The sequence below is a fragment of the Stenotrophomonas sp. CASM114 genome (assembly GCF_049384325.1).
In the GTDB taxonomy this organism is placed as follows: domain Bacteria; phylum Pseudomonadota; class Gammaproteobacteria; order Xanthomonadales; family Xanthomonadaceae; genus Stenotrophomonas; species Stenotrophomonas muris.
Map to the genome: position 1 here is coordinate 1 of NZ_JBMRGJ010000022.1, position 57671 is coordinate 57671.

Sequence of the window (57671 nt, forward strand, 5' to 3'; positions counted from 1 at the left end):
CGGCGCGCCGTTCACCACGGCAACGGCACTGCTTCGCCGTTGGCGCGCTCGCCGTAGTACAGCGAAGGCAGCAGCCGCGACAGGAAACTGAACTCCGTATAGCAGTGCCTGAGCAGGCCCAGGCCGAGCACGAAGCGGCTGCGCAGCACGCAGCCAAACGGCGTATCGCGCGCCACATGCAGCATCTGCCCATCGCAGGGATCGCCCTGTACATCCAGACGCACGTGATCACCGAAGCCGATGCGCGCGGCGATCACCGCCGATACATGGCCTGCATCCTGTGCCGCCTGCAGGCGTTCGGGCACCAGCAAGGTGCGCGGGTCATGGAACTTCAGGCGCGCCGCCACCGGCGGAATGTCAGCGAGCGATTCCACCGCATGGATGCTGGCGCCGTGGTAGCTGCGCCCGCGCTGCCAGGCCGCGTCCCAGCCGCGATGCTCGACATGATCGACCGGATGCCACCAGCGGATGTGCTGGGTGGTCTCGAAGAAGGTGAACCACCAGTCCAGCATGCGGCCCTTGCAGCCGTGCAGATCGGTGCGCACCGCCACCAGCAGCGTGCCGTCTTCGCGGCGCTGGATGCCGGTTTCCAGATGCATCGGCGCCGGGTCCAGCAGATCGTGGTGGTCCAGCCAGGGGCGAGCGTTCACAGCGGTATCCATGGGGGTCTTCTACAGGTTGGGAGACCCGACAATACGGAAACGCATACCGTTTCGCAATTAACCGGATGCGGTAAGATGGGCGCAATGAACAGCACCACCCTGCCCGCGACCACATCACCGACCCGCCGCCGTGGCCGCCCTGCGCGACCGGAAGCCGAAGTCCGCCACGCGGTGCTGCAGGCGACGCTGGAGCTGCTGCTGGCACAGGGTTACGAGGCCACCACCATCGAAGCGGTGGCGGCGCATGCCGGGGTAGCGAAGAAAACCGTGTACCGCCATGCCAGCAACCGCGAGGAACTGGTCGGGTTGGCGGTGCGCGAGTGGACCGACGGCTTCGCGCCACAGCTGCAGCGTGATGCGCGCAATGCCCAAGAGGTCGTGCCGTTGCTGCAGGACATCCTGCACGCGGTGTGCACGCAGGCGCTATCGGCGCAGGCGGTGCAGGTGTTTCGCCTGCTGGCCACCGATTTCCCCGGCAAGGACGCGCTGCTGCAGGCCTACCTCGACAACGGCATCGAACGCGGCCGTGCGCTGCTGGCCGACTGGCTGGCACGTCAGCAGCAGCGTGGACTGCTGCGCGAGGGAGATTCCGCATGCATGGCGCGGCTGATCCTGGCGATGGCCGTGGCCGAGCCGCTGCGTGAACGCGTGATCGGCGTGGTGGCCGAGGATGCGCCGGTGGAGATGCATCTGCGTGAGTGCGTGGCGTTGTTGGCGCCGGTGTTGCAAGGGCCGTAGCGTGGTGCCATCCACGCATGGCCTGGATCTACCGGCCGATGTCGATTCGTTGATCGGCAACGCCCTGCCCCGGCAGGTGCCGACCGTTGGTTGGCAATGGCCTGCCCCGGTGGGTGCCGACCGTTGGTCGGCACCACGTCATCCATCGCAACTCACTCGCGCAACATATCCACGAACGCACGCAACGCGCCCGGCATCTGCCGCTGCTTCGGGTAGTACAGCGCGAAGCCGGCAAACGGCTCGCTCCAGTCTTCCAGCACCGCCACCATCTGCCCCGATTCGATGTACGGCCTTGCCGTGTCTTCCAGCACGTACGCCAGGCCGATGCCATCCAGAACGGCGCGCACGATCGTGCCCTGCTCGCACAGGGTCAACCGCCCGGGCACGTCGATCTCCAGCGCCTGCCCATCGCGCTCGAACTGCCACTTGTACAGGTGCCCACTGGCGAAGCGGAAGCGGATGCATTCGTGCGCGGCCAGGTCGCGCGGATGCTGCGGTGCCGGCCGACGCCGCAGGTAGTCCGGCGAGCCGACGATCAGCCCGCGCAGCGGCGGCCCCATCGGCACCGCCACCATGTCCTCCGGCACGAACTCATGCAGGCGCACGCCGGCGTCATAGCCCTCGGCGACGATGTCGACCAGGCCGTCATTTTCGGTCAGCTCCACCCGCACGTCGGGATGGGCGTGCAGGAAGCGCGCCAGCCGCGGCCCCAGCTGGGTCGGTACCGCCGCGCGGGTGGCGTTGATCCGCAGCAGGCCGGCCGGAGCGGCGCGGAAGTGGTTCATTTCTTCCAGTGCGTCGTGCACCTGCCCCAACGCCGGCTGCAGGCGCTCCAGCAGGCGCTGCCCGGCCTCGGTCAGGGCCACGCTGCGGGTGGTGCGATGGAACAGGCCCACGCCCAGCCGCTCTTCCAGCGCGCGGATCGCATAGCTTACCGCCGAGGTCGACAATGCCAGTTCGGCACCGGCGCGGCGGAAGCTGCGATGGCGGGCGACTGCGGCAAACGCGGCCAGATGGGTCAGGTTGTCAGTGGCCATTGTGCAGTTTCACTTGATGAATCATGCCGATATCCGCGCTTCTTGCCGCTGGTTGCGGGGCGTATTGTAAAACGCCTTTCGATAAACCCTGCCAAGGATTCCCCCATGTCCCTCGCCCGTGGTTACGCCGCCCATTCCCATACCGACCCGCTGGTCCCGTACGAGTTCGAACGCCGCGCGGTCGGCCCGGACGACGTGCGCATCGAGATCCTCTACAGCGGCATCTGCCATTCCGACCTGCACCAGGCCCGCGATGACTGGGGTGGCTCGATCTACCCGATGGTGCCGGGCCACGAGATCATCGGCCGGGTGACCGAAGTCGGCAGCAACGTCACCCGCTTCAAGGTCGGCGACCACGCCGGCGTCGGCTGCATGGTCGACTCGTGCCGCCACTGCGACGCCTGTGAGCACGATCTGGAGCAATATTGCGCCGAAGGCGCGACCTGGACCTACAACGGCCGTGAACGCGAAACCGGCGCGCCGACCTACGGCGGCTATTCCGACCACGTGGTGGTCGAGCAGCGCTTCGTGGTGAAGGTGTCCGACACCCTCGACCTGAAGGCGGCCGCCCCGCTGTTGTGCGCCGGCATCACCACCTGGTCGCCGCTACGCCACTGGAAGGTCGGCCCGGGGCAGAAGGTGGGCGTGATCGGTCTCGGTGGCCTTGGCCACATGGGCGTGAAGTTCGCCAAGGCACTGGGCGCGCACGTCGTGATGATCACCACCACGCCGGAAAAGGGTGCCGATGCCAAGCGCCTGGGCGCCGATGAGGTACTGGTCTCGCGCGATGCCGCGCAGATGAAGGCGCACGCCGGCAGCTTCGACTTCCTGCTCAACACCATCCCGGTCGGCCATGACACCAACCCGTACATGGGCCTGCTCAAGCGCGAGGCCACCATGTGCCTGGTCGGCGTGCTGACCGAACTGGACCCGCCGCTGACCGGCGGCAGCGTGATCTTCGGCCGCAAGCACCTGACCGGCTCGGCAATCGGCGGCATGGCCGAAACCCAGGAAATGATGGACTTCTGTGCCGAGCACGGCATCGTCAGCGACGTCGAGATCATCGACATCAAGAACGTCAACGAAGCCTGGGAACGCATGGCGAAGAACGATGTGCGCTACCGCTTCGTGATCGACATGGCGACGATGCAGAACGCCGCCTGATCCAGGGCAGATGCGAAAAAGAAAAACCCCGGCAATGCCGGGGTTTTTCTTCTGGTAGTGCCGGCCGCTGGCCGGCAACCCCAAAACATCTGCCGGCCAGCGGCCGACACTACCGCAATCCACTCAGTACGCGAACTCGCGGAACACCGGATCGACGTCGCCGTGCCAGCGGCCATGGAACAGCGCCAGCTTGCGCTCGGCCGGGGTCAGGCCGGATTCGACGATCTCCTGCAGCACGTCCAGGAACTTGCTCTCGTCCTGGCCGTCGGCATTGCGCGCCGCACGGCGCCTGAGGCCTTCGACGGAAATCTTCACCGCTTCGCGGGCCAGGTCGCGCACCGTGCCATTGCGGAACGGCAGGTTCATCGCATGCTTCGGCACGCCGTCGCGCAGTGCATGGCGCTCGGCCAGGGTGAAATCGCGTACCAGGTCCCAGGCGGCATCCAGTGCGGTGTCGTCATACAACAGGCCCACCCAGAATGCCGGCAGCGCACACAGGCGGCTCCACGGGCCACCATCGGCACCACGCATTTCCAGGTACTTCTTCAGGCGCACTTCCGGGAACGCGGTGGTCATGTGGTCCGACCAGTCGCGCAGCGTCGGCAGCGCACCCGGCAGCACCGGCAGCCTGGCCTGCATGAAATCGCGGAAGCTCTGCCCGCTGGCGTCGTGGTAGATGCCATCGCGGTAGGAGAAATACATCGGCACGTCGAGCAGGTAGTCGACATAGCGCTCGTAACCGAAGCCCTCCTCGAACACGAAATCGAGCATGCCGGTGCGGTCGGCGTCGGTGTCGGTCCAGATGTGCGAGCGGTAGCTCAGGTAGCCGTTCGGCTTGCCCTCGGTGAACGGCGAATCGGCGAACAGCGCGGTGGCGATCGGCTGCAGCGCCAGCGACACGCGGAACTTCTTCACCATGTCCGCTTCGGTGGCGTAGTCCAGGTTCACCTGCACCGTGCAGGTGCGGGTCATCATGTCCAGGCCCAGCGAACCGACCTTGGGCATGTACGAGCGCATGATCTTGTAGCGCCCCTTCGGCATCCAGGGCATTTCATCGCGCTTCCACTTCGGCTGGAAGCCCATGCCGAGGAAACCCAGCTGCAGTTCGCCGGCCACCTGCGCCACTTCATTGAGGTGGGTGCCGGTCTCCACGCAGGTCTGGTGGATGGTCTCCAGCGCCGCGCCGGACAGCTCCAGCTGACCGGCGGGTTCCAGCGTCACCGAGGCACCATCGCGCAGCAGCGCGATCGTGTTGCCGTTCTCCTGCACCGGCTCCCAGCCGAAGCGGACCAGGCCGTTGAGCAGCGCTTCGATGCCGCGCTCGCCCTCGAAGGTCGGCGGGTGCAGGTCGTCCAGGCGGAACCCGAACTTCTCGTGCTCGGTGCCGATGCGCCACTGCGCGCGGGGCTTCTCGCCGGAGGCGATCACCTCCACCAGCTGCGAGCGGTCGGTAATGGGGGTATCGGCGACGTGGCTGGGGCTCGACAAGGGGAAGGCTCGCTGGACGGTGGCGGGGGATGTGGGGCTCGCGGCCTTCCATCGCAAGGGCGCACTATAGCGTGGCACCCCGTTGCGTCATGCGACGGTGACGGGTTTCAGCATCCTACCGACGCCCTCTTGACCCTCGTACACTCGGCGTCATGAACCGTCATTCGCGACACCCCGAACTGCACCGCTCCGAGCGCGTCGGCTGGTTGCGTGCCGCCGTGCTGGGGGCCAACGATGGCATCGTCTCGGTGGCCGGCCTGGTGGTCGGCGTGGCTGCCAGCGGCGCCTCCGCCACCACTATCCTTGCCACCGGCGTGGCCGGCACCGTGGCCGGCGCGATGTCGATGGCCGCCGGCGAGTATGTGTCGGTGCAGACCCAGGCCGACACCGAAGCGGCCGACCTGGCAATGGAAAAGCGCGAGCTGCGCGAAGACCCGCACAGCGAGCTGGAGGAGCTGGCCGCGATCTACCGCCACCGCGGCCTGGAGCCTGCATTGGCCCGGCAGGTGGCCGAACAGCTTACCGCCCACGATGCACTGGGTGCCCACGCCCGCGATGAGCTGGGCATCACTGACACCCTGCGCGCGCGCCCGCTGCAGGCGGCGCTGGCCTCGGCCGGTGCGTTCACCTGCGGTGCGGCGCTGCCGGTGCTGACCGCCCTGCTCGCGCCGACCGACAAGGTTGCGTTGATGACCACGGCCAGCACCCTGCTCGGCCTGTGCCTGACCGGCGCGGTGGCGGCCCAGGCCGGGGGCGCACCGCCTGTACGCGGCGCGGTCCGGGTGATGTTCTGGGGCGCGCTGGCGATGGCTGCGGCGGCCGGCGTCGGTCGCCTGTTCGGTGCCCAGGTGTCATGACCGGCATGCTGCCAGCGGCCACTGCGTTACTGGCCGAGATGGCCAGCCTGGCCGGCTGCGGGCGCGCCGAGGGCTATGCCTGCATCACCGCACGCCGCGAGCATGGCGCCAGCTCGGTGGAGGTTCCGCAACCGCAGTTCGCGATCCTGCTGGAAGGCCGCAAGCAGGTACGTACCGCACACCAGTCGCTGACGTTCGTTCCCGGCGACATCCTGCTGCTGACCCAGCGGTGCCGCATCGACGTGGTCAACACCCCCGATCCCTGCAGCGGCCGCTACCTCAGTGCCATCGTGCCGCTCTGCACCGAAGTGCTGGCGGCGGCGCGTACGCTCTGGAATGAAGAGCTTCCCGCCCCCGGCCAGGCGATGGCGCGACTGCCGTTGATCGACCATGGCGCGGTGCTGCGCCAGTGGCGGCAATCGCTGCAGGACGGCCGTTACAGCGACGCGCGGCTGGCCCTGGCCTCGCTGGTGCTGACCCTGTGCCGACAGGGCCACGGCAACCTGCTGCTGCCGCAGGCTCCAAGCCTGGGCGAACAGATCCGCGACCGCATCGCCGCCGAACCAGCACGCGACTGGCAATCACGCGATGTGGAAGAACAGTTCGCGCTGAGCGGCGCGACCCTGCGCCGTCGCCTGGCGGCCGAGGACACCAGCCTGCGCCAGCTGCTCACCGAGGCCCGGCTGGCGCATGGCATGCAGCTGCTCTACACCACCGACCTGCCGTTGAAGACCGTGGCCGCACGCGCGGGCTACCGGTCTGCGGCCAGTTTCAGCAAGCGCTTCGCCGAGCAGTACGGGCTGGCTCCCACAGATATTTGAGGGGGTTCGGCAGGGCTTGCAGCCCTGCACCTGCAGAGGCAACGGCAACGGCAACGGCCGAAGCAACAGCAACAGCGGCTATCCGTGGGAGGGCGGGGCGGTGTGGGTGGGCAGGACACGCCGTAAACCCCCCTCCGGGGTCCGGCCCAGCCGCCATCCCAGGGATAGCCCGCTGTCGCTGTTGCTGTTGCTTCGGCCATTGCCGTTGCCTCTGCGGGTGCAGGGCGCAGCCCTGCAGCCCCCCCTTCCCTGAGCATTCCGCGCAGTGGTTTGAGCGCCGTGCACACGCCGGCCACGGCACGCTGGGCACAACGGAACCGCCCGTCATCCACCGAGAACCGCCATGATCCTGCGTCCCCTGCCGCTGCGCGGCGCCCTGCTGCTGGCCCTGTCGTCCCTGCCGCTGGCTGCACTGGCCGAAGCCACCTCGCCCGCTCCCACCCAGCAGGTGCCCGGCGTCTACCACCAGCGCGTTGGTGCGCTGCAGGTCACCGCCCTGTTCGACGGCGTGGTCGCGCTGGGCCGGCAGGAAGTGGTCGACGTGCCGCCGACACTGGTCAGCCGCCTGTTGGAAGGCCGCTACGTACCGGAAGACAAGAAGGGCCTGCAGACCGCGATCAACGCCTTCCTGGTGCGCCAGGGCAACCACCTGACCCTGGTCGATACCGGCACCGCGCAGTGCTTCGGCCCCGGCCTGGGCCAGGTGCTGGGCAACCTGCGCGCCTCCGGCGTGGACCCGGCCGAGGTGGACGAGGTGCTGCTGACCCACGCCCACCCGGACCATCTGTGCGGCGTGCTCGACGCGCAGGGCAAGCCGGCCTACCCGAATGCCACGGTGTGGTTGTCCAAGGCCGATGCCGATTACTGGCTCAGCCCGGCCAGCGAGGCCACGGCGCCGAAGGGCGTGCGCTTCGCCTTCCCGCTGACACGCAACGCGGTCGCGCCCTACCAGGCCAGCGGCCACCTGCGCACGTTCAGCCCCGGCGATGCCCTGCCCGGTGGCGCGGTGGCGATGGACACCCACGGCCATACCCCCGGCCATGTCTCCTACCGGTTCGACAGCCAGGGCCAGTCACTGCTGGTGTGGGGTGATGTGCTGCACTTCCATGCGGTGCAGTTCGCGCACCCGGAAGCGGCATTCGAGGCCGATTCGGACCGCAAGGCGGCCATCGCCAGCCGTCGCGGGCTGCTGCAGCAGGCCACCGCCAACGGTTGGTGGGTGGCCGGTGCGCACCTGCCGTTCCCGGGCCTGGGCCATGTGCGTGGCGAGGGCCAGGCCTATGCGTGGGTGCCGGCGGAGTATTCGCCGTTGTGAGGGTGTGCCGACCAAGGTCGGCACCCACCCGATCGGGTAGCGGCCGGCTGCCCGGTAGCGCCCGGCTGCCAGCCGGGCGACCGTAAATGCCTTATTCCAGCCCCAGCCAGCCGCCGATCACGCCGCGGGCTTCGTCCACGCCGGTGCGGTCCTCGCCGGAGAACACCTGCACGCTGACGCTGTCGCCATAGGCCGATTGCAGCTCCTTGCGAACCTTCTGGAGGGACTGCATCTGCTGGCTGCGGCTGAGCTTGTCGGCCTTGGTCAGCAGCGCGTGCGCCGGCAGGCCACGCTGCACGGCATAGGACAGCATCTGCCGGTCGTAGTCCTTCAACGGATGGCGGATGTCCATCACCACCACCAGCCCCTTCAGGGCTTCGCGGGTGCGGAAATACTTGTCGATGAAGGCCTGCCAGTGCGCCTGCAGGTCCAGCGGCACCTTGGCGTAGCCGTAACCGGGCAGGTCGACCAGATGCGCTTCCGGGGTGACCTGGAAGAACACCAGCTGCTGGGTGCGGCCGGGGGTCTTGGAGACACGGGCCAGGGCGTTCTGGCGGGTCAGCGCGTTGAGCGCACTGGACTTGCCGGCGTTGGAGCGGCCGGCGAAGGCCACTTCAGCCCCTTCGTCGGGCGGTAGCTGCCGCACGTTGTGGGCCGAAAGGTGGTAACGGGCGCGTTCGATGAGCAATGACATGTGCCTAGGATCGCATGTTGCGGCGCCGCGCGCCCGTGCCGGCGGCCTCTGCGGGCATTTTGCTGCACTGCTGCGTTGACCGTGCGCGGAAACGCCGTTGATAATCCGGGCGATGCCGGCGGCCACCGTCCGGCCCGGTCCATACGGAGCTTCAGCATGCGCCACGCTCGCGTTCTTGCCGTATCCGCCCTTGCCACTGCTGTAGTCGTTGCCGCTGCTGCGTTCGCGCAGACCACGCTGACCCCGCTGCCCGACAACGGGCCGATCAATACCGCCTCGCTGGAGGTGGACTTCAGCAAGACCCACTGGGGCGATGCCAAGGCCGGCCAGACCAAGGCGACGGCCTGCGCGGCCTGCCATGGTGCCGACGGCAACTCCACGGTGGAGATGTACCCGTCCATTGCCGGCCAGAGCGAGCGCTACGTGGCCCAGCAGATGGCCCTGATCGCCAATGGCCAGCGCAGTTCCGGCGCCGCGGTGGCGATGGTGCCGTTCGTGCAGAACCTCACCCCGCAGGACATGCGCGATATCGGCGCCTACTTCGCCACGCAGAAGGCCAACGCGGGCATCGCCGATGACACGGCGGTCACCGACGGCCCCTACAAGGGCATGAAGTTCTACGAGATCGGCCAGCAGCTCTACCGCGGCGGCGATGCCAAGCGCGGCCTGCCGGCCTGCATGGCCTGCCACGGCCCCAGCGGTGCCGGCAATCCCGGCCCGGCCTATCCGCACCTCGGTGGGCAGCACGCCAGCTATGTCGCGCGCCGCCTGCAGGAGTACCAGGCCGGCCAGACCAACGAGACCGACAAGGCGCACTTCCAGATCATGGCCACGGTCGCGCAGAAGCTCAGCGAGCAGGAGGTGCAGGCGCTGTCGAGCTACCTGCAGGGCCTGCACAACAAGGCCGACGATGTGGCCGCTGCGGCCACGCCGACGCAACCGGCTGCCGCCCCCTGACCACCACTGGTCGGCCCGGGCCGCGACGCCGGCCCACGGCTGCGGTATGTTTCCTTCACGCCGGCGACCGCGCCGGCGTTGCTTTTTTCAACGGAGATGCGTGTCGATGAGGTTGATTTCCCGCCTGCTGTTGTCCGTGCTGGTGCTGCTGCCGTTGGCAGCCTGCGCCGCCACCCCCGCCAATGCCCCGCTGGTCGAGGGCAAAGACTACGAGCGCATCGCCCAGCCAGGCCCGTTCCAGCCGCTGGCCGGCAAGATCGAAGTGGTCGAGGTCTTCGGCTATACCTGCCCGCACTGCGCCCATTTCGAACCGCAGCTGGAAGCCTGGGCGGCCAAGCTGCCGGCCGACGTGCGTTTCACCCCGGTGCCGGCGGCCTTCGGTGGCGCCTGGGATGCCTGGGCACTGGCCTACTACGCCGCCGACGAAGTCGGCGTGGCCAAGCGCAGCCACGCTGCCGTGTTCAAGGCCCTGCACGAGCAGGGATCGCTGCCGATGCAGAACGTCTCGGCCGATGAGCTCGCCACGTTCTACAAGGCCTACGGCGTGACCCCGGACCGCTACCTCCAGGCGCTGCGCGGCGATGCCGTGCAGAAGAAGGTCGAGGCCGCGCGCGCGTTCGCCCAGCGCACCAAGATCCCGGGCACCCCGGCCATCATCATCAACGGCCAGTACCTGGTGCGGGGCAACAGCTTCGACGACCAGCTGCGCATCGCCTCGGCGCTGATCGCGCAGGCCCGCGCCGCCCGCGGCCGCTGAACCAACGCCCACCCTCGACACGGCGCTGTCGCCGCCGCATGTCATCATTTCCCCCTGGCTGGCGCCTGGCGCCGGCCCCCACCTTTCCAGATGCTGGAGACGTTTCCATGAAGATCCGTTACGCCCTCGCCCTCGCAGCGCTGCTGCCGATCCTGGCCGCCTGCAAGGCCGACGACGGCAGCACCAACACCACCGCAGCCCCGGCCGAACCGGCAGCAACCCCGGCAGCCACCACCGAACCGGCTGCTGCGCCGGCGGCGGGCAGCGAAGGCGCCGCGCCAGCTGCCGCTGAAGGCGAGAAGGCCCCGGCCGAAGCGGCTCCGGCCGCCGCGGCGGCCCCGACCACCGCCGCGCTGACTGGCCCGGCCCCGGTGGAAGGCGCCGACTACCAGGTGATCCCGAACGGCCAGCCGTTCCAGCCGGCCGCCGGCAAGATCGAAGTGACCGAGATCTTCGGCTACGTCTGCCCGGCCTGCGCCGCGTTCCAGCCGCTGGTCGGCCCGTGGAAGGCCGGCCTGCCTAGCGACGTGAACTTCGTCTACGTGCCGGCCATGTTCGGCGGCACCTGGGATGACTACGCCCGTGCCTTCTACGCCGCGCAGACCCTGGGCGTGCAGGAAAAGACCCACGAAGCGCTGTACGCCGCCATCCACTCGCAGAAGACCCTGAAGGGCGAGCGCGGCCGTGACTCGGTGGAAGACATCGCCAAGTTCTACGCCGCCTATGGCGTGGATCCGAAGCAGTTCGCCGCCACCATGGGCAGCTTCGCGGTGAACGCCAAGACCAACTCGGCCAAGCAGTTCGCCCAGCGCAGCCAGATCAGCGGCACCCCGTCGATCATCGTCAACGGCAAGTACCTGGTGAAGGGCAAGAGCTTCCCGGACATGCTGCGCATCGCCGACCACCTGATCGCCCGCGAACGCGGTGCGGCCCAGGCTCACTGATCCAAGAGAAGCATTTCCCGGCCGTGAATTCCCCCCGTACACGGACCCTGCGCTTGCTGACGGCCAACATCCAGGCCGGCTCAAGTACCCGCCGCTACAGCGACTATGTGACCCGCAGCTGGTCACATGCGCTGCCGGCGGGGCGCAAGCGCAGCAGCCTGGACGCGATCGCCACCCTGGCGCGCGACCATGACATCGTCGGCCTGCAGGAGGCCGACCCGGGCAGCCTGCGCTCGGGCTTCACCAACCAGACCCACTACCTGGCCCAGCGCGCCGGCTTCAACTACTGGAGCCACCAGCCGAACCGGCGCATGGGCGGCGTGGCGTCCAGTGCCAATGGCCTGCTGAGCAAGCTGGAACCGGTGGAAGTGCAGGACCATGCCCTGCCCGGCCGCATCGGCGGGCGCGGCGTGCTGCTGGCCAAGTTCGGCGACGGTACCGATGGCCTGGCGGTGGCGGTGGCGCATCTGTCATTGGGCGCGGGCTCGCGGATGTCGCAGCTGGGCTTCATCGCCGAGCTGCTGTCCGACCACCCCAACGCGGTGCTGATGGGCGACTTCAACTGCCTGGCCGAACGCCCGGAAATGCAGGTGCTGTACCAGAAGACCCGGCTGCAGCCCCCGGGCTGCATCGTGCCGACCTTCCCCAGCTGGCGCCCCGACCGCGCCATCGACCACATCCTGGTCAGCAGTGGCCTGCAGACTCGTACCGTGGAAGCCGTGCCAGCCGCGTTCTCCGATCACCTCGCCCTGGCGATGCAGATCGACGTCCCGGCCGACGCCCTGCGCTGACTCGCCCTTACGGTAGGTGCGGACCGTTGGTCCGCACGCTCTGCGCCGGCCGCCGCCCGGCGCCCCCCTAAATCGGGGCATAAACGACTTAATCCCCTCCGTCCCCTTTTTTTCAGGCGGTGACGGGTGCCTTCAGGCGCCGCGCGGTCATCGTGCTGCCCACCGAGGCCAGCACCGTGCAGCCGATCGCCAGCCACTGCAGCCCATGCAGGTGCTCGTGCAGCAGCAGCATCGCCCACAGCGCGGCCACCGCCGGTTCCATGCTGATCAGGATGCCGAAGGTCTCCTTCGGCAGCCGCTTGAGCGCCATCATCTCCAGTGACATCGGGATCGCGCTGGACACCAGCGCCACCAGCAGCCCGGCGGCCAGGATCTTCGGGTCGAGCAGCGCGGCACCGGCATGCACCACGCCCACCGGCACCACCACCAGGGATGCCGCCAGCAGCCCCAGCGACACCGAATGCCCGGCATGCAGGTGGCCGGCACGCTTGCCGAACACGATGTACAGGCCCCAGCACGCCGCAGCCCCCATCGCATACAGCACGCCGGCCGGATCCAGCGCCGGGCCGCCGCCGATCGGCAGCAGCAACAGCAGCCCCACCGCCGCACAGCCCACCCAGAGTAAATCGATCGGCCGTCGCGACGACAGCATGGCCACCGTCAGCGGCCCGGTGAATTCGATGGCCACCGCGATGCCGAAGGGAATGGTGCGCAGGGCCATGTAGAACAGCAGGTTCATCAGGCCCAGGGTGAGGCCGTAGCGCAGGATGGTGATCGCATCCGGGCGGCTGGTCTTCCAGCGCCACGGCCGCCAGAACAGCAGCAACAACAGCGCCGAGAAGCCCACGCGCAGCGCGCTGGTGCCCTGCGCGCCGATCAGCGGGAACAGGTGTTTTGCGTAGGAGGTGCCGATGGCCAGCGAGGTGACCGAGCCGAGCACCGCCAGCGCCGGCAACATCGGCGCGAGTCGTGAGGTCTGCATGGGCAAAGTCTATTGCGCCAGCGCCGAGCACTTGGCTCAATTGACGGCCCGTTCGTGCAACTTCTGCTCGCCATGGCCACCGCCCCCGTGCTCGACAGCTTCGACCGCGCCATCCTCGACCTGCTGCAGCGGGACAACACCCTGCCGCAGCGCGAAATCGCCGAGGCCGTGCACCTGTCCACGCCGGCCGTGCAGCGCCGCATCAAGCGCCTGCAGGACAGCGGCGTGATCGCGGCCAATGTGGCGGTGATCGCCGCCGCTCAGGTCGGGCGGCCACTGACCATCATCGTCGAAGTGCGCGTGGTCAGCGAGCAACGTGATCACGTGGCGCCGTTCAAGCGCCGCGTGCAGGACGACCCGGCGGTGCAGCAGTGCTACGCGATCACCGGCGATGGCGATTTCCTGCTGCTGGTCTCGGCCGCGTCAATGGAAGAGTACGAGGCAATCACCGAGCGGCTGTTCGGCGCAGATGACAACATCGAGCGCTTCCGCACATCGGTGGCGCTGGGCACGTTGAAGCGCAGTTTCGAGGTGCCGTTGGCCCCGGTTCTGTAGCGCTGAGCCATGCTCGACTGCGCTTTGACCGCACAGCAACAGCCGCCGAGGATGGCCCGGCGCTACAGTCGGAGACCATGAACACATCGCCCTCCCCCGCCCGTCGCCTGCGCCGCTGGTTGCTGCGCGGCCTGTGGCTGGCCATCGCCCTCATTGCCGCGATGGCGCTGTGGAACAGCCCATGGGCCGCAGCGCCGAAGCTGCTGTGGACACTCTCTCGTATGCCGCCGGCCACGCAACTGGCGGTGCCGGTGGACGGCGTGCGGCCACGCCAGATCGCCGACACCTTCGGCGCACCACGTGGCCATGACCGCTCCCACGCCGGCATCGACATCTTCGCCAAGCGCGGCACCGCGGTGCGCAGCGTCACTGCCGGCGTCATCGCGGACGTCAGCGAGCGCGGCCTCGGTGGCCGCCAGGTCTGGGTGATCGGGCCCGGGCGCGAACGTTACTACTACGCCCATCTGGACGACTGGGCCGAAGGCCTGGCGCGCGGCAAGGTGGTCCAGGCCGGCGACCTGCTCGGGCATGTAGGCGACAGCGGCAATGCCAAGGGCACGCCGCCCCACCTGCACTGGGGCATCTACGGCGCCGATGGCGCGCGCGATCCGCTGCCGCTGCTGCGCTGAACACCATGCGCTGCGTCGCGGCCCGGGTGAGCGCCTACCTCGTTCATGATTTGTAAATAGGAATAGTTCGTATTACCATTTCTTTCGTTTCCGGTGGTGCCAGGACGGCCTGCCCGCCCGTTTCCCACCCGTAGCGCCTCGCCTTCTGGATGCCGGCCGAGCGCGCGTGCTCGTCCAGGACCCCCATGACCTGTTCCACCTTCCGTATCCCGCAGCCGCAGCGGCTGTCCGTTGCCGTACTCGTTGCACTCTGCGCCCTGGCCCCGGCCGCCTTCGCCGACACCGCCGCCGACCCGACCACGCTGGACAAGGTCGTGGTCAAGGGCGAACGCGCCGAAGGCTATTCGGTGCGCCGCACCTCGGCCGGTACCCGCTTCGACCTGGCACCGCGCGAGATCCCGCAGTCGGTCAGCATCATCAGCCACCAGCGCATCGAAGATCAGAAGCTCGACGACATCATCGACGTGCTGGCCAACACCACCGGCGTGACCAGCACCCAGTCCGACAGCGAGCGCACCGAGTTCTACGCGCGTGGGTTCTACATCGACGCCTACCAGTTCGACGGCCTGCCGACGCAGATGGTGCAGAACTGGAGCTACGGTGACTCCGGCCTGGATCTGGCGCTGTACGACCGCGTGGAAGTGGTGCGCGGCGCCACCGGCCTGCTCAGCGGCGCCGGCAATCCGTCGGCGTCGGTGAACCTGATCCGCAAGCATGCCGACAGCGCCGAGCTGACCGGCAGCGTCTCGGTGAACGTCGGCAGCTGGGGCCGCACCCGCACCACGGTGGATGTGGGCAGCGCGCTCAACGCCAGCGGCAGCGTGCGCGGTCGCGTGATCGGCAGCTACCTGGATACCGACGGCCAGATGGACCGCTACAACCAGCGCAAGACGCTGGGCTACGCCGTCATTGATGCCGACCTGACCCCGGACACCCAGCTGAGCGTGGGCTACGACTACCAGCAGAAGCGCGCCAATGGTGCGACCTGGGGCGGCTTCCCGATGTGGTACGCCGATGGCAGCCCGACCAACTACCCGACCTCGTTCAATCCGTCGCCGGACTGGACCTACTGGGACACCACCAGCAAGCGCGCGTTTGCCACCCTGCAGCACGCCTTCAGCAACGGCTGGAAGTTCAGGATCGGCGCCACCCACGACCGCACCAACGCCGACGACAAGCTGTTCTATCCGTCCTACACCGCGTTCGACAAGGCCACCGGCACCGGCGTCACGCCGATGGCCGGCTTCTACAACACCGAGCGCAAGGTCGATGGCATCGATGGCTACATCGACGGCCCGTTCCAGCTGTTCGGCCGCGAGCACCAGTTCATGGCCGGCCTGAGCTACAACAAGCGCGAATTCGCCAACTACGGTGACTTCCAGATGGGTGGCCCCGGCACCGGCTGGAATCCCTTCAGCTCCTATCTCGACTGGACCGGCAACATCGCCCAGCCGAACTGGAACCCGCTGGCGCTGGCCAGCCAGGGCACCATCACCCAGAAGGCCGGCTATGCCGCCACCCGTCTGTCGCTGGCTGATCCGCTGAAGCTGATCCTCGGTGCGCGCTACACCAACTGGAAGAGCGAAGGCGAGAACGACGACCGCGAACACAAGGTGACCACCCCGTACGCCGGCCTGGTGTATGACATCAACGATACCTACTCCGCGTACGCCAGCTACACCGAGATCTTCCAGCCGCAGACCGCACGTGACCGCAACGACCGTTATCTCGACCCGGTCGACGGCAAGAGCTACGAGGTGGGCGTCAAGGGTGCCTGGTTCGACAACCGGCTGAACGCCTCGCTGGCGGTGTTCCGCATCGAGCAGGACAACGTCGCCCAGGTCACCAGCGAGCCGATCATCGGCCGTCCGGGTGAGTTCGCCTCGATCGCCGCACGCGGCACCGTCAGCCGCGGCTTCGAATTCGAAGTGAACGGCGAACTTGCACCGGGCTGGAACGCGACCTTCGGTGCTTCGCGCTATGTGGCCAAGGACATCAACGGTGCCGACATCAACACCAACCTGCCGCAGACCGCATTGAAGCTGTTCACCAGCTACACCCCGCAGTCGCTGCAGGAACTGACCGTCGGTGGCGGTGCCAACTGGCAGAACCGCATCTATTACGCCGCGCCGGTGGTGGGTCGCTTCGAGCAGGAAGGTTACGCACTGGTCAGCGCCTTCGTGCGTTACCGCATCTCGCCGGAGTTCAGCGTGCAGGCCAACCTCAACAACCTGCTGGACAAGAAGTACCTGTCGCAGATCAACGGCTACGGTGCCTACGGCGATGGCCGCAATGGCTCGCTGACGTTCACCTGGGCGTTCTGATCAGACGCGGGGTTCGCACGCCCCGCACCTGTAGAGCCGAGCCCATGCTCGGCTCAGAGAATCAGCCGAGCGCGGGCTCGGCTCTACACCCGCAAGGCAGCGCCGGAACTGACCGGCGCTGCCACCGTCACATCAGAAGCGCAGGTCCGCGCGCAGGTACCAGTAACGGCCACGCGGGATGTCGTAGGTCGAAGCGTCGTAGCCGTTCAACGAGCACGACAGGCAGATCGGCGGATCCTTGTCGAACACGTTGTTCAGGCCCGCGGTCAGCTGCAGCCCCTTCATCCAGTCGATCTTGTAGCCCACCTGCATGTCGTGGAAGGTGGTGGCCGACAGCGTGTTGGTGCCCGCAGCCTGGTTGCTGCACACCGGGAAGGCCGCCGCATCGCCGCAGTTCTCGGTCAGCTCGGAGATGTGGCGCACCGTCCAGTTGGCACTCCAGCGATCCATCGTCCAGCCGAGGCTGGCATTGCTGGTCCACTCCGGGATCGAGCTGTCGGCCACTTCCACGCCCGGCTTCTGCGGCTGCTTCTGCCCGGCCGCGCCAGTGGCCTCGTAACGGCCGACGAAGGTGTTCTTCCACCCCAGCTTGAACTGGCCGATGGAGGTCTGCGGCAGCGTCCAGAACAGATCCACGTCCCAACCGTCGGTCTTGATCGAACCCAGGTTGGTCAGGCGGTTGTTGAAGCTGCTGACCGCACCGGTGCTGGCACGGGTGATGCCGTTGCAGTAGATCGGGTCCAGTGTATCCACGCACAGGTCCAGCTGGGTCTGCGCGTTGATGGCCTGGATCGCACCATCGATGGCATGGCGGTAGAAAGTGACTTCCACATCGAAGCGCTCCGACCACGAGGCGTTGTTGCCGAACCACGGGCTCCACACGAAGCCCGCGCTGAAGCTGCGCGAGCGTTCCGGGTCCAGCTCGCGGTTGCCGCCGGTGGTCACCGAGATCTGCGAGTTGGCCTGCTGGAAGCCGGCCGGGACGCCCAGTGCAGCACAGTTGGCCGCGCTGCCACGCGGCGGCGTGCCGCCCAGGCCCACCGAGCACGGATCGAACAGCTGCAGGTCGGCACGTGCGGCAGAGCCGTACAGCTCACCGATGGACGGTGCGCGGAAGCCCTCGGCGTACGTGGTGCGCAGCACGAAGTCATCGGTCACCTGCCAGCGCAGGCCGTACTTGGGCGTGAACTCGCCGCCGAAGGTGGAGTAGTCCGAATAGCGGCCGGCCAGGCTCAGGTCCAGCTTCTTGCCGAACGAGGAGTCGGCGAAGATCGGCACGCTCAACTCCAGGTAGGCCTCGTTGACGTCGTAGGAACCGGAGGTCGGTTGCGACGGCACGCCGTTGTAGTGGCCGATCACCGTCAGCGGATCGGGCTGGTAGGCGCCCTTGTACTTGCGGTACTCGAAGCCGGTGGCGAAGGACACCGGACCGGCCGGCAGCGAGAACAGCTCGCTGGACAGGTTGGCGGTGAACAGGCTCAGTTCGTTCTGGCTGCGGTCGCGCACCACCGGCTGGATCCACTTCAGCATGTCCGGGGTGATCGAACCGGCGCCACCGAAGATGTTCAACGGCACGCAGCCAGGCGTGGCCGCGCACACCGCGGGATCGCCCAGCGCCATGTTCACCTTGTAGATGTCATAGCTGCCGTAGTTGGTCTGCTCGGCCTTGTTCTTGCTGTACATGCCGTTGACGTCCCAGTACCAGCTGCGGTCGGCGGCATGGAAGTCACCGACCAGGCCGGTGGCGAAGTAGGTGGTGTCCACTTTCTGCTTGAACACGCGCGCACCGCCCTCCACCGGGCGACGACCGATCAGGCTCATGTTGTCGCCGGAGACGAGATCGAAGCCGAACGGGTTGTACGGGTTCAGGCGCGAGACCACGATGTTGTCGGCCAACGGATTGCCGGTGGCGCCATCGGGGCCGAAGAACAGCGGCTCGGGGCCGGCCTGGTTGGTCGACTCGCGGCGGTTGCCCAGCGCCTTGATGTACCACTGCACGTTGTCGGTGATGTCAAAGCGGAACTGGCCGAACAGGCCTTTGCGCTCCGACGGCGTCAGCACCATGTTGTATTCGGCGAAGTTGAAGCGGTCGGCGGTGGTGAAGCAGTGATAGTCATCCGTGCGGCTGCAGCCGGCACTGCCGTCGTACCGCGGATTGCTCACGCCGGTATTGGGCACGATGTTCTGCACCGCACCGGTGTTCGGGTCGGTGAACATGAAACGGCCCTGCGGAATACCACCGCTGCCGAACGCCAGGCCGGTACCGGGAATGGGGAAGCGCGACTGCTCGCGATCCTTGGCGAATACCGGGTCCTGCTTGGTCCAGCTGGCGCCCAGGAACAGGCTGAAGCGATCGCCACTCTTGCCCCAGGCCAGGTCCACGCCCTTCTGCGTGCCGTCGCCCTTGCTGTACTCGCCGTAGTTCAGCGTCACCTGCCCACCATCGAAATCGCGGCGGGTGATGATGTTGACCACGCCGGCGATGGCATCGGAGCCGTACAGCGACGAAGCACCGTCCTCCAGCACCTCGATGCGCTCGACGATGGCCAGCGGAATGGTGTTGAGGTCGGTGGCCGAGCCCACACCGGACGCCGACGATTCATTGACCCAGCGGATGCCGTCGACCAGCACCAGCACGCGCTTGGCACCCAGGTGGCGCAGATCGACCTGCGCCGAGCCGGCACCCACGCCACTGCCATCGGGCGGGAAACCGAAGTTGCCGGACGAGTTGAACTTGGCGTTGAGCGCAGAGCCGGAACCGGTGAGCTGCTGCAGCACTTCGCCGATCGAGGTCAGGCCGGTGCGTTCGATGTCGCCACGGGTCAGGGTCTGGATCGGGACCTGGCCCTCTACTTCAGCGCGCTTGATGCGGGTACCGGTGACTTCCACCGCGTCGAGGTTGGTGGTGGATTGTGCAGCGGCACCCAGGGGTGCCAAGGCCATCACGCACAGCGTGACGGCAACCGCCAACGGGCGGTGGTGCAGGTGCTTCATTCGCTCTCTCTCCAAAGGAATGTCGGGACATGGACTGCCGCGCTCCCCCCTGCATGGCGGCAGCGTCTCCTTTGTAAACAAGCGGTAAAAATCACGGCGTGATGATCGACACTCTTTCACGCGGAATTGACGCAATTGACAGCCATTTACGTCAGATGAGGACCGTTTAGAACCGGACGGTACTGTTCACCGCCCTCCACTTTGATGCCGGCTGCGTCAGCGCGCGCCGAGATCCGCCACAGCTCATCAAGGGGACTTGTCGGTGCGGGCGCTAGTGACCGGGCGCGTCGACGCGCAGCCCATGCTGGCTCACGGCCAGCAGCACGCGTGCCATGTCTTCGTAGTCGGTGTCGTCGGCGATCGCCAGGTGCACCGAGGGGCGATGCTGCTGCGGCATCTGCTGCGCCTGCACCAGGTGCCGCTGCAACGCGACAGCGTCGAGCGGCTGGCCATTCCAGAACATCGCCCCCGCTGCGTCGATGTGCAGGTGGATCGGCTGGGGTGAGGACGCCGGCCAGGGTGGGCACGAGGTGCGCTGCTGGAACGCCAGGAGGCCGGTCGCCTGCGCCATCGGCAGCGCGGTGATCACCAGCGCCAGCAACACCAGCAACACATCCACCAGCGGTGCCAGATTGGGGGCGGCCATCAGTGAGGCCGCGTGCTGTGTCCCGTATCGCATGCCACGTTCCCTCGCAGGAAGAGCGGCCTGCCGATGGCAGGCCGCCCGTTGCCGGACTCACCGCACGAAACTCACCGCACGAAGGCAATGCGCTCCATGCCAGTGGCTTCGGCCGCAGCCAATATCCGCGCCATGCCTTCGTACTCGGCCGCCGGATCGGTGGCGATGCGCAGCTCCGGCAGGTTGCCGGCATGCTCGCCGGCCTGCGCCTGCAGGCGCCCCTGCAGATCGCCGATCGCCATCGGCTGGCCATCCCAACTCAGCTCGTTCGACGCATCCAGTCGCAGCTCGATCGGCGGCGGCGGTTCGGGGCGATCGATCGTGCGATCGGTGGCCTGTGGCAACTGCACGGGAATCGGCCGGGCCACGATCGGCGCGGTTACGATGAAGATGATCAACAGCACCAGCATCACATCCACCAGTGGCGTGACATTGATGTCCGCCAGCGGGCCGCTTCTTCCTGCGCTACTGAACGCCATGTGCCGCTCCCTGCAGCCGGGCGGTTCGCCCAAGGCCGACGTTACGACGCCTGCGCCCGCCTGCGGCAGGGGCCTGTGCGGAGTCATTCAGCTATCGTTGCCCACGCATTGCGTGCACGCAATGCGAAACTGAATTCAGCCACTGCCCGCTATGCTGCATGCCATGACCCGACGCTCTTCGACCGCCCTGTCCCTTCTGCCCTTGGCCACCACGCTGCTGATCGGCTGCGCCAATGCCCAGTCCCTCGATGCCCAGAACGCGCAGTTGAAAGCCGCGATCGCGGCCGCCGAACGCGGCCAGTTCGATCCTGGCCAGGCCGCTGCGCTCAGCCGCCATCCGGCGTATGGCTGGCTGGAGTACGCCAACCTGCGCCGCAACATCGACACCGTCGATACCGCGCAGGCACAGGCCTTCCTCAAGCGCTATGAGGGCCAGGCCGTGGCCAGCACGTTCCGCAGCGTGTGGCTGCCCTCGCTCGCCCGCCGCCAGGACTGGCCGACCCTGCTGGCCAACTGGGCGCCCACCGACAACGCCGGCCTGCGCTGTGCGCAGCTGACCGCGCGCCAGGTGACCGGCAAGGTCGATCCGCAGTGGATCAGCGAAGCACAGGAGCTGTGGCGCAAGAACGGCAAGCCGCTGCCGGACAGCTGCGATGCGGTGTTCACCGTGCTGCAGGCACAAGGCGGCCTGAGCGACGCCCTGCGCTGGGAACGGATCGATGCTGCCGCCGACGCGCAGCAGCCCGCCGTGATGCGCAGCGCGGCCCGCGGCCTGCCTGCCACTGACCTGGCACTGGCCAACACTTACGCCGCCTTCGTCGACAAGCCCAACGCCAGCGCCCTGAACTGGCCCCGCAACGAGCGCAGCCGGCGCATCGCCACCGATGGCCTGGCCAAGCTGGCCAAGGCCGACCCGGCCGCCACCGAACAGCAGCTGCCGCAGTACGCGCAGGCACTGGGGCTGAGTGCCGCCCAGCAGGGCCAGGTGCTGTACCAGATCGCGCTGTGGACGGTGGCGTCCTACCTGCCCGATTCGGCACGCCGCCTCAACGCGGTGCCGGAGTCGGCCTATGACGAACGCCTGCACGAGTGGCGCGTGCGCGAAGCGATGTCCCGCGGCGACTGGACCGCGGCGCTGACCGCCATCCGCAAGATGGGCAGCAAGCAGCGCAGCGACCCGCGCTGGCGCTACTTCGAAGGCCGCATGCTGGAGAAGACCGGCCAGGCCCAGCAGGCGCAGCCGCTGTTCCGCGAGGCCGCGCGTGCATCGACCTTCCACGGCTTCCTCGCCGCCGACAAGCTGCAGCAGGGCTACACGCTGTGCCCGTGGCAGCCCAACGACAGCGCGCAGGCTCAGGCGGTGATCGCGCGCGACCCGGCCATCCAGCGCGCAATGGCGTTGTACCAGATCGATCGCGCTGGCTGGGCCGTGGCCGAATGGAACAGTGCACTGTCGCGCTTCGATGACACCCAGCGTCGCCTCGCCGTGCGCGTGGCGCAGGACAACGGCTGGTTCGACCGCGCCGTGTTCGCGCTCGGCAAGCAGCCGCAGGAGCAGCGCCTGTACGACCTGCGCTTCCCGCTGCACCACGACGCCACCATCCGCCGCGAATCGGCACGCAACGCAATCGACCCGGCCTGGGTGGCGGCGGAGATCCGCGCCGAGAGCACCTTCACCCCGCGTGCGCGCTCACCTGCCAACGCCATGGGCCTGATGCAGGTGCTGCCAGCCACCGGTGCCGGCGTGGCCAAGTCGATCGGCCTGACCGGCTACGGCGGCGCCGACAGCCTGTACGACCCGGACACCAACATCGCCATCGGCACCGCCTACCTGCGCCAGTTGATGAACAAGTACGACGGCCTGCCCTACGTGACCATCGCCGCGTACAACGCCGGCCCGACCCCGACCGCACGCTGGCAGAGCCAGCGCCCGGGCTTTGATCCGGACCTGTGGATCGAGACCATCAGCTACAAGGAAACCCGCGAGTACGTGGCCCGCGTGCTGGCCTTCAGCGTGATCTACGACTGGCGCCTCAATGGTGATGCGCTGCCGCTGAGCGATCGCCTGATGGGCCGCCTGGTGGACAAGCGCAAGCGCTTCAGCTGCGCCGCCAACGCCGACCAGGGCGGCGATTGATCGCAACACAGTACTGCCGGCCGCTGGCCGGCATTCCCCGGCATCCACTCGCTGGGGAGGGAAACGATGAGCCTGCTGGCCTGGATCGGGCTGGACGCTGTATCGGTAGTGCCGGGCATGCGATGATTCCAGCCATGAAGATCTATCTTGTCGGCGGCGCCGTGCGTGACCGCCTGCTGCAGCGACCTGCCGGCGACCATGACTGGGTGGTGGTCGGCGCCACGCCCGCGCAGATGGAAGCGCAGGGCTTCACCGCCGTCGGCCGCGATTTCCCGGTGTTCCTGCACCCGAAGACCGCTGAGGAATACGCGCTGGCGCGCACCGAGCGCAAATCCGGCCGTGGCTACCGCGGCTTCGTGGTCGATGCCGACCCGGCAGTGACGCTGGAAGAAGACCTGCAGCGCCGCGACTTCACCATCAACGCGATTGCCTGCGACGAAGACAGCGGCACGCTGGTCGATCCCTACGGCGGTGTGCGCGATATCGAGCAACGCGTGCTGCGCCATGTCGGCCCCGCGTTCGTGGAAGATCCATTGCGTGTGCTGCGCGCGGCGCGCTTCATGGCGCGCTTCGCACCACTGGGCTTCACCGTCGCCGAAGAGACCATGGCGCTGATGCGCGAGGTCGCCGCCAGCGGCGAGCTGGACGCGCTGGTGCCCGAGCGCGTCTGGCAGGAGCTGCGCAAGGCGCTGGTCAGTGAACGGCCCTCCGCCTTCCTGCGCACGCTGCACGATGCGCAGGCACTGGGCCCGATCCTGCCCGAGCTGGAAGCGCTGTATGGCGTGCCGCAACGTGCCGAGTTCCACCCTGAAGTCGATACCGGCATCCACCAGGAAATGGTCAGCGACATGGCTGCCAGGCTGGCGCCGGGCGATGACCTGGTCGGCTTTGCCGCGCTTACCCATGACCTGGGCAAGGGCCTGACCCCGCCGGAGGAATGGCCGCGCCACATCATGCACGAGCAACGCGGCATCAAGCCGCTGAAGGCCTTGTGCGCACGATTGAAGATTCCCGCCGAACACCAGCAGCTGGCCGAAGCGGTGTGTCGCGAGCACTTGAACGTGCACCGCATCGACGAACTGCGCGATGCCACCGTGCTGGAACTGCTGGGCCGCTGTGATGCGCTGCGCCGGCCGGAACGCGTGGCCCGCATCGCACTGTGCTGCGAGGCCGACAAGCGCGGCCGGCTCGGCTTCGAGGACGCCGACTACCCCCAGGGCGAAACGCTCAAGCGCCTGCACCAAGCGGCGCTGTCAGTGCAGGCGCGGGATCTGGATACCACGCATCTGAAGGGCCCGGCCATCGGCGAAGCGCTGGCCAAGGCGCGGGTGAAAGCCATCGCCGCCGCCCGCTGATCCGCAACCGCCGTGGCGGCCGCGCACCGACTCCCATGGGTAGTGCCGGCCGCTGGCCGGCACCCCTATATCACTGGCTTCAGTGCGCCATCCCACGGGTAATCGCCGCCGCACGCTGCTTCAGCTGGGCCACGGCATCGGGAATCATCTCCATGCCCACGTCCAGGCCCGGGTTCAGCACCAGGCCGACGCCGTCGCCGATACCGGCCAGCAGCGCGTGCACCGCGATCGGCATGGCATGGGCAAACTGCGGCAGCTGCTCGTGCCACAGGCCGGCGCGCTCGGGCGCGGTGAACACCGCGAACATCGGCTCGCCGCTCTCGCTGGTCAGCACCAGCGGCGAGATGCTCTCGTCCCAGGCGCCATCCTCACCAATGGCCTTGTCCAGCAGCACGAACGCCGTCGAGGTCAGCAGGCCGTCGAGGAACTGCGCTGCGGTCAGCGTGCCGTCCTGGGCCTGCAGCAGGCGCACCTCGAGGTCGTTGAGGGGTTCGAACGGGGTGTCGTGGTCCATGGTCGGTTCCGGTACGTGGTTGCAGGGCAGACTTTAACAGGCCCGGTCCTCAACCGATGTATCCGTGCCGCCACATCCAACCGGCCACCGCCAGCGCAGCGACCCCCACCAGCATCAACGGCAGGCCGAAGCGGTGCCGCCACGGGATCGGCACCCCGCCCAGCTGCTGGTCCATGGTCTCGGTATCCAGCACCCAGCCGTGCTCGCACCGGGTACAGGCCAGCTCGTAGCGCCGCTGGTAGGTGAACCCGAACAGCAGGTCGATGCGCGCCATTTCGTAGCGCAGCTGCGGAGCGAACTCGGTTTCCGTCTGGCAGCGCAGGCAGTGGTGCGCTTCGGTGGGGCCGACGATCAGCACCCGTTCCTGTTGGCCGATCAGGATCATGTCCGGTTGACCTGGCAGGCGGGCTGGGCCAGCAGCCAGGCCTGGGCGGCGGCCACAGTGGCCGCGTCACCCTCGACGCGCTGGTCGGGTTCGATCTTCAGGCCATCGCCACGATCATTGCGGTCCCGCATCACGCTGGTGGTCAGCAGCAGGCGACTGCCATCGGCAAGCGTGTGCACGACATTGCCGGTGGAGACGCCCGCGGTCGGCTGGCCGAAACTCCGCGCCTGCGGGCGGCCACGCCACGCCAGCACCGAGGCCTCGCCCGAACTGCCGGTGCGGGGCCCGAACAGCACCGCCACCGGTGCGCCAGGCTGCCGCACTACATGGCCGGACTGGCCGAAGTCCAGCAGCGGCCTGCCCGCCAGCTGCACCGCAGTCGCCGTCAACGTCCAGCGCTGCGGCCCTTGCGCGGTTTCGAACGCGCCGACGTCCTCATTGTTCACCACCGAGGTGCGCAGCAGCGGTGCCATGCCCAGCAGCATCGGCCACATGGAGCCGCCACCGTTGTCCCGCAGGTCAACGATCCAGCCACAGCGCGCGCCGTCGTCCTTGCTGCGGATGACCTGCTGCCACCGCGCGGCACGCTGGATGTCCTGGCGGAATTTTTCCTGCGGCGTCGCGCCCGGCGAGGAGGCATAGCCCTCGATGACCACCCAGCCGATGCGCGCATCCACCGCATCAGCGGCCTTGGCCCGGTCCACGGCGGCGGCACCGGCCTGCTGCGCACGCGCGAGGGATTCGCGCTGACGCTGGGTCGTGGTCCACGCACCATGGTGGCCGGTGCTGAGCGCAATGGCTTCGCGCAGAACGGCCAGCCGTTGCGCGGGATCCCCCTGCGCCGATTGCAGGCGGATGCGGATGGCGGGCCAGTCCACCCGATCGCGATACAGCGCCTGGCGTTCAAGCAGATTGAGGATCTCGGCCTGGGCCTCCGGCGAGGGCACCTCGACCGCGCCTGGCGTATCGGCCATGGCGACGGTCGCCAGCAACACGAGCATCAGCGCGCCGATGCGACGCACTCCCTTGCGAACCTGCATGCGACGCTTCCTTGTCGTTGAATCAGGACCGCAGCATAACCGGGGCATGATCGCTTGCGCCACGCGCGAACTGTCGTATTTGCCTCCTCCGCAGATTGCAGGCAGACACGCTCACTGCGATCACAACATTACAACTTTGCCCATGTCATCGCGGCGTACAACACGCCAAGGTGGCTTTGCCGGCGCCTCCTGCGCTGGTCGGGATTGGCGTCCTGAATGAAGTTTTTCACGAGCAGGCTTGCAACGTCGTTGCCGGCCCGAACAATGCACCGTCCGTCGTTCTGCGGCGGGCGGTGCGAGGGGATCCCCGGATCCGCCGGCGTCATTCCTCGTGAAGAGCTTCACCGGCACGCCAACCCGCACCGCCCGCCACCTTGCATCCCGCAGGTGGCCTCGCCTCGTGAGGTTGCCGCCATGAACACGCCCCACCCCACCTATCCACGCCTGCATGCACTGCTCGGCGGTGCACTGCCCGGCCTGCAGCTGTCCAACGCCGCAGCCGAAGCGTTGGAAGGTGCGCTCGCCGAAGTCAACGAACAAGCGCCGCCATCGGCGTTCTTCACCCGGTTGCGCGGCATCGCTCACAACCACGCAGCCGACGGCCAGGCGTGGCGCGAGCAGCAACTCAGCGAGGCGCGCGGCCGGGACTTGGCCGAGGCAACGCGCTGCCTGGCGGCAGTGTCTGCGTGTGGGGGCATCTTGTTGGCGGCGCAGTCGGCACGCGAGATGGATGATGCGCAGGCGCAGTGTCCGCCGCAGGTGGAGGAAGGGCTGCTACATGCGGTGGTCGTGTTGGCCGATCATGCCGGGGCGTTGGTGGAACCGGATGCATGCGCACCGCTGTTGTAGAGCCGAGCCTATGCTCGGCTGCGCGGAGGTCATGGCGTCGGTGGGATTCGTGCCGACCAAGGTCGGCACCTGCCAGAGCAACGTCATGGCGCCGGTGGGATTCGTGCCGACCAAGGTCGGCACCTACCAGAGCAGCGTCGTGGCGCCGGTGGGATTCGTGCCGACCAAGGTCGGCACCTACCAGAACGGCGTCATGGCGCCGGTGGGATTCGTGCCGACCAAGGTCGGCACCTACCAGAGCGGTGTCATGGCGCCGGTGGGATTCGTGCCGACCAAGGTCGGCACCTACCGGAGCAGTGTCATGGCGCCGGTGGGATTCGTGCCGACCAAGGTCGGCACCTACCAGAGCAACGTCATGGCACCGGTGGGATTCGTGCCGACCAAGGTCGGCACCTACCAGAGCAGTGTCATGGCGCCGGTGGGATTCGTGCCGACCAAGGTCGGCACCTGCCAGAGCGGCGTCATGGCGTCGGTGGGATCCGTGCCGACCAAGGTCGGCACCTACCAGAGCAGCGTCATGGCGTCGGTGGGATTCGTGCCGACCAAGGTCGGCACCTACCTGAGCAACGTCATGGCGCCGGTGGGATTCGTGCCGACCAAGGTCGGCACCTACCAGAGCGGCGTCATGGCGTCGGTGGGATCCGTGCCGCCCAAGGTCGGCACCTACCAGAGCGGCGTCATGGCGTCGGTGGGATTCGTGCCGACCAAGGTCGGCACCTACCAGAGCAGCGTCGTGGCGTCGGTGGGACTCGTGCCGACCAAGGTCGGCACCTACCCAAGGTTGCGGTTGTCACCAGTCCGCACGCAGGCCGATGTTGCCTTCGATGATGCGGCGCTTCTCGTTGCGGTCGCTGCCCAGTTCACGCGTGTAGTCGGCCACGGCATAGGCGCTGATCGTTCGGTTGAAACGCCCGACCACACCCACGCCGGCTTCCAGCGCGCGTGAGCGCTGCGAATTGACGATCACGTCGTTGTCGAAACGGATGCGGTCTTCACCAGAACGGCCATGCCAGTAATTGAGCTTGAAATACGGCTGCCAGCCGTTGTCGGCCAACTGGTAATCGCCCGCCAAGCGCAGGCCGATGCGGCCGGTCCAGGCGTTGTCGTTGTCGAAGCGCACGCTCGATACTTCATCGCGACGGTCATCCAGCGAAGTGCGCTGCCAGATCACCTGCACCTGCGGTTCCAGCCACCATGCGGACTGCCCGAAGTGCAGCAGCGGCTTGCCCGCCTCCACCGACACGCTGGTACCGTCGCCGCTCAGGCCGAAGCCGAGCCCACGCGAGGAACGCACGCGGCCGTCGTAGCGGCTCTGCATCGCCACGGCGTCGATGTAACCCCCACTGCTATCGGTGAAGGTCCAGTACAGGCCCACGTGCTTGTCATCCAGGCGGTTCTGGCCTACCTGCACGTTCTCCCAGCCCAGTGCCAGACCCGTGGTCTTGCCCTGCGCGCGGGTGCGGCCAACGAATACGCCGATCTGGTTGCGGTGGTTGTCAGACGCCGCAGCCCACACGTCGAGACCGGCCTGCAGGCCCATCACATCGCCATCGAAGCCCGGCTGCGCATCACCCTTCCAGTGGATCTCGCTGCTCTGCCCCACCAACCGGCCCCAGGCGGTGCGGACTGTGCCCTGGTTGTACAGCAGGCGCTGTTCGCCCTGCCGCTCGTGGAAGGTACCGAGGCTGGCCAGCGAGGTCTCGCGCAGCAGCGGTGGCACCACGGCGTAGGCGGCGGTCTCCACGCGGTACAGCGGCACCACCGCGCCTTCGGCCGGGCGTGCACCCGGCGTTGGTGGGGTGCCGGTACCGGGCAACGCACCGCCGGCCACCGGCACGTCCGGCACCGCCGGGTCGCTGGGCGGCGCCACCGGCGCCGGTTCCGGTGGCGGCGGTGGCGGCGCGGCCTCGCCGGCGGTCAGGTTCGGATCGGTAGCGCCTTCAGGCGGCGGCGGCGGTGCCGGGGTGATCGCCGGCGGCGGTGCGACCGGCGGCGTCAGGGGCGGTGGCGTGGCAGTGCCGCCGCCGTTGGGTGCCGGCGTTGGTCCGGTCACCAGCGTCGATCGCAGGTACCAGTTCTCGCTGGTGCCGGCGCTGACACCACCCTTGAACAGGAAGTACTCGTAGGCACCGGCTGCAACCGGTGCGAACAGCGAGAACGCGCCCGGCGCAGTGCGGCCACCATTCAAGGCCTGCACCACCAGGATGCCATCGGCCAGCGTGGCGGCGCCGCTGCCGCCGGCATTGAGCACGCCGATGCCGGTGGTACCGGTGGCGGTTCCGCCATCGATCACCAGGCGGTCGCTGCTGGAATTGTCCGCACCCAGCACGGTACGCAGGTACAGGCCACCGCCGTCACCACGGTAGTTGCCACGCACGGTGAACACGTCGCCTGCGCCGGTGCCGGTCAGGTCGATGCGCCCGGCATTGACCATCTCCACCAGTGCACCACTGTTGAACGGACGGACTGCATGGCCGCCACTGCCCGCGTAGACGGTGCTGGTGTCGTCCACGGTGAGCGTGCCGGTGCCGGTTCCGCTGTCGCCCAGCACCAGGTCGCCATCAAAGGTCAGCTCGGTGCTGTTAGCCAGGCTGATCGCCTCCCAGTTCTGGAAGCGGCCCACGCCGGCAGTCTTGACGTTGTGAAAGTTGAGCTGGTCGATGCCACCGCCACCGTCGAACAGCGGCACCGCCCCCAGGTTGCCCTGGTTGAGGTTGCCGAGGTCGGCGACGTCGTTGTCCGGCCCCATGTCGATCGCGCCGTAGACGATGCCGCCGCCATTCCAGTTGAAGGTGTCGTTGCCGGTACTGAGCAGTACCTGCCCGCGCACGGTGCCGTCGGTGATGGTCACGCTGTCGTTGCCGCCGCTGACGCTGATGTTGCCGCCGATGTAGGCGGTACCCGAGATGATGATGGTGTCGGTATCGAAGCCGGTCACCACGTTGCCGTCCACGGTGCCGCCGGACTGGTCCCACAGGTTCTTGTCCAGCTTCATGTTGACCCGGCCGATGCGGCCAGCGGTCATCCACGCCTGGTCACCATCCTCGAACGCACCGATGATGCGGCCACCGCTCATGCGGAAGGTATCGATGTTGTCGCCCTGCTGCAGCGCGCCGACCGTGCCGCCACTCATGACGAAATCATCGCGGCCACTGCCCTGCGCCACCACGCCGGTGACGGTGCCGCCGGTGACGGTCATCTGGTCATCGCCACTGCCCTGGTCGACGCTGTCGATCGTACCGTTGTCCAGCAGCAGCGCATCATTGCCATCGCCCTGCAGCACACTGCCGCTGATGCTGCCAGCCTGCATGTCCAGGCGATCATTGCCGGCACCGAACTGCACGCCGGTGCGCCCGCTGATCGTTCCGCGGTTGACCAGCACGCTGTCGCCCGCGCCGACGAACTGCAGGGCGGTGTTGTTGCCGGTGCTGATGCTGCCCGAGTTCTCGACGCGGCTGCCGCCACCGAGCTGCACCGCCACGCCGCCCACCGAACTGATCGTGCCCAGGTTGGACAACAGGTGCCCACCGACCCCGACAAGCGAAATCGCGCTGCTGCCACCGCTTTGCTGCAGCTGCGCCGTGCTGGCGACAGTGACGGTGATGCCGGCGGCGCCATTGGCGGTGACGGGAACGGTCTGCGGGTTCGGCGCATTGGCATCGCAGGTGACCGTCTGGCCGGCGACGGGGGCGACGCTGTCACAGCCGGCCCAGGCGGCGCTGGCGGTCAACAGCATGACGGAGGGAACAGCCAAAGCCTGCAGTACGGAAACAGTGAGGCGGCGCATACGCACTGCGCGCGGGACGGCACGGGACATACAGCACTCCTGGACAGGGGATCAGGAACTGCGGATATGCGGTACTGCGAGCGAAGTCTGCGCCATGGTGAACGGTTTCGGCAGGTGAATTTGCGTGCCGATCATCACAGTTCAGATGCGAACCTGATCGGGCATCACCCCACCTCTACGTGCCTGAAATCGTTCATCTTTGCGGGGTCATGCCCATGCCTGGATGAGGTGGCCTCCCGGGGTTGGGTCAGAGCCCTTTCCTGCGGAAAGGGATCCGACCCGGACCCGTCAGATCTTCAGATAGATCTTCCGCCGGTCCAGCCACCACGCCACGCCCCACCACAGCGCGACGAACGCCAGCGCCTGCAGCATCGACGCCAGCTCGAGCGCGTGCGGCATCGCGGCGGCCAGTTGCTGCCAGATCCAGCCCCACGCGCCGGTCGCCATCAGCGCCACCGACATCACCGATGCGCCAAGATAGGCGGTAATTGCATTGACCCCGAAGCGCCGGCCCAGTGCGGGCCATCGCTTCTGGTCGATCAGCACGTGGCCCAGCCACAGTGCCAGCGCGGCAAGGCCCCCGGTCCACAGCGCGTAGCTGGGCGTCCACAGCTGCTTGTTCAACGGCAGCACCGTGGCCAGCAGCAGCCCCAGCACGGCGGTTGCCACACCCAGGCCAGCCAATGCCGCCGCACGACCGTTGCGCAGCAGGCCACCGGCAATCAGGCCGAGCACGGTACTGGCCAGCGCACCCAGCGTGCTCAGCAATCCTTCCGGGTCATGGCCCAGTCCGGTATCGGCGTGCCACTGGTAGATCCACGGTGCGAACAGCGTGGTGTCCAGGCGGCTGGCCGGGTTGGTCCATGGCGCCAGATCACCGATGCCCAGCAGCAGCACGGTGTAGCCCACCAGCAGCGTGACCAGCACGCCCACCTGCACGCGCGGCCGCGCATACACCGCCAGAACACCCACCAACGCTGCGCATACCGCAATCCGCTGCAGCACGCCCCAGATGCGGAAGTGATGGGTATGCAGCGCCCACCAGATCAACAGGTGCAGCAACGCGCCGGCGAGCAGGATGCGCAGTGCACGCTCCAGCACCCCGCGCGCCAATGCTGGCCGTGCAGCGGCATCCAGCGCGCGCGGTGCCACGCTGAAGGCCATCGACACACCCACCAGGAACAGGAAGAACGGGAACACCAGGTCGGTGGGCGTGCAGCCATGCCATTCCGAGTGACGCAGCGGCGCGAACACCGCACTCCAGTCGCCCGGATTGTTGACCAGCAGCATCGCCGCCACGGTGATGCCGCGCAGGGCATCGATCGAGCCCAGACGGCGTGGCGGCATACTGTTCATCAGGCGGCCTCGTACTGTCCGGCAATCCAGGTACCACGGACCTGCAGGGCGTCGTCCAGCAGCACCAGGTCGGCCTGGTAGCCCTCGGCGATGTGGCCAAGGCGGTCGTCGACGTTGAGGAACTGCGCCGGATAGGTCGACGCCATGCGCGCCGCTTCGGCCAGCGGTTGGCCGAGCAGCTGCACGGTATTGCGCACGGCGGTGGCCATGTCCAGCGCCGAGCCGGCCAACGAACCGGCGGCATTGCGCACCACGCCATCGATGGCGGTGATGGTTTCGCCATACAGCACGTAGCTGGGATCGTCGGCTCCAACCGGCGGCATCGCATCGGTCACCAGCAGCAGGCGACCGCGCGGCTTGGCCGCCAACGCCACGCGAAGGCTGGCCGGGTGCACATGCACGCCATCGACGATGATGCCGATCCAGCTGTCGCGGTCTTCCAGCGCAGCGCCCACCGCGCCGGGCTCGCGGCCCTGCAACGGCGACATCGCGTTGTACAGATGGGTGAAGCCGCGCACGCCGGCATCCAGGCCGGCGCGGATCTCTTCGTAGGTGCCTGCAGTGTGCCCAGCAGCGACGATCACGCCACGCTCGACCAGCGCACGGATGGTCTCCAGCGGCACGCGCTCCGGCGCCAGCGTCAGCAGGGTCACGCCGTTATCCAGCGATGCGGCCAGCGCAATCTCCGCTTCGTCCGGCACGCGGAACTTGCTGGCATCGTGCGTGCCCTTGCGCGCCGGCGCGATGTACGGCCCCTCCAGATGGATGCCGATCACGCCCGGCACGCCCTGCGTGATGGCCTCGCGCATTGCACCGATGGCTTCGCGCATCACCGCCACGTCATCGCTGATCAGCGTCGGCAGCATCGCGGTGGTACCGAAGCGGCGGTGCGCCTGCGCGATGGTGCGCAGTGCCGCCACGTCCGGCGTGTTGTTGAACAGCGCGCCGCCGCCGCCATTGACCTGCACATCGATGAAGCCGGGCAGCAGCCAGCCGCCCCCCAGGTCCACCTGCTCGGCCGCGTGGCCCAGCTGCGGCGCGGCATCGGGCAGCAGCGCGCTGATGCGACCGTCCTCGATCACCACCGCCAGGTCGTCGCGGAACTCATCGCCGGCCAGGATGCGGGCATTGCGCAGCACCGTCGCCATCACACCGTCTCCGTAACCTTGTTCAGATGCGGCGGCAGGTCCGGGTTGAAGCCACGGCGCAGCGCCAGCGCATTGATGGCGCGATAGAAGCTCTGCACGGTCAATAGCGGTGCGCACAGCGGATGCGGCGCGGCGGCCACCGGCAGGTTGCCGCCGGCACCGGCCATCCACACCTGCGCACCACGTGCGTTGAATTCATCGACCACCGCACGGGTACCGGCGCCGGTCTCGTCCGGCTGGGCGAAGGCCAGCACCGGGAAGCCACGGCCGACCAGCGCCATCGGGCCGTGCTTGACCTCGGCCGAGCTGTAGGCTTCGGCGTGCAGGCTGCAGGTTTCCTTGAACTTCAGCGCCGCTTCCTGCGCCGCACCCAGGCCCAGGCCGCGGCCGAGCACGAACAGGTTGGTGGCCTCGACCAGGCCCTCGGTCACCGCGCTCCAGTCGCACTGCCAGGCTTCACGCATCGCGTCCGGCAGCAGGTCCAGCGCCGCACGCAGGCTGCTGTCCTGCTTCCAGTACGCGGCCAGCTGCAGCAATGCGGCCAGCGAGGCCAGGTAGCTCTTGGTCGCTGCAACGCTCTTCTCGGGGCCGGCATGCAGCGGGATGACCGTGTCGGCCAACTGCGCCAGCGGTGAATCCTCGACGTTGACCAGCGCGATCACGCGCGCGCCGGCGGCCTTGGCCGCCTCGGCGTTGCGCAGCAGGTCCGGGCTCTTGCCCGACTGCGAGATGACGATGAACAGTGCGCCGCGCAGCTGCAATGGTGCGGCGTAGACCGAGCCCACTGATGGCGAGGCCGACGCGACCACCAGCCCCAGCTGGGTTTCCAGCAGGTACTTGCCATAGGTGGCGGCGTGGTCTGAGCTGCCGCGTGCACAGGTGACCACGAACGGCGGCGGCGCGGCACGCAGGCTGGCGGCCAGGGTTTCCAGGGTGGCGTGGTTTCGCGAGAACTGGCGGGCAACCACGTCGGCCGCTTCAGCGGCCTCGGCGAACATCAGGGTAGCGGTGGGGTCTGACAGCGACATGGCAGGCTCAGGCAGGATCGGAAGGAAGGGGGCGTGCGCCGGCCGGGCGCATCGGCGCGGTCGAACCGCGCACCACCAGCTGCGGCACGAAGCCCTGGTTGTGCAGCGGTGCCGGCGCATCGTCGTAGGCGTCGCTGCGCAGCTGCGCGATCAGCAGGCGCGCGGCATGGCGGGCGATGTCTTCGGTGGCCTGCTTGGCGGTGGTCAGCGGCGGCCACGACTGGCGCGAGAACGGGCTGTCCTCGAAACCGGCAATGGACAGGTCGTAGGGCACGTTCATGCCGGCCGACTTGGCGGCGGCCAGCACGCCGGCAGCGATTTCGTCGTTGGAACCGAAGATGGCGGTAGGCGGTTCGCGCAGCGCCAGCAGGCGGCGCGCGCCACGGAAACCGTCGTCGAAGGTGTAGTCGCCCTGCACCACCAGGTGCTTGTCCACGGTCATGCCGTAGTCCTTCAACGCGGCCTCATAACCGGCATAGCGTTCGCCCGAGGAGCGGTGCGAGCTGCCGCCCCAGAGGAAGCCGATGCGCTGGTGCCCCAGCTGGATCAGGTGTTCGGTGATCTCGTAGGCGGCCTCGCGGTCGTCGACGAACACGCAGGCACCGTCGGCCGGATCTTCGGTGGCCGCAATGATGCGCACCAGCTTGATGCCACGCGCGGTCAGCGCCTGGATCAGGTCGCGGCGCTCGGACATCGGTGCGGTCAGCACCAGCCCGGCCAGGCGCGAACGCTGCACCCAGTCAGCCAGTTCATCGGCCAGCAGCGGCGAACTGGAATCGCAGGGATGGATCTGCAGGCCGAACCCGGTCTCGCGGCAGGCGGCGAGCACGCCGTTCTGCACGCCGATGATGTGGTACGGGTTCGGGTTGTCGTAGACCAGCCCGATCACGAAGGTGGTGCCGCTGCGCAGGTTGCGCGCGGACGGATCGGGTTCGTAATCGAGCTCGGCGATGGCACGCAGCACCCGCGCGCGGGTGGCCTGCATCACCGAGGGCTCGTTGTTGATCACCCGCGAGACCGTCTTCAGCGAGACCTTGGCCTTTTCGGCAACGTCCTTGATGGTCGCTCTGCGCATCGGTTTTTCCTGGGGTTGGCTGCCGTCCATCATCGCCGATCAGCTCCGGTCCTGCGGCAGGCCCACGCGGTGGCCCACCACCGAATAGAACAGGATGTACAGGTAGCAGGGCACCATCAGCAGCACGAAGGTCAGCTGGAAATCGATGTGCTGCTTGAGCAGGGCGAACAGCTGCGGAATGATCGCGCCACCGGCGATGCCCATCACCAGCAGGGCCGAACCGGTTTCGGTGAAGCGCCCCAGGCCGCGGATGGCCAGCGGGAAGATGGCCGGCCACATCATGGCGTTGGCAAAGCCCAGCAGGGCCACGAAGGCCACCGACACATAGCCGTGCGTTGCCCACGCGCCCAGGCAGAACACCACGCCCAGCACCGCCGAAATGGTCAGGTAGCGCGACTGCGACACCACCCGCGGAATCACCAGCAGGCCGACCACGTAACCGACCAGCATCGCGCCCAGGGTGAAGGCGGTGAACATCTTGGTCTCGTCCAGCGGCAGGTTGAAGCCATGGCCGTAGGTGCCGATGGCATCACCGGCCATCACTTCCACGCCCACGTACACGAACAGGCACAGCACGCCCAGCCACAGGTGCGGGAACTGGAAGATGCTGCGGCGCTCGACCGCACCGGCGGCCACCGGCGTAGCGTTGGCTTCGGACGATTTGATTTCCGGCAGCGGCGAGAACAGGATCGCCACCGCCAACACCACCAGCAGCGCCGCCATGGCCAGGTACGGGGCATGGATCTTGGCGGCGAACTGGTTCAGCAGCACGGCTTTGGTCGCGGCATCGGCCGCCTGCACCTGCACGTCCAGATCGCCAATGCCATGCAGCACCACCGTGCCGATCAGGATCGGCGCCAGGATGCCGGCGATCTTGTTGCAGATGCCCATCAACGCGATGCGCCGCGCCGCCGTTTCGATCGGCCCAAGGATCGAGATGTACGGGTTGATGGCCGTCTGCAGCAGGGCCAGGCCGCTGCCGATCACGAACAGGCCGCCCAGTGCGCCGGGGTACCAGCGCTGGGTGGCGAATTCGCCGAACAGTGCCGCGCCACCGGCCATCACCAGCAGGCTCAGGCTCAGGCCCTTCTTCATGCCGGTACGGCGCAGGATCCACGACGAGGGCAGCGCCAGGAAGAAGTAGGACAGGTAGAACACCATCAGCACCAGGAAGGCGCCGACCTCGCTGAGCTCGAAGGCGAGCTTGACGAAGGTGATCAACGGGCCGTTGAGCCAGGTGAAGAAGCCGATCAGGAAGAACAACACGCCGACGATGGCGATGGAGGTGGCCACGTTCGGGCGCGCGCTTGCAGCGGGGACGGCGGACATCAGGAGGGCTCCTGCGGCGACAGCCGCAGAACGCGGCGTCGGAGAGTGGCTGGGAACAACGTTGTCACATTCTTTCGGTGGACAACGGCGGTTTGTCAACTTCCATGCACGCCCCTTCAACCTCGTGCTGCACTGCGCAAGTCGATTGCGGTGCTCCGCGCTGAATGCGCGCCAGGCCTAGAGCCCCATGCAGCAACGGTTCCCACGTGAAACCCGCACTCACGCCATGTAAACGTTTACTGCCTGTCGCATTCGTTGCGGCGCAGCAACGAAAGTGTCACGAACTCGTTGACATCGTTGTCAGCGCGGTTACAGACTCCGCCCCAATCGCTGCCCCCGATCCCGGGGCCAGCCCCACCTGCAGCAGGAGCCCGCGTGACCGCCAGCCACCCCGCCCCGTCGCATGTCCTGTCCCGCGTCGCGCCCTCGTTCCTGGCCGCGGACGTCGGTGGCACCCATGTGCGCGTGGCCCGGGTCCAGGCCAGCGGTGACACCGCCCATCCGGTGCAGGTGCTGGAATACCGCAAGTACCGCAACGCCGACCATGCCGGCCTCAGCGCGATCCTGTCCGACTTCCTGGGCGAAGGCCCACGCCCCACGCACTGCGTGGTTGCCAGCGCCGGCTACGCCCGCGAGGACGGCACGGTGATCACCGCCAACCTGCCGTGGCCGCTGTCGGCACGCCAGGTGGAGGCCGATGTCGGCCTGCAGCGGGTCTACATCGTCAATGACTTCGAAGCGGTGGCCTATGCCGCCGCGCAGGTGGACGCCAGTGGCGTGCTGCACCTGTGCGGGCCGGACACCGCTGCGCGTGGCCCGACCCTGGTGGTCGGTCCCGGCACCGGCCTCGGCGCCGCGCTGTGGATCCCCACTGCGCACGGCCCGGTGGTGCTGCCGACGGAAGCCGGCCAGCCGACCCTGGCCGCAAGCACCGAACTGGAAATGGCCATCGTCCGCCACATGCAGCGCGACCGCGCCCACGTGTCGATCGAACACGCGATCTCCGGCCCCGGCCTGATGAACCTGTACCGCGCGGTCTGCGCGCTGCAGGGGCAGGCGCCGACGCTGGCCAGCCCCGATGCGGTCACCGCCGCCGCCATGGCCGACACCGATGCGCATGCGCGCCAGGCGCTGGATGTGTTCTGCGGCCTGCTCGGCAGCACCATCGGCGACATGGCGCTGTTCTACGGCGCCCACGGTGGTGTCTACCTGGCCGGCGGCATCCTGCCGCAGATCCGCGAATACCTGCACGCCAGCACCTTCGTCGAACGCTACCTGCAGAAGGGGCCGATGGGCGAAGCGCTGGCACGCATCCCGGTAAAGGTCGTCGAGCACGGCCAGCTGGGCGTGGTCGGCGCTGCCAGCTGGTACCTGCAGCAGTCGGCCGCCTGACACCGCAACAGGCTTCAACGCAATCGCAGCACGCAGTACGTGGCACGCCAACGCACGGGACTTCGCCGCCGCCCCGCGCATGTCATCGCAACCGCAACCGAACACCGCCGCCGGCATCCAATCGAGTGATGAGGAGAGACATCATGAACACCCGCAAGACCCTGCTTTCGGCCGCCATCGTCAGCTGCATCGCCTTCAGTGCGCACGCGCAGCAGGCTGCCCCGACCGCCACCGACCTGGACACCGTGACCGTTACCGGCATCCGTGGCTCGATGGAAAAATCGCTGGACACCAAGCGCGAAGCCAATGCGCGCGTGGAAGTGGTCACCGCCGAGGACGTGGGCAAGCTGCCGGCGCACAACGTCGCCGACACCCTGCAGCGCCTGCCGGGCGTCAACATCAGCTCGTCCAGCGCCGATGAAGGCGGTTTCGACGAAGCCGACCGTGTCAGCCTGCGCGGCACCAGCCCGAGCCTGACCCAGACCCTGATCAACGGCCACACCGTCGGTTCGGCCGACTGGTTCGTGCTCAGCCAGGGCAACAACGTTGGCCGCAGCGTCAGCTACTCGCTGCTGCCGTCCGAACTGGTCAGCTCGGTGGAAGTGAACAAGTCCTCGCAGGCCAAGCTGCAGGACGGCGGCACCACCGGTACCGTCAACATCATCACCCGCAAGCCACTGGAATTCTCCAAGCCGTTCACCGCGGAAGGCTCGATCGGCCTGGTGCGCTCGGACCAGGCCAAGTCGAACGACCCGCAATATTCGGCGCTGTTCAACTACAAGAACGACGAAGGCACCTTCGGCGTGATGGTGCAGGGCTTCAGCCAGAAGCGCGAACTGCGCCGTGAAGCGCAGGAAATCCCGGGTGGCTTCTTCAAGATCGGCGCAAACGATCCGGTCGCCAAGACCAATCCGGACCTGATCGGCGTCAACGTTCCGGGCCTGCTGGGTTCGACCCTTTTCGAACAGACCCGCGAGCGCAAGGGCGGCCTGGTCTCGCTGCAGTTCAAGCCGAGCGACAGCCTCACCCTCGGCCTCAGTGGTTTCAGCTCCGAGCTGAAGGCGAACAACTACAACCGCAACTTCATGATGTTCGGCAACAGCTTCGCCAAGTCGCAGGCGCCGGATCCGGGCTATGTGGTCAAGGACGGCGTGCTGACCAACGCCAACTACAAGGGCGTGCCCGGCACCGACTATGCGGTGTACGACATGATCTACCGCGAGTCGAAGGCCAAGTCGAGCTATGTCACCTTCGATGCCGACTGGCAGATCAGCGACAGCCTGACCGCCAAGTTCCAGGCCGGCAGCACCAAGGGTACCGGCGAGACGCCGCGCCAGTACATCGCCGAGGTCACCCTGGCCAACGGCGGCGGCGCCAGCTGGGCTACCCACGGCAATGGCTCGCCGATCGACTGGAACGTCGGCGGCGACATCTCGCCCAACGGCGTGACCAGCTTCGGCACCTGGGGCAACCAGCAGGTCACCGCTGAAGACAAGGAGAAGTGGGCCACGCTCGACTTCAACCAGTACTTCAACGATGGCGGCGTGCTGAGCTCGATCGACTTCGGCCTGCGTTTCGCCGACCACAAGCGCGAAGCGCTGTCGCCGGAAGGTGCAACCCCGGGTGACATCTGGAGCGCGCTGAAGAACGGTGCGACGGCCAACTATCCCAGCGGCTTTGCCGGTGACATCGGCGGCACCTTCCCGCGCAACCTCTGGTACTTCACCCCGGGCGCGCTGAAGGACGCGGTGACCAACAACTCCACCTGGCTGGCCGGCAATGATGGCCCGACCGGTCGCCACAACTATGGCGCCGAGTGGAAGGTGAAGGAAAAGAACTTCGCCGGCTACGTGCAGGCCAACTTCCGCGGCGACTGGTGGAGCGGCAACGTCGGCCTGCGCTACGTCAACATCAAGCAGGACATCGACACCTACAACGCCGTCAGCAAGGCCGCCGATGCCGATGTCAGCAGCCTGTTCGGCATGTGGGAGCGCCTGGCCTTCCAGAACAAGCGCAACCGCGTATTGCCCAGCGCCAACATCAAGTTCGACCTGGACGACTCGCTGGTGCTGCGCGTCGCCGCCTCGCAGACCCAGACCCTGCCGGACTACTCGGCACTGGGTGCCTCCTCGTACGGTTCGGACCTGAACCGCACCGGCGGCGGTGGCAATCCGAACCTCAAGCCGACCCTGTCGACCAACCTGGACGCCAACCTGGAGTGGTACTTCATGCCGCGCGGCCTGCTGTCGGTGGGCGCGTACCACATGGACCTGAAGGACTACATCGCCTTCGACGTGGTCTCGCGCCAGCTGTACAGCGAACTGACCAACCAGCTTGAGACCTACCAGATCTCCACCCCGATCAATGCCGACGGCAAGGTCACCGGCGTGGAAGTGGCCTACGAACAGCCGATCGGCGAGTACTTCGGCGTCAATGCCAATTACACCTACGCCAACGGCACCACCTCGCACACCTGGTCGGACGGCTCGCACAACCTGCTGGGCACCTCGAAGAACACCTACAACGTGGGTGCCTACTTCGAGAACGAGCGCTTTGGCGCCCGCGTCAGCTATACCCGCCGTTCCTCGTTCCTGATCAGCCTGTCGGGCACCAATCCGTACTACCAGGATGACTTCGGCACGCTGTCGGCGTCGCTGAGCTACAAGGCCACCGACTGGCTGAGCATCACCCTGGATGGCCTGAACCTCAACAACCCGACCTACAAGTACTACCAGACTGCGGCCATCCCGACCTCGTTCTACAGCAACGGTCGCCAGTACTACCTCAACTTCCGCTTCAAGTACTGATCCAGCGGCGGCAACATCGCCGAGTCGTGCACGCACGCCGGGCCTGGGTCATTCCGGGCCCGGCGTTTTTCATGTATAGCGTTCATCGCACCGTTCCAAGGAGTCGTACCGATGGTCAAGCCTTCCCGCGCCCGGATGCGCAGCGCAGTGCTGCTGGGCAGCCTGCTCGCCCTGTTGCCGGCACTGCCGGCACTTGCCGCCGACCCCATGCCGGCCGCTGAGGCACCCGGCCCGCAGCTGCGTGCCGGCAGCCTGATGCTGATTCCCGCCCCCAGCAATGTGCAGCCTGGCCAGGGCAGCGGCATCACCGTGCGCGCCGATACCGTGCTGCAGGCCGAAGGCGAGGCCGCACAGCGCGTCGCCAGCCAGTTCGCCGACCTGCTGGCGCGCAGTGGCGGCCCGCGCCTGGGGCCGGCCAAGGGCAAGGCGGCGGCCAGGACCGGTGGCATCCGCTTCCAGATCGTGCCCACCTTCCGCGACAGCGGCGAGGGCTACACGCTGGAAAGCACCGCACAGGGCGTAGTGGTACAGGCCGGCAACGAAACCGGCCTGTTCTACGGCGCAACCACCCTCGCCCAGCTCGCCACCGGCGGCAGCAACGGCGTGCTGCCAGCGGTGCAGATCCAGGACGCGCCACGCTTCAGCTGGCGCGGTTTCATGCTCGACTCGGCGCGGCATTTCCAGAGCCTGGACGAGATCAAGCGCGTGCTCGACGCAATGGCCGCGCACAAGCTCAACACCTTCCATTGGCACCTGACCGATGACCAGGGTTGGCGCATGGAGATCAAGCGCTATCCGAAGCTGACCGGAGTGGGCAGCTGCCGCCTGCCGGCCGGCGACGGTGGCATCGATCCGGTCACTGGCAAGGAGCATCCGTATTGCGGCTTCTACACGCAGGACCAGATCCGCGAAGTGATTGCCTATGCCGCGAAGCTGCATATCCAGGTGATTCCGGAAATCGATGTGCCGGGGCACGCGACCGCAGCGATTGCCGCATACCCGGAAGTGGGTTCGATCAATACCCCGCTGAAGCCGATCAGCGAATGGGGCGTGTTCCCGAACCTGTTCAACGTGGAAGACAGTACTGTCACCTTCCTCGAGAACGTACTGGAGGAAGTGATCGAACTGTTCCCGGCCAAGTACGTGCACGTCGGCGGCGACGAGGCGGTCAAGGACCAGTGGGAAGCCTCCAGGCAGGTCCAGCAGCGCATGCGTGCGCTGGGCATCAAGGATGAAATGGCCATGCAGAGCCACATCATCAAGCGCCTGGAGACCTTCCTGGAGGAGCACGACCGGCGCCTGATCGGCTGGGATGAAATCCTTGAAGGCGGGCTGCCGCCGCAGGCCACGGTGATGTCCTGGCAGGGCACCGAAGGTGGCCTGGCCGCGGCCAGTGCTGGCCATGACGTGGTCATGTCGCCGGTGGGCTACCTCTATCTGGATTACCTGCAGACGGCCTCGCCGAACGAACCGCCGGGCCGCCCGGCCCAGGTCAACCTCGGCAAGCTGTACAACTTCGAGCCCGTGCCGGCCGAGCTGGCCGCTGACAAGCGCGGGCACATCCTCGGCCTGCAGGCCAACATGTTCACCGAACACACGCGCACCTATGCGCGCCTGCAGCACAACCTGTTCCCGCGCCTGGCCGCGGTGGCCGAGACCGGCTGGAGCACGCCGGAGCATCGCGACTTCCGCGATTTCCTCGCGCGCCTGCCCGCGCAGCTGCAACGCTACCGCGCCTGGGGCCTGGCCTACGCGCAGACCCCGTTCGAAGTGGGCGTGGACTACACCGACAACCGCGCCGCCAACACGGTGACCGTGTCGCTGGCCAACCCGCTGGGCTATGAGGTGCGCTACAGCACCGATGGCCAGCCGGTGACGGCGCAGTCGCCGCTGTACCAGCAGCCGCTGACCAGTACGCTGCCGACCACGGTGCAGGCCGCCGCGTTCTACCAGGGCCAGATGCTGGCGGCGAAGCCGACGGTCGCGGACTTCAGTGCGCAATCGCTGCTCAGCCGCCGCAGTGACGAACTGCTCAGCTGCGTAGGCAAGAAGGGGCTGGTGCTGCGCCTGGAAGACGATGGCCCGCGCGAGGGAAACCGCGCAGTGTTCAACGTGGACATCTTCCAGCCATGCTGGCGCTGGCCACAGGCACAGCTGGACGGCATCGGCAGCGTGGAAGTCCGCGCGGGGCGTATTCCGTACTACTTCCAGCTGGCCCACGACGAGCCCAAGCGTCGCTTCGAGAAGGCCAAGCGTGCGCATGGCGAGATGCTGGTGCGTCGCGGCGACTGCAGCGGCAAGGTGCTGGCCGAAGTGCCGCTGCCGGCCACGCCGGATGCCGATGGCTTCGTGACGCTGCGTGCGACGCTGCCGAAGGGCTCCCAGGGCACCGGTGACCTGTGCATCAACTTCACCGGCGACACGCGCCCGGCGATGTGGGTGCTGGATGAGCTCACGCTGGGGAAGTGACCCCAAGCCTGTCCTGGCGCAATCGATCCACGCATGGCGTGGATCTACTGTAGAGCCGAGCCCATGCTCGGCTGCCTTTGGGAGGAAGCCGAGCATGGGCTCGGCTCTACAGGAACTTTACCCGCGCCAGCGCAGCAGCAGATCGCGCAGCGGGGTCAGTGCCGTAGCCAGGCCGGCCAGCACGCCGATCGTGTTGGCCAGCGCGTCCATCGGATCGGCCATGCGGTCATCGGTCAATGCGCCCTGCGCGAACTCGATGCCGATCCCCATCAGCACCAGGCCCACGCCCACCCACAGCAGCGGACGTCCGCGCCGGAACAGCTGTACCGCGCTGCCAGCCAGGATGAAATAGGCGAGGAAGTGCTCACCCTTGTCGCCGTTTTCCGGCAACGGAATCGGTGGCGGTGGGATCAGGCAGACCACGATCACCAGCAGCACCGCGCTGAACCACAGCGCGGTCCACAGCCGCGGCCGCCGCAGCGGCTTGATCAGCGGCAGCGCATCGCTCACAGGCGCCAGCTCAGGTCACCCAGCTCGAAGGCGGGCTCGAAGTCGACGCCGCGCTGAAGGCCGATCGCCTGGAAGCGCTCCCCCATCTCGGTCGGCAGGGTCAGCTTCTTCACCTGGTCGCGCAGCTGGATACGACCGACTTCATCGGTGCGCTCCTCGGCCAGCGACAGCACCTGGTCCAGGCCGTTGCCGAGCAGGAAGCTGGCCTGGCTGCAGTAGCCCGCCAGCTCGAAACCGCCGTGCATGCCGGCCTCGGCCATCGCGGTGAAATCCACCGACGCGGTGATGTCCTGCAGGCCCGGCCAGCGGTGCACGTCGTTGTGCACGTGGTGGCGGTAGAACGCGCGTAAGGTGCCCTCATCGCGGTCGTGCTGGTAGAACTCGCCACGGTTGTAACCGTAGTCGATGAACAGCATCGCGCCGCGCTGCAGGCCGCCCGCCACCGCCTGCAACCAGTACGGCAGCTGCGGCAGCACCTCGGAACGGTAGCCCTCGGCGAAGGGGCGCTCCAGGTAGCGCTCGATGTGGCGCACCGCACCGTTGAGCAGGATGTCGGCCGGCTGCGCACCACGGATGAAGTTGCCTTCGGCGTCCAGTTCCACGGTTTCCTCGTAGACCTCGCCATCCCGGATCAGGAAGCGCGGCGTCGGCAGCGCGTCGATCACTTCGTTGGCAAACACCACGCCCTCCCAGTCCTCTTCGAACGGGCGATCGACCCAGTCCACGCGTGCGGCCAGCTCGGCCGGCAGGTTCTGCTGCAGGCGCTGTTGCTGGCGCTCGCGCAGGTCGGCGCTGGGTTCGAGGATGGCGTAGCGCGACGGCAGCGCGTCCAGCTCGGCCAGGCGCAGCAGCACCGCTTCGGCGAAGGCGCCGGTACCACCGCCCAGTTCCAGCATCCGCGCCTGCGTACCCAGCTGGGCGAACACCGGCGCCAGCGCGTTGGCCACGCTCCCGGCGAACAGGCTGCCGAGCTCGGGCGCGGTGGTGAAGTCGCCACTGCCGCCGAATTTGCTGGCGCCGGCGCTGTAATAGCCCCAGCCGGGGGTGTACAGGCACAGCTCCATGAAGCGGGAGAACGGCATTGCCCCGCCCTGCGCAAGGATTTCGGCGCGCAGGGCAGCGGCCAGCTGGTCGCTGTGGGCCAGGGCATCGGCTTCGGGCAGGGGGAAGGTGGGCTGCATGGCGTCTTCGAATGCGGTGACAATGGTGCACAGGATAGCCGAGCCTTGGAGGACCCTCGATGAGCGATACCCACCCCGTGGTCCTGATCACCGGCAGCGCGCGCCGGATCGGTGCGGCCATCGCCCGCCAGTTCCACGCCTGTGGCTGGTCGGTGGTGCTGCATGCCAATACCTCCAGCGCCGAGCTGCAGCAGGCTGCGTTCGATTTCGACAACGTGCGCCCGGGTAGCGTGCTGGCCCTGCAGGCCGACCTGCGTGACGCCGACGCCCTGGCCGATCTGGTCGAACAGGCCGTCACCCACTTCGGCCGCCTGGACGCGCTGGTCAACAACGCCTCCAACTTCTTCCCCACCCCGCTCGGCCAGGTCACCGCCGAGGCGATGGACGCGCTGTATGCGGTCAATGCACGCGCGCCGCTGCTGCTGTCACAGGCGGCAGCGCCCTACCTGCGCCGCCAGCAGGGCTGCATCGTCAACCTCACCGACCTGCACGGCACCGACCCGATGCGTGACCACATCGCCTACACCATGGCCAAGGCCGCGCTGGAGATGGCAACGCGCGCGCTGGCGCTGGAGCTGGCGCCGAAGGTGCGGGTCAATGCAGTAGCGCCGGGTGCGATCCTGTGGCCGGAACAGGGCAAGGATGATTTCGCCCGCGAGGCGCTGCTGGCACGCACGCCTTTGGCGCGGATCGGCACCGTCGAGGAGATCGCCGAGGCGGTGTACTGGCTGGTGGCCGAGGCCAGCTTCGTCACCGGCCACACCCTGCGCGTGGATGGCGGGCGTACGGTCAGCTGAAAGGTTGCCGGGGTCCACAACGGGGTCAGATCCCTTTTCCCGGCGGGAAAAGGGATCTGACCCCGTCACTCCAGATCCACCACCTCGAACGCCTCGCCAAACTGCGGGTGCGCGCGCCACAGCGTGGCCAGGTCCTGGCCGCTGACCGGGTCGATGAAGCCCGGCGCGATGTCGGCCAGCGGCTTCAGCACGAACGCGTGCTTCAGCTCCGGCCGCGGGATGCGCAGGTGCCCCGGGCCTTCCAGCACCAGGTCGCCATAGAACACCACGTCGATGTCCAGGGTCCGGTCGGAGAAGCGCGGCCCGCTGCGGTCGCGACCGTGCGCGTCTTCCAGCGCGTGCAGCCAGTCGTCCAGCTCCTGCAGCGGCAGATCGGTCTCGATCGCCACCGCATTGTTGAGGAAGGCCGGGCCATCGAAGCCGACCGCGGCGGTACGGTAGGCCGGCGATACCTGCAGCGCGCCGAAGCGCTCGCGCAGGGCCGCCACCGCGGCGTGGAGGTAGCGGCGGGGCTGGACATTGCTGCCCAGGCTCAGGAGCACGGTCGTCATGCGGTTCAGGTGGCAGCAATGGGGGCGTGGACATGCCGTCGTCACGGCGGCCTGCCTACAATCCGGGATGCACATGATAGGGCACCGACATGACCTATTGCGTTGGAATCGAGGTGGACGAGGGCCTGGTCTTCGCTGCCGACACCCGGACCAATGCCTCGCTGGACGATGTGCGCGTGCACCGCAAGCTGCACGTGTTCGAGTATCCCGGCCAGGCAGCCTACGTGCTGATGGCGGCTGGCAACCTGGCCACCACCCAGCTGCTGGTGTCGCGCCTGGGGCGCGATGCCGCAGAGCGGCGCGTGCCCAACCTGCGCGACATGCCCCACCTGTTCGAAGCCGCCGAGTACGTCGGCCAGCTGCTGGTGGACAGCCAGGTGCACACCAACCACAGCGAACATGGCCACGATGGGGTCAATACCCAGGCCACGCTGATCTTCGGCGGGCAGATCGCCGGCGAGCGCCCCGGGCTGTACATGATCTATCCGCTCGGCAACGCCATCGCCGCCTCGCCGGAGACGCCCTACCTGCAGATCGGTGAATCCAAGTACGGCAAGCCGATCCTCGACCGCATCCTCAGCCCGGCCACGCGTCTGGTGGATGCCGCACGCACGGCGATCGTCTCGTTGGACTCCACCATCCGTTCCAACCTGTCGGTGGGCCTGCCGATCGACCTGGCGCTGCTGCGCGACGGCGAACTGCGCATCGGCCAGCAGCTGCGGCTGGGTGCGGGTTCCACGCTGTATGCAGACATCCACCAGAACTGGTCGCGGCGGCTGGAACAGGCAGTGGACGCCCTGCCGCGCTTCCCCTGGGAAACCGACGGACGGTAGTGCCGGCCGCTGGCCGGCAACCGCGTTGATCCCACCACACAGGGATGCCGGCCAGCGGCCGGCACTACCGCGACATCAGCCCAGCGCTTCGGACACCGCGCGGAACACCTGCTGCATCTGCAGCGGCTTGCGCAGCACGTGCACCTGCACGCCAGCGGGAAATGCATCGGCCGCCACCTCCACTGCTGCGTCTTCCAGCACCAGCGCCGGGCCGCGATAGCCCAGCGTGGCCATCTCGCCCAGCAGCTGGCTGGCCGGCAACAACTTCGAGCCGGCGTCGGCAATCACCAGCGCCGGCATTGCCTCCTGCTGCATCCAGCGCAGCGCCGCCGGGCCATCGGAGGCCAGCTGCAGCTGATATCCCTGGCTTGACAGCGCATTGCCGAGCAACGACAGGCGCGTAGCCTCGCCATCGACCACCAGGATCGACTGGCCACTGCCCAGGGCCACCAGCTGCTCGATCGGCTCACTACCGTCGCTGGCTTCGTGCATCGGCAAGTGCAGTTCGAAGCAGGTGCCCTGCCCCGGCTGGCTGCTGACATGGATGCTGCCGCCGGCACCTTCGACGATGCGCTTGCAGGAAATCAGGCCCAGGCCGGTGCCGTCGGCCTTGGTGGTGAAGAACGGATTGAACAGGTGCGACAGCGTGTCTGCATCCATGCCGATGCCTTCATCGGCCACGCAGATCCGCATCCAGTCCACGCCATCGCGCTGGCCGGCATGGCTGGCGGTCAGGCTCAGGCGACCGCCGTTGGGCATCGCCTGGATCGCGTTGAGCGCCAGGTTCAACATCACCTGCTGCAGCTCGGTGTAGTTGGCATCGACCACCAGGCCTTCGTCCTGCACCTGCAGTTCCAGGCGCACGGCGTCGGGCACGTTGCTGCGCAACAGCAGTGCAACCGCATCGAACAGGCCATCGATCTCGATGCGCTCGCTCGGCTTGCGCGAACCGCGCACGAACGACAGCATCGATTCGGCCATCTCATGGCCACGGCGACCGCACTCAGCGATGACATCGGCCAGGTGGTGCAGCTGCGGATCCTCGGTGCGCGCCTTCAGCAGGTCCGGCATGATCAGCAATGGCTGCAGGATGTTGCGCAGGTCATGGCTGAGGCCGGCAGCAAGCAGCGACAGGCTTTCCAGGCGCTGCGCGCGCATCAGCTCGGTTTCCACCCGTGCACGCTCCACCGCGCTGCGTGCATCGCGGATCGCACGCGCCACCGCCGACGGCAGGCGCGCCGGCAGATGCTTGATGATGTAGTCATTGGCGCCCTTCTGCAGCGCCGCCACCGCGTTCTCCTCACCCATCGTGCCGGAGACGAAGATGAAGGGCACGTCCGGCGAGGTCTCGCGCACGATGCGCAGCGCGTCATCACCGGAGAACCCCGGCATGCTCAGGTCGGACAGCACGATGTCCGGCTGGAACGCAGCCAGTGCCTGGCGCAGTTCCGCCTCGCTCTCGACACGCTCGAAGCGGGCGTCCAGGCCCGCGTCGAGCATCTGTTCGGACATCAGCTCGGCATCCTCTGGTGAGTCTTCCACCAGCAGGATGCGCAGCGCCCCCAGGGCGGGACCGGTCAGGGGCATGGGCTCACTCGAGTTCCGGTGCCTGGTTGATCAACGCCCAGAACTTGCCCAGGGTCTGCACCGCGCCGAAGAACTGGTCCACGTCCACCGGCTTGACCACGTAGGCGTTCACGCCCATGTCCCAGCTGCGGGCCAGATCGCTTTCCTCGCGCGAGGACGACAGGATCACCACCGGCAGGCGCTTGAGTTCTTCATGCTCGCGGATCTGCCGAAGCACTTCCAGGCCATCCATGCGCGGCATCTTGATGTCCAGCAGCAGCACCGCCGGCAGGCCTTCCTCGCGATTGGCGAAGGCGCCGCGGCGCAGCAGGTAGTCCATCACTTCCACGCCGTCTTCGACGTGCACGATGGGATTGGCCAGACGCGCCTCTTCCAGGGCATCGATCGCCATTTCGGCATCCGCCGGGCTGTCTTCGGCGAGAAGAATGGTGCGCAGAGTGGTCATGCAGAAGGCCCTTGTTTGTCCGCGTCGATCGCGGGAGGCAGGTAGAAGTGGAAGGTGGCGCCGACGTCCGGTTCGGCCTCGGCCCAGATACGGCCGCCATGGCGGGTCAGCACGCGGCGCACGCTGGCCAGGCCGATGCCGGTACCCGGGTAGTCGCTGGCCTTGTGCAGGCGCTGGAATACACCAAACAGCTTGCCGGCGTAGGCCATGTCAAAGCCTGCACCATTGTCGCTGACCGTGAACTGATGGCCGCCATCGGGCTGCGGCTGGTAGTCCACGCGGATCTTCGCCGGCTCGCGGTTGCCCGAGTACTTCACCGCGTTGCCGAGCAGGTTCAGCCAGACCTGGCGGATCATGTTCTCGTCGCCCACCACGATCGGCAGCGGCGCGATGCTCCACTCCACGTGGTGCGCATGGCCGCTGTTCTCGGCCTCGGCCTGCAGGTTGGCATCGAGCATGGCGCGGGTATCGGCCACCAGCGACTGCATGTCCACCGCCTGCTGGCGCATCGCCGCGCGGCCCAGCCGCGAATAGACCAGCAGGTCGTCGATCAGCGCCGCCATGCGCCGGGCCGAACTGGAGATCACCTCCAGGTAATGCCTGCTCTTGTCATCGGCGGCGTCGCCGAGGTGGCGCGACAGCTTGTCGGAGAATCCGGCCACGTGGCGAAGCGGCGCACGCAGGTCATGCGAAACCGAGTAGCTGAAGGCTTCCAGCTCGCGGTTGACCTCGGACACCTGCGCGACCTTGCCCTCCAGCTGGCGGTTCAGCTCTTCCACGCGCAGCTGCACTGCGCGCTGCATGGTGACGTCGCTGATGGTCAGCAGCACCACTTCGTCATCGGTGTCGGGCAGCGGCATGCGCCGTGCGTTGAGCAGCATGTAGCGCACCATGCCATCGGCGGTACGCTGCTCATGCTCGAAGTCCCAGAGTTCGCGGCCACGCGACAGCACATCGGCCAGGCGCTGGCGCACCACCGGATCCCGCCAGGCGCCGTCGCCGATGTTTTCCAGCAGCAGGCCATCGGCGCGCTCGTCCTGCAGGTCATACAGTTCGGCGAACGCCGGGTTGTGCAGCTGCACGCGCAGGTCGCGGTCGAGCAGCACGATCGGTTCGCGCACGGTCTGCAGCACCGACGCCGCGCGTGCGGCCGAGCGCAGCGATTGCCGTTCCGCATGCAGGCGGCGGCCGATCTGCCGCTGCAGCAGCCACAGCACCAGGCCGAGCAGGGCCAGCTGGATCGCCAGCGAACTCCACGACACCAGTTCGGTCTGCTTGCGCTGGCGCGCGGCCTGCTGGGCGCGCAGTGCCAGCAGATTCTGCTCGCTGGCCTGCAGCTCCTCCACCAGGCCACGGATCGGATAACGCGTGCTCAGGTCCTGCACCAGCTCACGCTGGTCGGAGTTCGGTTCGGACCGGGCCAGCTCGCGGGCAAGCGCCATGCGGCCTTCGAGCATCGATTCGATCCGACCAATGCGGATCAGCTGATCGGGATTGTCACGCGTCATCCGGCCCAGTTCGGCCAGGCGCCCGGGGATCTCGTTGGCCTTGGCCATCCGCTCGCGCAGGCCGGGCGCATCCACGCCCTTGGACAGGGTCAGGGCGGCGGATTCGACGTCGCGCACATCGGCCTGCAGCTGTTGCAGCGCCACACCAACGGACTGGGTGTGGTTGACCCAGGCCATCGCCTCTTCGCTGTCCTGCTGCAGTTTGCGCAGGGTCAACCACGGCACCACGATGATCGCGGCAGCCGCCAGCGCCAGGGCCGGCAACCGCCAGCGGTCCCAGATGTCGTCACTGAAAACCAGCGCCATAGTTCCTCGTCAGCACGGCCGCGGAGCGGGACCCGGGACGAGCCCGGCTGCGGCGGAACCGGCAATATAGCGCAGGCAATCACAACTCTGGAGTCCAAAGCGCGGCAGGCTGAACGGGCCCCCGCAGCCGGCCCCATACGCGAGTGGGCGCCCCCTTCGGGGCGCCCACCCTGTTCAACGGTCGGTGGATGCTCAGCGCTTGGCAGCGGCGCTGACCTTAAGCGCGGCGGCATCGACGCGGGTCACGCCCTTGATGCCCTTGGCGGTGTTGACCGCCTTGTCCTTCTCCGCCTGCGTAGCGACGGCACCGCTCAGGCTGACCACGCCGTTCACGGTTTCCACCTTGATCTCGGTGCCCGGAACGTTGCTGCTGGCCAGCAGATCGGCCTTCACCTTGGTGGTGATCCAGGTATCGGTCACCGGCTCATTGGAGTCGTGACGATCAGCATGGGTCGTCGGATGGGTGCTGGTCGGCGGGCTCTTCGCGGCCGGGTCCTTGGCGAATGCGGCCGAGGAGGACAGCGCCAGGCCCAGGGTCAGGGCGGAAGCAATCAGCGTGCGGGTGGTATTGCTCATCGTGTCGTACTCCTTCGGAATGTGCAGCCAGTCTGGACAACCCACCGTAGAGCAGGCGTGGCGTTGCGGTCATGCCGCCGTGAATCGAAACGTTTCCAATGGCAACCGTTCAGTTTTGGACTGCCAGCACCCGTCGTTTACCCTGCCCTTCCCACTGCCGGAGCCCTGCCATGCGCCCCGACCTGCAACTGGCCCTGATCGGCTACGGCCTCGCCGGCCGCGTCTTCCATGCACCGCTGATCCAGCACACCCCCGGGCTGGCGCTGCACAGCATCGTCAGTTCACAACGCGACACCCTGCTGCGGACGTTCAGCGATGTGCACGTGCGTGCCACGCCGCAGCAGGTATTCGATGATCCGGCCGTGGATGCCGTAGTGATCGCCACGCCGAACGAACAGCACGCGCCACTGGCCATCGCGGCGCTGGCGGCAGGCAAGCATGTGCTGGTCGACAAGCCGTTCGCGCTGGATGTGGCCGAAGCGGAAACGGTGCTGGCTGCGGCACGCGATGCCGGGCGCATCGCCACCGTGTTCCAGAACCGGCGTTTCGATGCCGACTTCCTCACCCTGCAGTCGCTGCTGGCCGAAGGCAGCCTGGGCGACGTGGCCGAGTGCCACGCGCACTTCGACCGTTACCGTCCGCAGGTGCGCGACCGCTGGCGCGAACAGGGCGGGCCCGGCAGTGGCCTGTGGTACGACCTCGGTCCGCACCTGCTGGACCAGATGCTGGTGCTGTTCGGCTGGCCCGAGGCAATCGATGCCGACCTGGCCGTGCAGCGCGAAGGTGGCGGCGGCATCGATTACTTCCACGCGATACTGCACTACCCACGGCATCGGGCGATCGTCCACGCCGGTTCCCTGGTGGCAGCGCAGACGCCGCACTTCAGTGTGCATGGCAGCGCCGCCAGCTGGATCAAGCACGGGCTGGACGTGCAGGAGGCGCAGCTGCGCCGCGGCGTCGCGCCGGGCGCACCAGGCTGGGGCATCGATCCGCGGCATGGCGAGCTGGTGCGCTGCGATACCGAAGACAACGTGCAACGCAGCACCGTCGACAACCTGCCCGGCGACTATCGCCGGTTGTATGCGCAGTTCGCGGCGGCGATGCACGGCGAGGGCGAAGCCACGGTCAGCCCGGTGCAGGCGCTGCAGCTGATGCGGTTGCTGCAGGCCGGCATGGACAGCGCGCGCGAAGGGCGGCGGATCGCGTTGGGGTGATCGGCAGGGCTTCGCCCTGCACCCGCACAAGCGGTAGTGCCGGCCGCTGGCCGGCAACCTCAACAGCAACTGCAAAAAACGGCTACCCGTGAGATGGCGCCCCCCCCCGCCTTCGACAGTTATCCGCGCCCGACGGTAGGTGTCGACCTTGGTCGACACATCCACGCCATGCGTGGATGACGTGGCAATGACCGAAGAAGGCTTTTGTAGAGTCGAGCCATGCTCGATTGGCTGCATGGGGTCAGAGCCCGTTCCCGCGGAAAGGGATCCGACCCCGATCTGCCTGGGGCCGGATCCCTTCGGCAACGCCGAAGGGCTCTGACGCCACCGCAGTGCTTACGACTTCTTGATGGCGTGGCCGCCGAATTCATTGCGCATCGCCGACAGCAGGCGGTCGGTGAACGAATTCGATTCGCGCGAGCGCAGGCGTTCCAGCAGCGACAGCGTGATCACCGGTGCTGGCACATCCAGCGCGATGGCTTCGGCCACGGTCCAGCGGCCTTCGCCGGAATCCTCCACGTACGGGGCAATGCCATCCAGCGAAGGATTGCGCTTGAGGGCTTCGGTGCTCAGGTCCAGCAGCCACGAACGCACCACGCTGCCGTGGCGCCACACCTCGGCCACCTGCGCCAGGTCCAGCTCCATCTCCTGCTTGCGCTCCATCAACGCGAAGCCTTCGGCATAGGCCTGCATCATCCCGTACTCGATGCCGTTGTGGACCATCTTGGTGAAGTGGCCGGCACCGGACGGGCCGACGCGCCCCCAGCCACGATCTTCGGCCGGGGCCAGCGTGCGCAGCAACGGTGCGATCTGCTCCACCACCGACGCTTCGCCACCGACCATCAGGCTGTAGCCTTCCTGCAGGCCCCACACGCCACCGCTGGTGCCGCAGTCGACGTAGCCCAGATCATCCTCGGCCAGCGCCTTGGCGCGGCGGATCGAGTCCTGGTAGTTGGAGTTGCCGCCGTCGATGACGATGTCACCCTCGGCCAGGTGCGGGGTCAGCTGGCCCAGCGTCTGATCGACGGTTTCACCGGCCGGTACCATCAGCCACACCACGCGCGGCACCGGCAGCGCGGCCACGGCGGCGGCCAGCGAATCAACCACCTCCAGGCCGGCCTCGGCGGCGCGCTGGCGGGCGCCTTCGCCCGGGTCGTAGCCGACCACGCGGTGGCCGCCGCGATGCAGGCGCTGGGCCATGTTGGCGCCCATGCGGCCGAGGCCGATCATTGCAATATCCATTGTTTCACCTTCAGTTGGGGTCTAGGGTCAGGCTGCCTGGCCTGCCGGTAGCCGCGCAGTGGCGCAGCTGCGCCTCGCGCCAACGCCGGTAGAGCGTGGTATGCAGATTGTGCACCGCCAGGTCGATCGAAAACGGGGTTCGCGGGTTGCGATCGAGCAGGCGGGCGACGTGGTAGCCGATGGGACGTATACCGCGTGGATGCACATAGATCACGAACTGCTGGTAGAACGGATCGTCCAGCAGCTGGTCCATGCGCGCGAGCGTGTCGTGGTAGCGCGGCGCCAGCCGTGCGCGCAACTGCGGATCGCGCTCGAACAGCAGGCGCTCGAAGTAGCGCTGGCCGATGCGCGGGATGTCCTGCGCCAGTTTCCAGAGTTCGGCATTGCGCTGGTCGTACCAGGCCAGGCCGCCGTGCTGCGCCAGGGCCTGCGCAGCGCCCTCGCCCACAGTGACGACCACGAAGTTCTCGGCCTGGTTGCTCAGGTCATCCAGCGTACCGTTGTCGTACACATGTTCGATGAAGCCGGGCACACCCACGAACGCCTGCCGCCCCATCGCCGAGGTGCGCACCGCCTTGCCATCGGCGAAGAACTCGCCCGCGTGCGCGCCAAGCAGGATGCTGTCGGTGGCGCGCAGCGCGAGGAAGGTGCCGATCGACAGTTCATCCGCTGCGAACTCTGTATCGAACGCAGCATCGCCATACAGCTCGCGCTGGGTGGCCAGCTGCGCGACCTGGCGGCCGACACCGCACTCGGCGCGCACGGCACCGCTGTAGAACGCCTGCAGCGCATGGCTGTTGCCCGCACTGGGCACGAAGCCACGGCCGAAACTGCGCGTACGCTGCCAGCCCTGTGCGGGCGCGCCGCGCAGACCAAAGCCGATCCAGCCCAGTTGCGGGCCGGAGAAGCGGAACGTGGCATTGCCCTGCAATGCCGAGGTCGCGCGCCGCGTGGCCGCCCCCAGCTCGAAGGCATAGGCGCAGACCGTAGCAGGGTCTTCCAGCAGCTGCTGCAGCAGTGCCTGTCGTTCGCCTGCAGGCAGATCCGCCGGCCAGCGTACGCGCAGGTCACCCGCTGCCTGTGCCGCGGCGAGCGAGGAACGCGTACACACCGGGCCCTTGTGTACCTGCGGTGCACGCAGTTCGGCATCCTCGAAGCGCCACCCCAACCGCTGCAGCAGGCCCTGCGTACAGTCCGGGGATGGCGCTGCGACGACCCACGCGGGCGCCAGCAGCAGGGCTGCAATCAGCCACCTGCCGCGCACGCTCAGCCCTGGTCCGTGACCGCCGGTGCGGGTGCGGGCTCCGGTGCCGCTGCCGGCGATGGCGACGGCTTGCCCGCCGCGGCCGGCAGGTACTGCTGCAGGCGCTGGAAGAAGCGACGATAGAACTCGGCATCGGTGACCGTGCTGCTGGCCACCTTCACCAGCGAGTCGTCGTTGCTGCCGAAGGGCAGCGATACCGAACCCAGCGCTCCCACACCGACACTGGCCGAGGTCGGGCTCTTCTTCAGCGCGTAGCGATCCTGCACTGCGCTGACGAACACCAGCGTCTGGCCGCCACGCGGGGCGCAGGAGATGCGCAGCACCAGCTGCTCGTGGTCATCCTCGCGCGGCTGGAAGTTCTTGTTGCCTTCCACCTGTGCATCGTCGGAACGGGCGATGGCATAGCCCTGGCTGAGCAGCGTGCGGCGCGCCGCTTCGCAGGCTTCGCCCGGGCGCCCATCGACCGTGCGCGAGAAGGTATCGCCGGAATCGAAGGACTCGCGCAACACGGTGCTGTCGGCGGCACGGCCACCGCAGGCCGAGAGGATCAGGGCGCTGGTGAGCGCCACGGCGGCGCTGGAAAGACGGGAGGCCCGCATGGGTACTCCTGCGAGAACGGAAGCACCAAGGGTAGTCCCACCCCCGTGTGCGGCGGGTCGACATACCCTCCCACGTTGCTCCCGGTTCATGCACGAAAAAGGGGACGGAGGGAATTAAGTCGTTTGTGCCACAAACGACTTAATTCCCTCCGTCCCCTTTTACGCCGAGGGGCCGGCAATGCCGGCCCCTGAGGTGTCACATGCCGTGGCCGGCTCAGTCCGCCCAGCGCCCCGCGCCGGTGGACTGCGGCAGCACCTGGGCCGACAGCGGGCGGTCATTGGCCAGCAGATTGACCGCGTCAGCGAGGATCGAGGCCGACTCGCGCAGCAGCGGGTCCGGACGCTTTTCAGCGGCCTTCTCACGGGCGGCATCCTTGACGATGTCGCGCTCGTTGCCGGTCAGGCCATCGTCGCTGCTGTCGTCGGCCAGCGGGTCCAGGGCCAGGCCCAGTTCCTTGCGCTGCACCTGGCGCTCCTTGCGCTGGGCGTCCTGCCGCTCGCGCTCGGCACGACGGGTCGCCTCGTTGAGCGAGATGTACTTCTTCGCGGCCTCGGTGCGGAACTGCTCCACGTCCTCGTTCCACCACTGGAATTCCTTGTCAGTGGCGATGCGCGCGTCGTGGCGGGTCTCCAGCTTCGGCAGCAGCGGCGCGAAGTTGCCGTACTGGGTGTGCGGCACGGCGGCGATGCGGGTCCACGGCAGGGCGTTGTCGTAGGTGCTTTCGCCGAATTCGGTGGCATCGACGCTGGCCGGGAAGGCCAGGTCCGGCACCACACCCTTGTGCTGGGTGCTGCTGCCGCTGATGCGGAAGAACTGGGCGATGGTCAGCTTGACCTGGCCGAAGCGCTGGGTTTCGCCGCTCGGCCAGCGATCGAGGTCGACGATGTTCTGCACGGTGCCCTTGCCGAAGCTGGTTTCACCGATCACCAGGCCACGGCCGTAGTCCTGGATGGCACCGGCGAAGATCTCCGAGGCCGAGGCCGAACCGCGGTTGATCAGCACCGCCAGCGGGCCGTCCCACGCCACGCCCTGGTTGCGGTCGCTGTTGACGGTAACGCGGCCACCGGACTCGCGCACCTGCACCACCGGCCCCTGTTCAATGAACAGGCCGGTCAGTTCGATCGCTTCATCCAGCGAGCCCCCCCCGTTGTTGCGCAGGTCCAGCACCACGCCATCCAGCTTGTCGTTCTTGAAGCCGGCCAGCAGCTTGGCGACGTCGCGGGTGGCCGAGGCGTAGTCAGCGGCGTTGCGGCGACGGCCTTCGAAGTCCTGGTAGAAGGTCGGCAGCTTGATCACGCCGATCCTGCGCGCCGGTTCGCCGTTGGCGGCCGGGATGCTCATGGTCTCGCCCTTGGCGGCCTGTTCGGCCAGGCGCACCTTCTGGCGGGTCAGGACCAGCGTGTGGTGCTTGCCGTCCACGCCCTCGGCGGCCGGGATGAATTCCAGCTTGACCTGGGTATCCTTGGCACCGCGGATCTTGGCCACGACGTCGTCGATGCGCCAGCCGATCACATCCTCG

General features: G+C 67.6%; 49 protein-coding genes (1 of these 49 running past the window's edge). 21 read left to right on the forward strand and 28 right to left on the reverse strand.

The features are described 5' to 3' along the window. Positions 1-11: 11 nt before the first annotated feature. Positions 12-662, reverse strand: coding sequence for a DAPG hydrolase family protein (locus VG566_RS16990; RefSeq protein ID WP_041863812.1), 651 nt, complete (start codon positions 660-662; stop codon positions 12-14). Positions 663-737: 75 nt separating this feature from the next. Between VG566_RS16990 and VG566_RS16995 the strand changes: the two genes are divergently transcribed. Then, positions 738-1400 (forward strand): TetR/AcrR family transcriptional regulator, encoded by a 663-nt coding sequence (locus tag VG566_RS16995; protein WP_049408781.1) that lies wholly within the window; start codon positions 738-740, stop codon positions 1398-1400. Positions 1401-1552: 152 nt separating this feature from the next. Here the strand turns inward: VG566_RS16995 and VG566_RS17000 are convergent, their stop codons facing one another. Further along, positions 1553-2437: a LysR family transcriptional regulator gene (locus VG566_RS17000; protein WP_032960689.1), complete on the reverse strand. Its 885-nt coding sequence runs from the start codon at positions 2435-2437 to the stop codon at positions 1553-1555. A gap of 105 nt (positions 2438-2542) precedes the next feature. Here VG566_RS17000 and VG566_RS17005 point away from each other — a divergent pair, with 105 nt between their 5' ends. Next, positions 2543-3601: an NAD(P)-dependent alcohol dehydrogenase gene (locus tag VG566_RS17005; RefSeq protein ID WP_014648395.1), complete on the forward strand. Its 1059-nt coding sequence runs from the start codon at positions 2543-2545 to the stop codon at positions 3599-3601. A 123-nt stretch (positions 3602-3724) separates the two neighbouring features. On the opposite strand, the gene VG566_RS17010 is transcribed toward VG566_RS17005, so the two are convergent. Continuing rightward, a complete protein-coding gene (locus tag VG566_RS17010) occupies positions 3725-5089 on the reverse strand; it encodes a glutamate--cysteine ligase (protein ID WP_241884205.1) in 1365 nt (454 codons plus the stop codon). Positions 5090-5241: 152 nt separating this feature from the next. Here VG566_RS17010 and VG566_RS17015 point away from each other — a divergent pair, with 152 nt between their 5' ends. The 3 genes from VG566_RS17015 to VG566_RS17025 all read left to right on the forward strand — a co-directional run bounded on the left by VG566_RS17015 (position 5242) and on the right by VG566_RS17025 (position 8082). Further along, positions 5242-5946, forward strand: a complete 705-nt coding sequence (locus tag VG566_RS17015) for a VIT1/CCC1 transporter family protein (protein WP_014648397.1) — start codon at positions 5242-5244, stop codon at positions 5944-5946. Continuing rightward, positions 5943-6767: a helix-turn-helix transcriptional regulator gene (locus VG566_RS17020; RefSeq protein ID WP_069117884.1), complete on the forward strand. Its 825-nt coding sequence runs from the start codon at positions 5943-5945 to the stop codon at positions 6765-6767. The genes VG566_RS17015 and VG566_RS17020 overlap by 4 nt, the downstream gene beginning before the upstream one ends. 343 nt (positions 6768-7110) lie before the next feature. After that, entirely contained in the window at positions 7111-8082 is a 972-nt protein-coding gene (locus tag VG566_RS17025) for an MBL fold metallo-hydrolase (protein ID WP_241884204.1), read from the forward strand. 91 nt (positions 8083-8173) lie between these two features. Here the strand turns inward: VG566_RS17025 and yihA are convergent, their stop codons facing one another. After that, positions 8174-8776 carry a ribosome biogenesis GTP-binding protein YihA/YsxC gene (gene yihA, locus VG566_RS17030; protein WP_005411022.1) on the reverse strand — a complete coding sequence of 201 codons (603 nt, stop codon included), beginning with the start codon at positions 8774-8776 and terminating at the stop codon, positions 8174-8176. A 156-nt stretch (positions 8777-8932) separates the two neighbouring features. Between yihA and VG566_RS17035 the strand changes: the two genes are divergently transcribed. From VG566_RS17035 to VG566_RS17050, 4 genes are all read left to right on the forward strand, one after another. After that, entirely contained in the window at positions 8933-9733 is an 801-nt protein-coding gene (locus VG566_RS17035; protein WP_014648400.1) for a c-type cytochrome, read from the forward strand. Between the two features lie 106 nt (positions 9734-9839). After that, a complete protein-coding gene (locus tag VG566_RS17040) occupies positions 9840-10490 on the forward strand; it encodes a thiol:disulfide interchange protein DsbA/DsbL (RefSeq protein WP_032960695.1) in 651 nt (216 codons plus the stop codon). Between the two features lie 107 nt (positions 10491-10597). Next, positions 10598-11434, forward strand: coding sequence for a thiol:disulfide interchange protein DsbA/DsbL (locus VG566_RS17045; RefSeq protein ID WP_100450602.1), 837 nt, complete (start codon positions 10598-10600; stop codon positions 11432-11434). A gap of 53 nt (positions 11435-11487) precedes the next feature. Further along, positions 11488-12225: an endonuclease/exonuclease/phosphatase family protein gene (locus VG566_RS17050; RefSeq protein WP_021202520.1), complete on the forward strand. Its 738-nt coding sequence runs from the start codon at positions 11488-11490 to the stop codon at positions 12223-12225. A 112-nt stretch (positions 12226-12337) separates the two neighbouring features. On the opposite strand, the gene VG566_RS17055 is transcribed toward VG566_RS17050, so the two are convergent. Continuing rightward, positions 12338-13207 (reverse strand): EamA family transporter, encoded by an 870-nt coding sequence (locus tag VG566_RS17055; RefSeq protein ID WP_164111097.1) that lies wholly within the window; start codon positions 13205-13207, stop codon positions 12338-12340. 72 nt (positions 13208-13279) lie between these two features. Here VG566_RS17055 and VG566_RS17060 point away from each other — a divergent pair, with 72 nt between their 5' ends. From VG566_RS17060 to fhuE, 3 genes are all read left to right on the forward strand, one after another. Further along, a complete protein-coding gene (locus tag VG566_RS17060; RefSeq protein WP_164111095.1) occupies positions 13280-13762 on the forward strand; it encodes an Lrp/AsnC family transcriptional regulator in 483 nt (160 codons plus the stop codon). Positions 13763-13839: 77 nt separating this feature from the next. Beyond that, a complete protein-coding gene (locus VG566_RS17065) occupies positions 13840-14391 on the forward strand; it encodes a M23 family metallopeptidase (RefSeq protein WP_241884203.1) in 552 nt (183 codons plus the stop codon). 185 nt (positions 14392-14576) lie between these two features. Further along, a complete protein-coding gene (gene fhuE / locus VG566_RS17070; protein WP_241884202.1) occupies positions 14577-16715 on the forward strand; it encodes a ferric-rhodotorulic acid/ferric-coprogen receptor FhuE in 2139 nt (712 codons plus the stop codon). Positions 16716-16847: 132 nt separating this feature from the next. Here the strand turns inward: fhuE and VG566_RS17075 are convergent, their stop codons facing one another. The 3 genes from VG566_RS17075 to VG566_RS17085 all read right to left on the reverse strand — a co-directional run bounded on the left by VG566_RS17075 (position 16848) and on the right by VG566_RS17085 (position 20867). Further along, positions 16848-19709: a TonB-dependent receptor plug domain-containing protein gene (locus tag VG566_RS17075; protein ID WP_032957323.1), complete on the reverse strand. Its 2862-nt coding sequence runs from the start codon at positions 19707-19709 to the stop codon at positions 16848-16850. A 271-nt stretch (positions 19710-19980) separates the two neighbouring features. Beyond that, complete coding sequence (locus VG566_RS17080; protein ID WP_241884201.1) at positions 19981-20355, reverse strand: biopolymer transporter ExbD; 375 nt, start codon at positions 20353-20355, stop codon at positions 19981-19983. 104 nt (positions 20356-20459) lie between these two features. Further along, positions 20460-20867 (reverse strand): ExbD/TolR family protein, encoded by a 408-nt coding sequence (locus tag VG566_RS17085; protein WP_134966659.1) that lies wholly within the window; start codon positions 20865-20867, stop codon positions 20460-20462. A gap of 151 nt (positions 20868-21018) precedes the next feature. On the opposite strand from VG566_RS17085, the gene VG566_RS17090 reads away from it, so the two are divergent. Together VG566_RS17090 and VG566_RS17095 are read left to right on the forward strand one after the other, a co-directional pair. After that, a complete protein-coding gene (locus tag VG566_RS17090) occupies positions 21019-23004 on the forward strand; it encodes a transglycosylase SLT domain-containing protein (RefSeq protein ID WP_014648411.1) in 1986 nt (661 codons plus the stop codon). Between the two features lie 134 nt (positions 23005-23138). Beyond that, positions 23139-24359 (forward strand): multifunctional CCA addition/repair protein, encoded by a 1221-nt coding sequence (locus VG566_RS17095; RefSeq protein ID WP_241884200.1) that lies wholly within the window; start codon positions 23139-23141, stop codon positions 24357-24359. Between the two features lie 79 nt (positions 24360-24438). Here the strand turns inward: VG566_RS17095 and VG566_RS17100 are convergent, their stop codons facing one another. The 3 genes from VG566_RS17100 to VG566_RS17110 are packed head-to-tail and all read right to left on the reverse strand — an operon-like array spanning position 24439 to position 26298. Further along, the gene (locus VG566_RS17100; RefSeq protein WP_005419309.1) at positions 24439-24873 is read right to left on the reverse strand and encodes an SseB family protein; all 435 of its coding nucleotides are present in this window, start codon (positions 24871-24873) and stop codon (positions 24439-24441) included. Between the two features lie 49 nt (positions 24874-24922). Next, positions 24923-25258 carry a hypothetical protein gene (locus VG566_RS17105; protein WP_241884199.1) on the reverse strand — a complete coding sequence of 112 codons (336 nt, stop codon included), beginning with the start codon at positions 25256-25258 and terminating at the stop codon, positions 24923-24925. Further along, on the reverse strand, positions 25255-26298 hold the full coding sequence (locus VG566_RS17110) for a S41 family peptidase (protein ID WP_049403911.1): 1044 nt from the start codon (positions 26296-26298) through the stop codon (positions 25255-25257). Before VG566_RS17110 ends, VG566_RS17105 begins: the two co-directional genes overlap by 4 nt. 414 nt (positions 26299-26712) lie before the next feature. Here VG566_RS17110 and VG566_RS17115 point away from each other — a divergent pair, with 414 nt between their 5' ends. Continuing rightward, positions 26713-27147: a hypothetical protein gene (locus VG566_RS17115; protein ID WP_049403913.1), complete on the forward strand. Its 435-nt coding sequence runs from the start codon at positions 26713-26715 to the stop codon at positions 27145-27147. Between the two features lie 790 nt (positions 27148-27937). On the opposite strand, the gene VG566_RS17120 is transcribed toward VG566_RS17115, so the two are convergent. The 6 genes from VG566_RS17120 to VG566_RS17145 form a co-directional block, all read right to left on the reverse strand. Further along, positions 27938-30964 carry an autotransporter outer membrane beta-barrel domain-containing protein gene (locus VG566_RS17120; RefSeq protein ID WP_241884198.1) on the reverse strand — a complete coding sequence of 1009 codons (3027 nt, stop codon included), beginning with the start codon at positions 30962-30964 and terminating at the stop codon, positions 27938-27940. 258 nt (positions 30965-31222) lie between these two features. Further along, the gene (locus VG566_RS17125) at positions 31223-32290 is read right to left on the reverse strand and encodes a heparan-alpha-glucosaminide N-acetyltransferase domain-containing protein (protein WP_241884197.1); all 1068 of its coding nucleotides are present in this window, start codon (positions 32288-32290) and stop codon (positions 31223-31225) included. Beyond that, positions 32290-33438, reverse strand: a complete 1149-nt coding sequence (gene nagA, locus VG566_RS17130) for an N-acetylglucosamine-6-phosphate deacetylase (protein ID WP_053495105.1) — start codon at positions 33436-33438, stop codon at positions 32290-32292. The genes VG566_RS17125 and nagA overlap by 1 nt, the downstream gene beginning before the upstream one ends. Then, positions 33438-34466, reverse strand: coding sequence for an SIS domain-containing protein (locus tag VG566_RS17135; RefSeq protein WP_100450616.1), 1029 nt, complete (start codon positions 34464-34466; stop codon positions 33438-33440). The genes nagA and VG566_RS17135 overlap by 1 nt, the downstream gene beginning before the upstream one ends. Positions 34467-34473: 7 nt before the next feature. Continuing rightward, entirely contained in the window at positions 34474-35541 is a 1068-nt protein-coding gene (locus VG566_RS17140) for a LacI family DNA-binding transcriptional regulator (protein WP_005411045.1), read from the reverse strand. 39 nt (positions 35542-35580) lie between these two features. Then, on the reverse strand, positions 35581-36870 hold the full coding sequence (locus VG566_RS17145; protein WP_014648421.1) for a sugar MFS transporter: 1290 nt from the start codon (positions 36868-36870) through the stop codon (positions 35581-35583). 375 nt (positions 36871-37245) lie between these two features. On the opposite strand from VG566_RS17145, the gene VG566_RS17150 reads away from it, so the two are divergent. The 3 genes from VG566_RS17150 (at position 37246) to VG566_RS17160 (ending at position 43538) form a co-directional block, all read left to right on the forward strand. Further along, positions 37246-38262, forward strand: a complete 1017-nt coding sequence (locus tag VG566_RS17150) for a glucokinase family protein (RefSeq protein WP_049442849.1) — start codon at positions 37246-37248, stop codon at positions 38260-38262. A 143-nt stretch (positions 38263-38405) separates the two neighbouring features. Continuing rightward, positions 38406-41069 carry a TonB-dependent receptor gene (locus VG566_RS17155; protein WP_423172676.1) on the forward strand — a complete coding sequence of 888 codons (2664 nt, stop codon included), beginning with the start codon at positions 38406-38408 and terminating at the stop codon, positions 41067-41069. 111 nt (positions 41070-41180) lie between these two features. After that, entirely contained in the window at positions 41181-43538 is a 2358-nt protein-coding gene (locus VG566_RS17160; protein ID WP_241884196.1) for a family 20 glycosylhydrolase, read from the forward strand. Between the two features lie 117 nt (positions 43539-43655). Here VG566_RS17160 and VG566_RS17165 read toward each other — a convergent pair whose 3' ends face one another. After that, positions 43656-44048, reverse strand: a complete 393-nt coding sequence (locus VG566_RS17165; RefSeq protein ID WP_032960224.1) for a membrane protein — start codon at positions 44046-44048, stop codon at positions 43656-43658. Beyond that, positions 44045-45229 carry an SAM-dependent methyltransferase gene (locus VG566_RS17170; protein ID WP_241884195.1) on the reverse strand — a complete coding sequence of 395 codons (1185 nt, stop codon included), beginning with the start codon at positions 45227-45229 and terminating at the stop codon, positions 44045-44047. The genes VG566_RS17165 and VG566_RS17170 overlap by 4 nt, the downstream gene beginning before the upstream one ends. A 59-nt stretch (positions 45230-45288) precedes the next feature. On the opposite strand from VG566_RS17170, the gene VG566_RS17175 reads away from it, so the two are divergent. Then, positions 45289-46026: a pteridine reductase gene (locus VG566_RS17175; protein ID WP_014648427.1), complete on the forward strand. Its 738-nt coding sequence runs from the start codon at positions 45289-45291 to the stop codon at positions 46024-46026. Positions 46027-46091: 65 nt separating this feature from the next. Here the strand turns inward: VG566_RS17175 and folK are convergent, their stop codons facing one another. Further along, positions 46092-46577, reverse strand: coding sequence for a 2-amino-4-hydroxy-6-hydroxymethyldihydropteridine diphosphokinase (folK, locus tag VG566_RS17180; protein ID WP_014648428.1), 486 nt, complete (start codon positions 46575-46577; stop codon positions 46092-46094). A gap of 89 nt (positions 46578-46666) precedes the next feature. On the opposite strand from folK, the gene VG566_RS17185 reads away from it, so the two are divergent. Continuing rightward, the gene (locus VG566_RS17185) at positions 46667-47410 is read left to right on the forward strand and encodes a 20S proteasome subunit A/B (RefSeq protein WP_241884194.1); all 744 of its coding nucleotides are present in this window, start codon (positions 46667-46669) and stop codon (positions 47408-47410) included. A 75-nt stretch (positions 47411-47485) separates the two neighbouring features. On the opposite strand, the gene VG566_RS17190 is transcribed toward VG566_RS17185, so the two are convergent. The 4 genes from VG566_RS17190 to VG566_RS17205 form a co-directional block, all read right to left on the reverse strand. Next, complete coding sequence (locus VG566_RS17190) at positions 47486-48997, reverse strand: ATP-binding response regulator (protein ID WP_046432552.1); 1512 nt, start codon at positions 48995-48997, stop codon at positions 47486-47488. Between the two features lie 4 nt (positions 48998-49001). Continuing rightward, positions 49002-49442, reverse strand: a complete 441-nt coding sequence (locus VG566_RS17195; protein WP_005411057.1) for a response regulator — start codon at positions 49440-49442, stop codon at positions 49002-49004. Continuing rightward, positions 49439-51256, reverse strand: coding sequence for a sensor histidine kinase (locus tag VG566_RS17200; protein ID WP_046432554.1), 1818 nt, complete (start codon positions 51254-51256; stop codon positions 49439-49441). The genes VG566_RS17195 and VG566_RS17200 overlap by 4 nt, the downstream gene beginning before the upstream one ends. 192 nt (positions 51257-51448) lie before the next feature. Continuing rightward, on the reverse strand, positions 51449-51832 hold the full coding sequence (locus VG566_RS17205; RefSeq protein WP_014648433.1) for a BON domain-containing protein: 384 nt from the start codon (positions 51830-51832) through the stop codon (positions 51449-51451). A gap of 170 nt (positions 51833-52002) precedes the next feature. On the opposite strand from VG566_RS17205, the gene VG566_RS17210 reads away from it, so the two are divergent. Next, positions 52003-53046: an oxidoreductase gene (locus tag VG566_RS17210; RefSeq protein ID WP_241884193.1), complete on the forward strand. Its 1044-nt coding sequence runs from the start codon at positions 52003-52005 to the stop codon at positions 53044-53046. Between the two features lie 336 nt (positions 53047-53382). Here VG566_RS17210 and gnd read toward each other — a convergent pair whose 3' ends face one another. The 4 genes from gnd to VG566_RS17230 form a co-directional block, all read right to left on the reverse strand. After that, the gene (gnd, locus tag VG566_RS17215; RefSeq protein ID WP_014648435.1) at positions 53383-54288 is read right to left on the reverse strand and encodes a phosphogluconate dehydrogenase (NAD(+)-dependent, decarboxylating); all 906 of its coding nucleotides are present in this window, start codon (positions 54286-54288) and stop codon (positions 53383-53385) included. Between the two features lie 10 nt (positions 54289-54298). Then, positions 54299-55552: a hypothetical protein gene (locus VG566_RS17220; protein ID WP_241884192.1), complete on the reverse strand. Its 1254-nt coding sequence runs from the start codon at positions 55550-55552 to the stop codon at positions 54299-54301. A 2-nt stretch (positions 55553-55554) separates the two neighbouring features. Next, positions 55555-56151 carry a DUF2242 domain-containing protein gene (locus tag VG566_RS17225; protein ID WP_032960208.1) on the reverse strand — a complete coding sequence of 199 codons (597 nt, stop codon included), beginning with the start codon at positions 56149-56151 and terminating at the stop codon, positions 55555-55557. A gap of 214 nt (positions 56152-56365) precedes the next feature. Then, positions 56366-57671 carry the 3' portion of a carboxy terminal-processing peptidase gene (locus VG566_RS17230; protein ID WP_014648438.1) on the reverse strand. The gene runs 872 nt beyond the window's last position, so the window shows 1306 of its 2178 coding nt (coding positions 873-2178); the start codon falls outside the window, past its right edge; it ends in the stop codon at positions 56366-56368.

Coding starts and splice junctions, on each gene's coding strand:
- VG566_RS17005 (WP_014648395.1), top strand. CDS start 2,543: ATGTCCCTCGCCCGTGGTTACGCCGCCCATTCCCATACCGACCCGCTG.
- VG566_RS17175 (WP_014648427.1), top strand. CDS start 45,289: ATGAGCGATACCCACCCCGTGGTCCTGATCACCGGCAGCGCGCGCCGG.
- VG566_RS16990 (WP_041863812.1), bottom strand. CDS start 662: ATGGATACCGCTGTGAACGCTCGCCCCTGGCTGGACCACCACGATCTG.
- VG566_RS17185 (WP_241884194.1), top strand. CDS start 46,667: ATGACCTATTGCGTTGGAATCGAGGTGGACGAGGGCCTGGTCTTCGCT.
- VG566_RS16995 (WP_049408781.1), top strand. CDS start 738: ATGGGCGCAATGAACAGCACCACCCTGCCCGCGACCACATCACCGACC.
- VG566_RS17170 (WP_241884195.1), bottom strand. CDS start 45,229: ATGCAGCCCACCTTCCCCCTGCCCGAAGCCGATGCCCTGGCCCACAGC.
- VG566_RS17195 (WP_005411057.1), bottom strand. CDS start 49,442: ATGACCACTCTGCGCACCATTCTTCTCGCCGAAGACAGCCCGGCGGAT.
- folK (WP_014648428.1), bottom strand. CDS start 46,577: ATGACGACCGTGCTCCTGAGCCTGGGCAGCAATGTCCAGCCCCGCCGC.
- VG566_RS17125 (WP_241884197.1), bottom strand. CDS start 32,290: ATGAACAGTATGCCGCCACGCCGTCTGGGCTCGATCGATGCCCTGCGC.
- VG566_RS17065 (WP_241884203.1), top strand. CDS start 13,840: ATGAACACATCGCCCTCCCCCGCCCGTCGCCTGCGCCGCTGGTTGCTG.
- VG566_RS17115 (WP_049403913.1), top strand. CDS start 26,713: ATGAACACGCCCCACCCCACCTATCCACGCCTGCATGCACTGCTCGGC.
- gnd (WP_014648435.1), bottom strand. CDS start 54,288: ATGGATATTGCAATGATCGGCCTCGGCCGCATGGGCGCCAACATGGCC.
- VG566_RS17140 (WP_005411045.1), bottom strand. CDS start 35,541: ATGCGCAGAGCGACCATCAAGGACGTTGCCGAAAAGGCCAAGGTCTCG.
- VG566_RS17015 (WP_014648397.1), top strand. CDS start 5,242: ATGAACCGTCATTCGCGACACCCCGAACTGCACCGCTCCGAGCGCGTC.
- VG566_RS17225 (WP_032960208.1), bottom strand. CDS start 56,151: ATGCGGGCCTCCCGTCTTTCCAGCGCCGCCGTGGCGCTCACCAGCGCC.
- VG566_RS17090 (WP_014648411.1), top strand. CDS start 21,019: ATGCTGCATGCCATGACCCGACGCTCTTCGACCGCCCTGTCCCTTCTG.
- VG566_RS17105 (WP_241884199.1), bottom strand. CDS start 25,258: ATGATCCTGATCGGCCAACAGGAACGGGTGCTGATCGTCGGCCCCACC.
- VG566_RS17080 (WP_241884201.1), bottom strand. CDS start 20,355: ATGGCCGCCCCCAATCTGGCACCGCTGGTGGATGTGTTGCTGGTGTTG.
- VG566_RS17200 (WP_046432554.1), bottom strand. CDS start 51,256: ATGGCGCTGGTTTTCAGTGACGACATCTGGGACCGCTGGCGGTTGCCG.
- VG566_RS17145 (WP_014648421.1), bottom strand. CDS start 36,870: ATGTCCGCCGTCCCCGCTGCAAGCGCGCGCCCGAACGTGGCCACCTCC.
- VG566_RS17110 (WP_049403911.1), bottom strand. CDS start 26,298: ATGCAGGTTCGCAAGGGAGTGCGTCGCATCGGCGCGCTGATGCTCGTG.
- VG566_RS17155 (WP_423172676.1), top strand. CDS start 38,406: ATGAACACCCGCAAGACCCTGCTTTCGGCCGCCATCGTCAGCTGCATC.
- VG566_RS17035 (WP_014648400.1), top strand. CDS start 8,933: ATGCGCCACGCTCGCGTTCTTGCCGTATCCGCCCTTGCCACTGCTGTA.
- VG566_RS17055 (WP_164111097.1), bottom strand. CDS start 13,207: ATGCAGACCTCACGACTCGCGCCGATGTTGCCGGCGCTGGCGGTGCTC.
- fhuE (WP_241884202.1), top strand. CDS start 14,577: ATGACCTGTTCCACCTTCCGTATCCCGCAGCCGCAGCGGCTGTCCGTT.
- VG566_RS17085 (WP_134966659.1), bottom strand. CDS start 20,867: ATGGCGTTCAGTAGCGCAGGAAGAAGCGGCCCGCTGGCGGACATCAAT.
- VG566_RS17000 (WP_032960689.1), bottom strand. CDS start 2,437: ATGGCCACTGACAACCTGACCCATCTGGCCGCGTTTGCCGCAGTCGCC.
- VG566_RS17020 (WP_069117884.1), top strand. CDS start 5,943: ATGACCGGCATGCTGCCAGCGGCCACTGCGTTACTGGCCGAGATGGCC.
- VG566_RS17210 (WP_241884193.1), top strand. CDS start 52,003: ATGCGCCCCGACCTGCAACTGGCCCTGATCGGCTACGGCCTCGCCGGC.
- VG566_RS17205 (WP_014648433.1), bottom strand. CDS start 51,832: ATGAGCAATACCACCCGCACGCTGATTGCTTCCGCCCTGACCCTGGGC.
- VG566_RS17045 (WP_100450602.1), top strand. CDS start 10,598: ATGAAGATCCGTTACGCCCTCGCCCTCGCAGCGCTGCTGCCGATCCTG.
- VG566_RS17025 (WP_241884204.1), top strand. CDS start 7,111: ATGATCCTGCGTCCCCTGCCGCTGCGCGGCGCCCTGCTGCTGGCCCTG.
- VG566_RS17160 (WP_241884196.1), top strand. CDS start 41,181: ATGGTCAAGCCTTCCCGCGCCCGGATGCGCAGCGCAGTGCTGCTGGGC.
- VG566_RS17040 (WP_032960695.1), top strand. CDS start 9,840: ATGAGGTTGATTTCCCGCCTGCTGTTGTCCGTGCTGGTGCTGCTGCCG.
- VG566_RS17120 (WP_241884198.1), bottom strand. CDS start 30,964: ATGTCCCGTGCCGTCCCGCGCGCAGTGCGTATGCGCCGCCTCACTGTT.
- yihA (WP_005411022.1), bottom strand. CDS start 8,776: ATGTCATTGCTCATCGAACGCGCCCGTTACCACCTTTCGGCCCACAAC.
- VG566_RS17075 (WP_032957323.1), bottom strand. CDS start 19,709: ATGAAGCACCTGCACCACCGCCCGTTGGCGGTTGCCGTCACGCTGTGC.
- VG566_RS17095 (WP_241884200.1), top strand. CDS start 23,139: ATGAAGATCTATCTTGTCGGCGGCGCCGTGCGTGACCGCCTGCTGCAG.
- VG566_RS17190 (WP_046432552.1), bottom strand. CDS start 48,997: ATGCCCCTGACCGGTCCCGCCCTGGGGGCGCTGCGCATCCTGCTGGTG.
- VG566_RS17100 (WP_005419309.1), bottom strand. CDS start 24,873: ATGGACCACGACACCCCGTTCGAACCCCTCAACGACCTCGAGGTGCGC.
- nagA (WP_053495105.1), bottom strand. CDS start 33,438: ATGGCGACGGTGCTGCGCAATGCCCGCATCCTGGCCGGCGATGAGTTC.
- VG566_RS17060 (WP_164111095.1), top strand. CDS start 13,280: ATGGCCACCGCCCCCGTGCTCGACAGCTTCGACCGCGCCATCCTCGAC.
- VG566_RS17135 (WP_100450616.1), bottom strand. CDS start 34,466: ATGTCGCTGTCAGACCCCACCGCTACCCTGATGTTCGCCGAGGCCGCT.